The 45,807-nt window shown below is 71.2% G+C and carries 41 protein-coding genes, 1 rRNA gene, 1 other RNA gene and 2 CRISPR repeat arrays; of the genes, 25 read left to right on the top strand and 18 right to left on the bottom strand.

Annotation, left to right across the window (positions count from 1 at the left end; translation table 11 throughout):
- Window positions 1-102 (top strand): 5S ribosomal RNA (rrf, locus tag CKO13_RS00750); the annotation flags it as partial.
- An 80-nt stretch (window positions 103-182) separates the two neighbouring features.
- On the opposite strand, the gene CKO13_RS00745 is transcribed toward rrf, so the two are convergent.
- The 3 genes from CKO13_RS00745 to CKO13_RS00735 form a co-directional block, all read right to left on the bottom strand.
- Window positions 183-362, bottom strand: a complete 180-nt coding sequence (locus CKO13_RS00745; protein WP_200255844.1) for a hypothetical protein — start codon at window positions 360-362, stop codon at window positions 183-185.
- A 700-nt stretch (window positions 363-1,062) separates the two neighbouring features.
- On the bottom strand, window positions 1,063-2,415 hold the full coding sequence (gene mgtE / locus CKO13_RS00740) for a magnesium transporter (protein ID WP_200255843.1): 1,353 nt from the start codon (window positions 2,413-2,415) through the stop codon (window positions 1,063-1,065).
- 229 nt (window positions 2,416-2,644) lie between these two features.
- Window positions 2,645-3,829, bottom strand: coding sequence for a serine hydrolase domain-containing protein (locus CKO13_RS00735; protein ID WP_242467818.1), 1,185 nt, complete (start codon window positions 3,827-3,829; stop codon window positions 2,645-2,647).
- Window positions 3,830-4,550: 721 nt separating this feature from the next.
- Here CKO13_RS00735 and CKO13_RS00730 point away from each other — a divergent pair.
- Both CKO13_RS00730 and CKO13_RS13045 read left to right on the top strand, forming a co-directional pair.
- The gene (locus CKO13_RS00730; protein ID WP_200255835.1) at window positions 4,551-4,955 is read left to right on the top strand and encodes an H-NS histone family protein; all 405 of its coding nucleotides are present in this window, start codon (window positions 4,551-4,553) and stop codon (window positions 4,953-4,955) included.
- A 131-nt stretch (window positions 4,956-5,086) separates the two neighbouring features.
- The gene (locus CKO13_RS13045; protein ID WP_207132028.1) at window positions 5,087-5,416 is read left to right on the top strand and encodes a WGR domain-containing protein; all 330 of its coding nucleotides are present in this window, start codon (window positions 5,087-5,089) and stop codon (window positions 5,414-5,416) included.
- A gap of 268 nt (window positions 5,417-5,684) precedes the next feature.
- Window positions 5,685-6,080: direct repeats of the CRISPR family, unit length 33 nt; unit sequence TCATCCCCAACGACGGTTGGGGTACCGTTGAAG.
- 65 nt (window positions 6,081-6,145) lie between these two features.
- Here CKO13_RS13045 and csb2 read toward each other — a convergent pair.
- From csb2 to CKO13_RS00700, 5 genes are all read right to left on the bottom strand, one after another.
- Entirely contained in the window at window positions 6,146-7,570 is a 1,425-nt protein-coding gene (gene csb2 / locus CKO13_RS00720) for a type I-G CRISPR-associated protein Csb2 (RefSeq protein ID WP_420827048.1), read from the bottom strand.
- 1 nt (window position 7,571) lies between these two features.
- A complete protein-coding gene (gene cas7g, locus CKO13_RS00715; protein WP_200255831.1) occupies window positions 7,572-8,600 on the bottom strand; it encodes a type I-G CRISPR-associated RAMP protein Csb1/Cas7g in 1,029 nt (342 codons plus the stop codon).
- Window positions 8,601-8,602: 2 nt separating this feature from the next.
- Window positions 8,603-9,298, bottom strand: coding sequence for a hypothetical protein (locus tag CKO13_RS00710; protein ID WP_200255829.1), 696 nt, complete (start codon window positions 9,296-9,298; stop codon window positions 8,603-8,605).
- Window positions 9,291-11,849, bottom strand: a complete 2,559-nt coding sequence (cas3g, locus tag CKO13_RS00705; protein ID WP_200255827.1) for a type I-G CRISPR-associated helicase/endonuclease Cas3g — start codon at window positions 11,847-11,849, stop codon at window positions 9,291-9,293. Before cas3g ends, CKO13_RS00710 begins: the two co-directional genes overlap by 8 nt.
- A gap of 449 nt (window positions 11,850-12,298) precedes the next feature.
- Window positions 12,299-12,843: a CRISPR direct-repeat array (repeat unit 37 nt; unit sequence GGCTCATCCCCAACGGCAGTTGGGGTACCGTTGAAGC).
- A gap of 25 nt (window positions 12,844-12,868) precedes the next feature.
- A complete protein-coding gene (locus CKO13_RS00700) occupies window positions 12,869-13,390 on the bottom strand; it encodes a helix-turn-helix domain-containing protein (RefSeq protein WP_200255826.1) in 522 nt (173 codons plus the stop codon).
- An 85-nt stretch (window positions 13,391-13,475) separates the two neighbouring features.
- On the opposite strand from CKO13_RS00700, the gene CKO13_RS00695 reads away from it, so the two are divergent.
- Together CKO13_RS00695 and CKO13_RS13040 are read left to right on the top strand one after the other, a co-directional pair.
- The gene (locus tag CKO13_RS00695) at window positions 13,476-13,679 is read left to right on the top strand and encodes a helix-turn-helix domain-containing protein (RefSeq protein ID WP_200255824.1); all 204 of its coding nucleotides are present in this window, start codon (window positions 13,476-13,478) and stop codon (window positions 13,677-13,679) included.
- A 12-nt stretch (window positions 13,680-13,691) separates the two neighbouring features.
- Window positions 13,692-14,525, top strand: a complete 834-nt coding sequence (locus CKO13_RS13040; RefSeq protein ID WP_200255822.1) for a helix-turn-helix domain-containing protein — start codon at window positions 13,692-13,694, stop codon at window positions 14,523-14,525.
- Between the two features lie 69 nt (window positions 14,526-14,594).
- Here CKO13_RS13040 and ssrA read toward each other — a convergent pair.
- Window positions 14,595-14,953, bottom strand: a transfer-messenger RNA (tmRNA) gene (gene ssrA, locus CKO13_RS00685).
- 78 nt (window positions 14,954-15,031) lie between these two features.
- On the bottom strand, window positions 15,032-15,529 hold the full coding sequence (smpB, locus tag CKO13_RS00680) for an SsrA-binding protein SmpB (protein ID WP_200255820.1): 498 nt from the start codon (window positions 15,527-15,529) through the stop codon (window positions 15,032-15,034).
- A gap of 101 nt (window positions 15,530-15,630) precedes the next feature.
- Between smpB and CKO13_RS00675 the strand changes: the two genes are divergently transcribed.
- Together CKO13_RS00675 and CKO13_RS00670 are read left to right on the top strand one after the other, a co-directional pair.
- Complete coding sequence (locus CKO13_RS00675; protein ID WP_200255812.1) at window positions 15,631-16,077, top strand: type II toxin-antitoxin system RatA family toxin; 447 nt, start codon at window positions 15,631-15,633, stop codon at window positions 16,075-16,077.
- A complete protein-coding gene (locus tag CKO13_RS00670) occupies window positions 16,067-16,471 on the top strand; it encodes an RnfH family protein (RefSeq protein ID WP_200255805.1) in 405 nt (134 codons plus the stop codon). Before CKO13_RS00675 ends, CKO13_RS00670 begins: the two co-directional genes overlap by 11 nt.
- On the opposite strand, the gene CKO13_RS00665 is transcribed toward CKO13_RS00670, so the two are convergent.
- The gene (locus CKO13_RS00665; protein WP_200255803.1) at window positions 16,446-16,796 is read right to left on the bottom strand and encodes an outer membrane protein assembly factor BamE; all 351 of its coding nucleotides are present in this window, start codon (window positions 16,794-16,796) and stop codon (window positions 16,446-16,448) included. The two genes, CKO13_RS00670 and CKO13_RS00665, sit on opposite strands and share 26 nt — an antisense overlap.
- Window positions 16,797-16,851: 55 nt before the next feature.
- Between CKO13_RS00665 and fur the strand changes: the two genes are divergently transcribed.
- Window positions 16,852-17,319: a ferric iron uptake transcriptional regulator gene (fur, locus tag CKO13_RS00660; protein WP_200255801.1), complete on the top strand. Its 468-nt coding sequence runs from the start codon at window positions 16,852-16,854 to the stop codon at window positions 17,317-17,319.
- A gap of 28 nt (window positions 17,320-17,347) precedes the next feature.
- On the opposite strand, the gene recN is transcribed toward fur, so the two are convergent.
- On the bottom strand, window positions 17,348-19,030 hold the full coding sequence (gene recN / locus CKO13_RS00655; RefSeq protein ID WP_200255799.1) for a DNA repair protein RecN: 1,683 nt from the start codon (window positions 19,028-19,030) through the stop codon (window positions 17,348-17,350).
- Between the two features lie 11 nt (window positions 19,031-19,041).
- Window positions 19,042-19,959 (bottom strand): NAD(+) kinase, encoded by a 918-nt coding sequence (locus CKO13_RS00650; protein WP_200255797.1) that lies wholly within the window; start codon window positions 19,957-19,959, stop codon window positions 19,042-19,044.
- A 143-nt stretch (window positions 19,960-20,102) separates the two neighbouring features.
- Between CKO13_RS00650 and hrcA the strand changes: the two genes are divergently transcribed.
- The 5 genes from hrcA to dapB all read left to right on the top strand — a co-directional run bounded on the left by hrcA (window position 20,103) and on the right by dapB (window position 26,126).
- Window positions 20,103-21,164: a heat-inducible transcriptional repressor HrcA gene (gene hrcA / locus CKO13_RS00645; protein WP_200255795.1), complete on the top strand. Its 1,062-nt coding sequence runs from the start codon at window positions 20,103-20,105 to the stop codon at window positions 21,162-21,164.
- Between the two features lie 95 nt (window positions 21,165-21,259).
- Complete coding sequence (gene grpE, locus CKO13_RS00640; RefSeq protein WP_200255793.1) at window positions 21,260-21,988, top strand: nucleotide exchange factor GrpE; 729 nt, start codon at window positions 21,260-21,262, stop codon at window positions 21,986-21,988.
- Window positions 21,989-22,104: 116 nt separating this feature from the next.
- The gene (gene dnaK, locus CKO13_RS00635) at window positions 22,105-24,045 is read left to right on the top strand and encodes a molecular chaperone DnaK (RefSeq protein ID WP_200255791.1); all 1,941 of its coding nucleotides are present in this window, start codon (window positions 22,105-22,107) and stop codon (window positions 24,043-24,045) included.
- A gap of 114 nt (window positions 24,046-24,159) precedes the next feature.
- The gene (gene dnaJ, locus CKO13_RS00630; RefSeq protein WP_200255788.1) at window positions 24,160-25,320 is read left to right on the top strand and encodes a molecular chaperone DnaJ; all 1,161 of its coding nucleotides are present in this window, start codon (window positions 24,160-24,162) and stop codon (window positions 25,318-25,320) included.
- Window positions 25,317-26,126, top strand: coding sequence for a 4-hydroxy-tetrahydrodipicolinate reductase (gene dapB, locus CKO13_RS00625; RefSeq protein ID WP_200255787.1), 810 nt, complete (start codon window positions 25,317-25,319; stop codon window positions 26,124-26,126). The genes dnaJ and dapB overlap by 4 nt, the downstream gene beginning before the upstream one ends.
- A gap of 15 nt (window positions 26,127-26,141) precedes the next feature.
- Here dapB and dapE read toward each other — a convergent pair whose 3' ends face one another.
- The 5 genes from dapE to map all read right to left on the bottom strand — a co-directional run bounded on the left by dapE (window position 26,142) and on the right by map (window position 32,847).
- The gene (gene dapE / locus CKO13_RS00620; RefSeq protein ID WP_200255780.1) at window positions 26,142-27,272 is read right to left on the bottom strand and encodes a succinyl-diaminopimelate desuccinylase; all 1,131 of its coding nucleotides are present in this window, start codon (window positions 27,270-27,272) and stop codon (window positions 26,142-26,144) included.
- Complete coding sequence (gene dapD / locus CKO13_RS00615) at window positions 27,269-28,090, bottom strand: 2,3,4,5-tetrahydropyridine-2,6-dicarboxylate N-succinyltransferase (protein WP_200255773.1); 822 nt, start codon at window positions 28,088-28,090, stop codon at window positions 27,269-27,271. Before dapD ends, dapE begins: the two co-directional genes overlap by 4 nt.
- Window positions 28,091-28,162: 72 nt before the next feature.
- A complete protein-coding gene (gene dapC, locus CKO13_RS00610; RefSeq protein ID WP_200255771.1) occupies window positions 28,163-29,365 on the bottom strand; it encodes a succinyldiaminopimelate transaminase in 1,203 nt (400 codons plus the stop codon).
- Window positions 29,362-32,055, bottom strand: coding sequence for a [protein-PII] uridylyltransferase (glnD, locus tag CKO13_RS00605; RefSeq protein WP_200255769.1), 2,694 nt, complete (start codon window positions 32,053-32,055; stop codon window positions 29,362-29,364). Before glnD ends, dapC begins: the two co-directional genes overlap by 4 nt.
- Before the next feature lie 24 nt (window positions 32,056-32,079).
- Window positions 32,080-32,847, bottom strand: coding sequence for a type I methionyl aminopeptidase (map, locus tag CKO13_RS00600; RefSeq protein ID WP_200255767.1), 768 nt, complete (start codon window positions 32,845-32,847; stop codon window positions 32,080-32,082).
- 239 nt (window positions 32,848-33,086) lie between these two features.
- On the opposite strand from map, the gene rpsB reads away from it, so the two are divergent.
- From rpsB to lpxB, 12 genes are all read left to right on the top strand, one after another.
- Window positions 33,087-33,830, top strand: a complete 744-nt coding sequence (gene rpsB / locus CKO13_RS00595; RefSeq protein WP_200255765.1) for a 30S ribosomal protein S2 — start codon at window positions 33,087-33,089, stop codon at window positions 33,828-33,830.
- 16 nt (window positions 33,831-33,846) lie between these two features.
- Window positions 33,847-34,722, top strand: coding sequence for a translation elongation factor Ts (gene tsf, locus CKO13_RS00590; RefSeq protein WP_200255763.1), 876 nt, complete (start codon window positions 33,847-33,849; stop codon window positions 34,720-34,722).
- A 79-nt stretch (window positions 34,723-34,801) separates the two neighbouring features.
- The gene (pyrH, locus tag CKO13_RS00585) at window positions 34,802-35,548 is read left to right on the top strand and encodes a UMP kinase (RefSeq protein ID WP_200255762.1); all 747 of its coding nucleotides are present in this window, start codon (window positions 34,802-34,804) and stop codon (window positions 35,546-35,548) included.
- A complete protein-coding gene (gene frr / locus CKO13_RS00580; RefSeq protein WP_200255760.1) occupies window positions 35,545-36,102 on the top strand; it encodes a ribosome recycling factor in 558 nt (185 codons plus the stop codon). Before pyrH ends, frr begins: the two co-directional genes overlap by 4 nt.
- A gap of 11 nt (window positions 36,103-36,113) precedes the next feature.
- Window positions 36,114-36,890 (top strand): polyprenyl diphosphate synthase, encoded by a 777-nt coding sequence (uppS, locus tag CKO13_RS00575; protein ID WP_200255751.1) that lies wholly within the window; start codon window positions 36,114-36,116, stop codon window positions 36,888-36,890.
- Complete coding sequence (gene dxr, locus CKO13_RS12550; RefSeq protein WP_242467815.1) at window positions 36,883-38,439, top strand: 1-deoxy-D-xylulose-5-phosphate reductoisomerase; 1,557 nt, start codon at window positions 36,883-36,885, stop codon at window positions 38,437-38,439. The genes uppS and dxr overlap by 8 nt, the downstream gene beginning before the upstream one ends.
- A gap of 7 nt (window positions 38,440-38,446) precedes the next feature.
- Entirely contained in the window at window positions 38,447-39,811 is a 1,365-nt protein-coding gene (gene rseP / locus CKO13_RS00560; protein WP_200255749.1) for an RIP metalloprotease RseP, read from the top strand.
- Between the two features lie 87 nt (window positions 39,812-39,898).
- Entirely contained in the window at window positions 39,899-42,250 is a 2,352-nt protein-coding gene (gene bamA / locus CKO13_RS00555; RefSeq protein ID WP_200255747.1) for an outer membrane protein assembly factor BamA, read from the top strand.
- A gap of 26 nt (window positions 42,251-42,276) precedes the next feature.
- Window positions 42,277-43,389, top strand: coding sequence for a UDP-3-O-(3-hydroxymyristoyl)glucosamine N-acyltransferase (gene lpxD / locus CKO13_RS00550; RefSeq protein ID WP_200255745.1), 1,113 nt, complete (start codon window positions 42,277-42,279; stop codon window positions 43,387-43,389).
- Entirely contained in the window at window positions 43,386-43,847 is a 462-nt protein-coding gene (fabZ, locus tag CKO13_RS00545) for a 3-hydroxyacyl-ACP dehydratase FabZ (RefSeq protein WP_200255744.1), read from the top strand. Before lpxD ends, fabZ begins: the two co-directional genes overlap by 4 nt.
- Window positions 43,844-44,620 (top strand): acyl-ACP--UDP-N-acetylglucosamine O-acyltransferase, encoded by a 777-nt coding sequence (gene lpxA / locus CKO13_RS00540; protein WP_200255743.1) that lies wholly within the window; start codon window positions 43,844-43,846, stop codon window positions 44,618-44,620. The genes fabZ and lpxA overlap by 4 nt, the downstream gene beginning before the upstream one ends.
- 30 nt (window positions 44,621-44,650) lie before the next feature.
- Complete coding sequence (gene lpxB / locus CKO13_RS00535; protein WP_200255742.1) at window positions 44,651-45,790, top strand: lipid-A-disaccharide synthase; 1,140 nt, start codon at window positions 44,651-44,653, stop codon at window positions 45,788-45,790.
- The last annotated feature ends 17 nt before the right edge of the window (window positions 45,791-45,807 follow it).

Below are 45,807 nucleotides of genomic sequence, written 5' to 3'. Positions count from 1 at the left end.
GCGAGCGGGAACCACCCGACACCATTCCGAACTCGGCAGTGAAACCGCTCAGCGCCGATGATAGTGCGGCAAACGCCGTGCGAAAGTAGGTCATCGCCAGGCCCCCTACAAACCAAGCCCCCATAGCCCATAAGCTATGGGGGCTTTTTTTTGGGCTATACCCCGCCCCCCCTGGGGGGTCGCTACGAGAGCTCACGCAGGAGCTGCTCGAGGGCCTCAACCTCCGCCTCGTTTAGCAGGTCCGAGGTCTTGGGTGTGGGGCTGAGGCGCTGGGCGTGGCGCAGTGTCCGCTCGATCTCCCGACGGTAGAGCCGCCGGGCGTACACCTCATTGTAGGTCTCGGGCTCGAAGAGCTTGCCCATGAGCCGGTCTCCTAAGCTAGCAGGGAAGGGCAGCCCAGCATCCATTCCGTTGCACTGTTCTCTTATTAAAAAGTATAGCTTCCTCGCCGACGTACTCCTTCCCGCGCCGGCCCACAGCGTCTCCTCGCTTGTAAACATCCTATACTGACCCCATATCCGCCCGTCGGCGGGCGAGGATGAGTAGTACCTAAGGGGGGTAGGGTGGGTCTTGGATAAGGTGATCGTGACGGTCAGGCGAGAGATCCTCTGCGACTTTGACGGGATCCTCTACGGCAGTGATGCCGGAGGACGGGGGACCCGCCGGCTAACGGGGAAACCCGTAGAGGGGGCCATTGGGTGGCTGCTCGACTGCCTTGCCTACGGCCTCGAGGTATGGATCTACTCCGAGCAGCGCAGTCGGCGCTTCCTGGGGCGCCGGGCCATGCGCCGGTGGCTGCGCCACTGGGGAGCGCAGCACTTCGAGCGCCAGGCCGGGGCGGGGTGGTTCGAGGCGGGGTATGTAGGAGCGCTCGTGCCGAATACGAAGGCACGCGCAGCGGGCCGCTGGCTGGTCCAGCAGCTGCGCTGGCCGAGGCGGCTGAGGCCCGAGGCGGTGGGGCTCGCGCTTTCCCAGCGCTCCACCGCCGGCGGCTTCCCCCACCCCGCGGAGCTGATGACAGGGGGCGCCGCAGCCACAACAGCGGCGGGCTCGGAGACGAGCTCAGAGCAGGAAGACGGTGGCCAGCCCCAGGAAGGACATAAAGCCCACCACGTCGGTCACCGTGGTCAGGATCACGGACCCCGAGAGGGCGGGGTCGATCCCCGAGCGCTTGAGGAGCAGCGGGATGACGATCCCCGCAACGCCGGCGGCCAGCATATTGATCACCAGGGCAGCCGCGATGATGACGCCGATCCCGAGGCTGCCGAACCACAGCACGGCCAGGACGGCGACCACCAGCGCCCACAGCAGGCCGTTGAGGGCGGCGATACCGACCTCCTTGCGCAGCAGCCACGCGCTGTTGATTCGGCTGATCTGGCCTAGCGCCAGGCCGCGGATGGCCAGCGTCAGGGTCTGGCTGCCCGCGATGCCGCCCATGCTAGCGACGATGGGCATGAGCACGGCCAGTGCCACAATCTTGTCCAGGGCATCCTCGAAGCGGCCGATGACCCAGGCGGCGAGAAAGGCCGTCGCCAGGTTGATGCCGAGCCATACCGCCCGGCGCTTGGCGCTGGGCAGCACCGGGGCGAAAAGGTCCTCCTCCTCGTCCAGGCCGGCCATGTTCATCAACGCCTGCTCGGAGTCCTCGCGGATGACATCGACGATGTCGTCGATGACGACGCGGCCAAGCAGCCTGCCAGCCTCGTCAATCACCGGGGCGGAGACCAGGTCGTGGGTCTGGAAGAGCGTCGCCATGTCACGGGCGCTCATGGTCACCGGGATGCTATCCACATCGGTAGCCATCAGCTCGGCTACAGCCACCTCCGGGTCGTGCGAGACCACCCGTGCCAGCGGCAGGGTCCCCACGAAGAGGCCATCGCGGTCGACCACCATCAGGGCGTGGGTGTTATCGGGTACCTCCTCCTTGAGGCGCAGGAAGCGCCGCACAGCCTCGAGGCTGACATCCGCGCGCACGGCGATGGCGTCCGTACGCATCAATCGCCCGGCGCTATCCGCCTCGAAGGCGAGCGCCTCCTGCAGGCGCGTCCGCTGCTGCTCGTCCATGGAGCGCAGCATGTCCTCGGCCACCTGCTGGGGCAGGTCCTCGAAGAGCTCGGCCAGGTCGGTCGTGTCCAGCCCGGTGGCGGCAGCGACGATCTCGGCGTGGTCCATGTCCTCGATGAGGGTGCTGCGCACCTCATCGCGCACGTGCAGCAGCACCTCACCGTCGATCTCGCCGGGGACGCGCTCCCACAGGCGCAATCGTGCTGCCGGCGGCAGCGACTCCAGGAGCAGGGCGATCTCCGCGGGCTCGAGATCCGCGATCACGCCATCGACGTGGTCGAGCCGCTCGCTCTCCAGCGCCAGGTGAATCCGCGACAGGCGGTCTTCCAGGGTCTCGGTGGCCTCGGTCATGGGTCTCTCCTTTTGTACCAGGCCCGGCAGCAGAGCCCGGCGCTGGTGCGCGAGTGGGGACTCATACCCCATCTGGGCGCCCGTCGGCGGGGTGGCGCTCCATAATCCGTGAAGATAAGGGGGGTAGGCTATCCCCGCGGACGCGGGGTAGGCCATAGATCTCGCCTATGAGAGCCGCCGGTCGGCGGCGCAGCTCCCGCGGGCGCGCGGGGGCCTGGCACGGGCCGAGCTACCGGCGAGGCTGCCTACGCGCCTTCGATAGCAGGTACTCGGCCACGGCCTGATAGGCCGGCAAAGAGGTCGGATCGATGTCCGCGTTGCTCGCGGTCGGGAAGGACGCGAAGCGGACGAGCACCATCTCCGCGGCGGGGTCGATATAGATCGTCTGGCCGTGCACGCCGCGTGCTGCGTAAGCGCCGTGGTCGTTGTGAAGCACCCACCACATGCTGCGATAGCTCCCGCCCGCGAGCGTCTCGTAGCCGCCTTTCGCAAAGGCCCGCTTGCTGCCGCCCGCCCGGATGCCCTCGACCACCTCGGCGGGGAAGAGCCGCTCGCCGTTGATCTCGCCGCCATCGAGCATGAGAAGGCCGACCCGGCCGAGATCCCGCAGCCCCGCGCTGAGCCCCCCGCCGGCGAAGGGCGTGCCCTTGCCGTCGACGGTCATGTAGGCGTCCTGCTCGGCCCCCATCCGGCTCCAGAGCCGCTCCGAGAGCAGCTCGGTCACCGCTTGGCCGCTGACGCGCGAGAGGATCCAGCCGAGCGCGTCGGTGTTGACCGTCCTGTAGTGAAAGGCCTGGCCGTGCTCGCCTTCGGGCGGGACCGTCTGGAGGTACTCGAAGTAGCCGTCGGGGCCCTCGTACGCCGGGGGCTTGGGCAGCGGGCTCGCGGCTGCCGAGTAGCGCCAGATATCGGCGTCCGGGTCGGAGTAGTCCTCGCTGTAGGCGATCCCCGTCGTCATGTCCAGGACCTGCCGCACCGTGGCGTCGCCAAAGCCGCTGTCAGCGAGCTCCGGGACGATCGAGGAGACCCGGCGCCCCTCATCCAGCGTGCCTTCCGCTATCAGGATCTCGGCCAGCAGCCCGATCAGCGACTTGGTCATCGACATTGCCCCGTGCTTACCGGCCTCGTCGAGGCAGCCGAGATACCGCTCGTAGACGACCTCGCCTTGGTGGAGGATCAGGATCCCGTCGGTGTAGTTGGCCGACAGCGCCTCCTCGAAGGTCATCTCCTCGGTAGCGCCGAGGGGCGTGAAGGTGAGCGCGTCGATGGCCTGCTCGTCCCGCGCGTACGCCAAGGGGGCCGGCGCGCCGAGGCCCCGGCTCACCTGCTCGGTGGGCAGGAGCTCGCGGAGGTGGCAGACGCTCCAGCGCAGCTTGGGGAAGCTGAAGAAGTTCGACTCCGGCTGCCTGATCAACTTGGACGCGGGGGGCGGGAAGCCCTCCATCCAGCGGAGCGCTTGCGGGTCGGACTCCGCGGCCGTAAGCGGTTTTGACTGCGCGGCCGCGCCGCTCAAGGCCCCCGCGAATAGGGCTAGGAACGCGGCGACCACCATCACGCGGGAGGCTGCGTACGCCATGGTGGAGGCCTCGTTTGGTATCGCCCTGGTACTTGTATTATGGATCTTCTCTGCGGCTTTTCAGGCCAGTGCGCCGGCACGGAGACGGCCCACACCGTGGCGCCGGCTGACGAGCGCCGACGCAGCGCCAGCCGGCAGCCGCACCACCAGCCCCATGCACGGGCGAAGGCCACCGCGGCCGGGCGGCGCCGGAAGCCGGCCTGAACGACGGCCGCGCCCCAAGGCTGCTTCGCCTTGGCATATGTGGCCGCTCGTGGGTGTTCCCTCCCTACCGCTGATGAGTTCTGCGCCTGGTCTCTTTCGTCACCGTCATCTGGGGTTCCTATCACGGATTGGCCCTGTTCCATGTGGTGGGGGAGCCATTCCTTGAGACCTAGCACCGGGAACAAGGTTTATCCGCTGTAAGGCGGGTAGCAGTGCTCCTCCCGACACCATTTTGGTGAGTCGTGGTGTTGCTCGATTTGATATCGGTTCGGATTCTTCGATAATGGGGCTTGAATAAACCGTTTGGGATTGCTGTAAAATCGTTTCTGAAATCCCTCAGTCAAGGTTTGAAGTGATGGCAGAATCCGTATTCGAGTCTCCGGCTTCCGAAGAGACCGTCCTCGACTCGATCCAGGAGGGCCTCGAGCAGCTCAGCCTTCCGGGCCTGCAGAAGGTCGAGAAGGCCCTCGAGCAGGAGCGCAAGCGCCGCGAGAAGGAGGCGCGCAAGCAGGCGCAGCAGGAGATCCGCGAGGTCGCGCAGCGCTACGGGCTCAACGTCGATGATCTGCTAGCGCAGGCCGACACCACGAAGGGCCCGAAGGGCAAGAGCAAGGGCAAGGTGCCGCCGAAGTTCCGGCATCCCGAGGACAGCTCGATGACCTGGACGGGCCGCGGCCGCAAGCCGAAGTGGGTCCAGGCCTGGGAGGAGGCCGGCGGTGATATCGAGGAGCTGCGCATCCCCGAGCAGAGCGCCGGGTAAACAGAGAATCGCGCGGGGCCGCCTGGGCCTCGCCGATTTCTTACCGCTGACCTTCGGCCAAGGCCGCGAAAGGGCCAAGCTGCTGGCGCCCGTCGCCCCGGGATGGTTCCGTCTTTGGGGGGCGCACGGCGATGGCACCTGGCTATCCTGAGTGGACCCTGGAGCTGGTGCGCATCGAGCCCGCGCGCGGGATTCGGCGTTTCTACACGCTCACCCTGGAACGCGACCTCTTCGCCCCCATCCGGCTAGTGCGCCGCTGGGGGCGAATTGGGAGCCGGGGCAGAGGGCAATACCGCGTTGAGGTCTTTGCCGATCTCGAGAGCGCCCAGCGCCGCGTGGCGCATTACTACCGCGCTCGGTTGCGCCGCGGCTATACCGAGCACTCGGCGGATCCGCTTTTCAGGACCGCGGTGCTCGCGGCCCAGGAGGCCCCTGCCGCGGAGTGGAGGACGCGGGAGTGATGGGCCAGTACAGGCATGGGGGATGGAATCCGCCAGCTGAGCTCAGCTTGACGGAATCCCAGCGACGCCGCCCAATGAGAAGTGGTGCGTGCGAAGGGGGAGCGACCAGGCTCACCCGGGGAGGTTCGCACTTGGGAACTCTCTTTGAAAATCAGTGGCTTGTGTTTTGGCACGGGGGCGTAAGCCCGCGCAGCACAGGGCGAGGAGAAGGGTTCGCTCAGAGCTCCGAAAGAAGCGTTGTCCCTCCGGTAGATATAAGGCGGCCGGCTCATCCCCAACGGGAGTTGGGGTTCCGTTGAAGCGGGCAGCATCTACCCGAGGACATGCCGCGCCGGCTGGCTCATCCCCAACGACGGTTGGGGTACCGTTGAAGCTTGATGAAGCGGCGCACGCCCGGCGTGGTCGCTGCCGGCTCATCCCCAACGACGGTTGGGGTACCGTTGAAGCCCCGGAACCCGGTTGAAGCTCAACCAAGCCGGGGAGGGCTCATCCCCAACGACGGTTGGGGTACCGTTGAAGCCCGAGCATCGACCACGGCATCCTGCGCCAGCTGATCGGTTCATCCCCAACGACGGTTGGGGTACCGTTGAAGCGACACCACCGGCCACGCCAAGGCCAACCGCATCCTGGCTCATCCCCAACGACGGTTGGGGTACCGTTGAAGAATGGTCGTCCACCAGCCCTACCGTTGGCAGCTGGAAGCTCTCCCCAACGAAGGTTGGGGTCCTTTCAGCCGTGCGTGAGTAACCCCAGCCCGGCTCCCGCGCCAGCACCGAGCAGAAGCGGGCCTGTTACGGGCTGGTGGAACTCGAGCGTCGGGAAGAGGCGCGGGTAGCTGCTCAGGTAGTGCGGGACTTCCACGCCCCCGGTAGAGCAGACCCCGGGGATGCTGGGGGCCTTGTTCAGGTGGATCCGCCGAACTGCCTCCTCGGGGATCCCGGCGTAGCGCAGCAGGCGCCGCGCCGCCTTGGCGGGCCGGGGCTTCCCCCGGCGGGTATCGAAACCCGGCAGGACCACCGGCGAGGCCGCCGTCCAGCTTGTGCTCTTCTCCAGGAAGCGCCACAGCAGCTTGTCGTCGGAAAGCCGGGGTACGGGCGTGAGGAGGCCCTTGGCCTCGCTACGACGGTCGCGGTCGATGAGCTCGGCGGCCGTCAGGCGCAAGAGCACGGCGTCCCAGACCGCCTGCGGTAGGGCGGGCGAAGCGGCGATGAGTACCCGCCGCACGCGACCGTCGGCCCACTGGTGGGCGACGTTCGGTACCGGGGCGATGTAGAGCCGTTGCTCGGGATCCCCGTGGCCGAGCAGGCCAGCGATTGTCGCCTCGTCGAGCCCGCTGAGCCGGGCGGCCTCGTGGACGGCGTGGCGCGTCATCCCTGCCACGCGCATTGCCTCCCCGCCCGGGACTGCCAGCGGCCCTGAATCGTCCGGCAGCCGGAGGTTGAAGGCCTGGAAGCGCAGCGCCGGCGGCGCCAGCGGATCCCGGTACGCGACCCGAGTGGCCGGGGGCTCCGCGACGCCGGCCACACGGCCGCCCCGGATGCGCTGGCGGCTCTGCTGGTAGGCGGCCTCAAGCCGGTCTACTTCGCCGGTGCGCGGGACTGCCATGAGCTCCGCGCCGAAGGTCGAGTCCGGCGCCCACTGGTATCCCCACCGCGGCTCCTCCACCTCTTGCCATCGTGCCGTGGCCGTCGCTAGGTCAGCGCCTTGGCCGAGTAGCGTCAGGCCCTCGGCGAGGAGGTCGAAGGCCGCCGGATCCGGATCGGGCTCGGGGCAGTGCCACCGGTACTCTACCGGCCCGGGGACGGACCAGGGCTGGCGCAGGCGCATGGTCCGCAGTTTGCTCTCCCGTCGACGCGCCTGCGCCGGTCGGCCGCGGTGGTGGGCATCCATCACCTGGTCGCCGTCGTTGTTGGGGACGGAGGTGCGTACCGGGGCTAGCCGCTCGGGCGCTGGTCCGAGGATGACTGGGGGCTCGAGCGATTCCAGGCGCTGCAGCGCGGCGACCCCGCGCTGCCCGGCGCCGCCGGGTTGGCAGGCGCCGGCGAGCAGCGCCCGGAAGAGGCGCGCAGGGGAGGGGGGCCACTCCTCGCCGTGGTAGCTCGGCTGGCCCGGCGCATCGGCGAGCCAGTGGACTGTCAGGTGCAGAATCGGCATGTCACTCTTTAGCCCCTTTCTGCACCAGCTTCTTGCCCGCCTTGGGATCGTACTGCGCCTCGCGCACGGTCTCTCCGGGCCGGATACCGAGCTCGCGGGCCGCCGGCAGGGCGGTATCCTCGAGGAAGTTCTCGACCTCCTCGGCGCCGAACTCGATCGCCTCGCGGCGGCCGTCCCGGCGGACCACCGCCAGGCTCGGGGTGCCGTCCGGCACCAGCCAGCAGCCGGTGCGCAGGTCGTACTCGCGGCCCCCGTGCCAGAGCCCAGCCAGCGCCAGGCCTAGGATGTACTGGCCTAGGCCGGAGCAGGCCCGCTCGCGCTTGCGGCACTCGCCGAGGTGCAGGGTGGCGATCTGCTGGATGGCGCCGTGGACCATCACGCCGCCGTGCTGATCCACCGAGGGCGTGGGCGCAAAGCCGACCTCCGCCCCCTTCTTCCACTCCTGCTCGCTGAACTCGAGGTCCTCGCGGGAGAAGGTTGCGGCGAACTGCGCCGAGCGGGTGAAGACGTCGACATCCCAGGCGTAGATCTCGCTACGGATCAGCCGCCGGATCTTCACCCGCGTATCCCGGCTGTCCCAGGCGCCGTAGACCAGGGAGGTCGGGGAGAGTTGGGCGACCGGGAGCGGGTTGCCGGCATCCATGGCCTCGAAGACCTCGCGGATCTCCTTCTGCAGGTCGCTAGTACGGATTGCGGCGTCCGCGAGCCGGTGCGGCAGCTCCGTCAGCGGCACCGTGCGCTCGCCGGCGGTGATCGTCACCCGGGGTATGGCGTCGGCCCGCTCCTCGGTGAAGGTCGACTCCATCCGATTGGCCTGGCTCTGGACGGTGTCCAGGGTGGCCACCCAGCGCCCGTCCTTGAGCTGATTGACCGTGTAGGGAGTGTCATGTCGGTGGGTTTTGCGGTTAGGTTCTGGTGGGTAAGTTGCTGGAAATATAGGTAATTCCCAGCCTTCCATAGGCGCCAGGGGCTGTTTTAACCGCAGCGCTGCTGCCTCGGTGTCCGTTAGCAGATCCGGGATGCGCGCCATCGTTACTCTCCGATGAAGTGGGCAGGCTTGAGTTGCTTGTACTTGTCGCTCCCCGTGTCCTCGATCTCGGTCGCCCACATCCCGTGGGAGAGGTGAGAGGTGCCGGCGAAGGCGAGTGGCGCCAGGGTCAGCGGTGCCGGCGCCCACAGGGCGTAGCGGAAACCGGTCTCTCGGTCGCCCTGAACCGGGAAGCGCTGCAGTGCCAGGAAGGCGAGCAACTCGACGTAGGGACGACGAAGATGCTGGAGGTGGCGGTGCTCGTTCACTGACCAGCCCAGGCGGAGGCTGTGCCAGTTGCCTTGCGGGTCGACACCGAAGTTCCCAGAGGTCGGCGCCTGCTCGCTGACCCACGCAGCGGGATCGCCGGCCCGGGCGGCGCGGATCAGATTGGTCAGGACCGAGCGGGGCGACTGCTGGCCCGCCCAGAACTTGAACCCCGGGTTCAGCCCGTAATCCGGCTGCCACCAGTCCAGGCGCAGGTCGCCGAGCATGACCTCCTGGGCCCCTTCCTGCGGATCCTCGGCGACGAGCTCTGTGAGGGCGCGGGGCTGGAAGGGGGCGTGGAAGTACCAGTTGCCGCCCGCCGGCTCGAAGCCGCACTCCGCTTCCGGCGCCTCGCGGGCGATCAGCCAGGTGAGCCCGGCGCAGGCGAGCACCTCGCCGGGGTTGCTCGGATCGATCGGGACCGGCTCAGCCATGGAATGCCTCCTGCGCGGCGTAGCCGCTGGAGACCCAGCCGTCGGCACACTTGAGCAGGGCCTCGAGCCAAGCCAGTCCCCAGAAGCCGAAGTGGTGCTGGAGCCGGGCGAAGCGCCGCTCGGCCTCACGTGCCAGCGAGGCCGCGACGGTGTCCGGCAGCTCCGGATCCCACTGCCGGCGCTGCGGGAAGCCCGGGCGAGCGTGGCCGTGGTGGGCGGCGATCAGGTGCAAGGTCAGCTCCCGCTGCAGCGCCTCATTCCCTGCGGCGGGTAGCTCCCGCTCCGCCCGGCCGAGGGAGCCGAACTCGTGCCGGTAGCCGCCGAGGAGCTCGGGGCGGAACTGGCCTCGCCGGCTCTTCGCCAGCGGCGGTAAGCCGCGCTGGCCGGCGGCGCGCTGCCAGACCCGAGCCTCCTTGCCCGTGTCGTGGCGCTCACCGGCGGCCTCCAGGGCCTCAACCACCCAAGCCTCGAGGCCTAGCGCCCGGGCGATCCGGCCGGCGGCCTCGCCTACGCTCGCCTGATGCGCCGCCAGGGTCTCCGCCTGCCGGGCCAGGCGAGTGAGCTCCGTGTCGGCCTCCAGGGCCAGCTCATCCGGGCGTCGGCGGGCGTAGACCCACCAGTGCGGCTCGGCCTCTTCGTCGCCTGCATCGTGTAGCGGAACCCGCCACTGGATGGCTCGACCGGCCCAGCTCGGTACCGTTTCGGGAGGCTCATCGCTGTGCGCCTCGAAGCGCAGGCCTTCCTCATCGTCGGCCAGATCCGTTACCGGCCCCGCTGCGCCGCCCTCCAAGAAGCCCGCTTTGGAGAGCCCACCCACCTCGGCAGGCAGTATGAGCGTGGCGTAGGCCAAGCCCGCCGCTTGGGGGCGGGAATCGGGAGAGACGGTCACCGCCTGGGCGCGGTTGTCCGGGCCCACCCGCAGGGCCTGAAAGGTGCCGTAGCGCTCGGCGCAGTCGGCCAGGGCTTTCGTGACGGCTGGCAGCGGCGCCTTGAGCAGCTCTCGCGGGCTCGGCGGCAGGAGGGTCAGGGCCTCATGCGCCGCCTCGGCCCCGCCCCACTCGAGCAGCCGCGCCAGGTCGTAGCGCCAGAGGAGCTGCACCTCCGGCGGCTCGGGCTCGTCGGTGACGCCGCGCAGGTAGGGGGTGACCGGCGGCAGCTGAACGTCGGCGTTCGTTGCCGCCAGGAGCTCGAGGCGCTCGGCTGCCAGGGGTGCGGAGCGGGGCCTCGGCGAGGCCGCCTCGGCCAGGGTCTCGGGCGGGATCGCCAGCAGGTCGCTCGGTGCGAGTCGATCCTGCCCGCTCAGCAAGGCCAGGGCACGCTCGCAGGCGGCCGCGTAGCGGTGCTTCGCGTCCTGGTCGACCTTCTCCGGGCGGTACTGGATCTCCTTGGGCGTGTAGACGATCACCACCGAGCTGGCGGCGTGGCGCCCGGCGCGGTTGACCCGGCCGAGGCGCTGGATCAGCGCGTCCATCGGCGCCAGATCCATGACCAGATGATCGGCGTCCAGGTCTACGCCCACCTCACCGGCGGCGGTGGCGATGAGGTAGACCGGCTCTGCAGGTGTCCCTGCCGCCTGCGGATCGGCGAAGTAGTGCCACAGGGTGCTCTCGGTCAGCGCCTGGCGCTCATGGCCGCGGAGGGTGCCAGTGAGCAGGCCGACTCGCTGCTCGCCGCTTTTCCCGAGGGCCTTGGTGAGCTCGCGCTGCAGGCGCTGCGCCTCCTGGGCGGAGTGGACGAAGAGCAGGACCGTTCCCGTCTCTATGCGCAAGGCCTCGTCGCGCAGGCGTTGGCGCCAGGTGGCGGGGCTGTCGGCCTCCGTGAGCTGCGGGTACTTGCCTGCCTCCAGCCGGGCCCCGAGCCCGGGATGGGCGCGATCCTCAGGGGTCAGCGTCGAGCCGCCGCCTTCCCGTGGGGTTGCGGACATCGTCATGACCCGAAGCCGCGGCCCCAACGGCCCGTCGCCCTGGAGGCCCTCCACGGCGCGTAGCGTGTCGGCGAAAGCGGGGCTGAGGTGGGCCTCGTCCAGGACGATCGTCGCGTCGACGCCGAGCAGGCCCGCATGCAGGGGGCGCCGGCTGCGGCCGTCGCCGTAGCCGGCGAACAGGAGCCGGGAGCCGACGATATCCACCGTGCCCACCAGGACCGCCGGCTTTGCAGGGTCCAGCCGCCAGAGTCCCGAGTCTGTGAGGCCGCCGCGCAGGGTGCCTACCTCGACAGCGGGCGCGTTGGGGCGAGCAAAGGCCGCGTAGGCGTGCAGCGCCGCCTGCAGCTCCGGGATGGTCGCTAGGGCCTCGAGCCAGTGCTCGAGCTGCACCGTGGTCTGGTCCACGATCGCCCGCCGATCCACCACGTAAACCAGGCGGCGGGGGAGGTTGGCGCCGGCGGCCAAGGCGAGCAGGTACAGGAGCACTACCGAGGTCTTGCCCGTGCCGGTTGGCAGGGTCAGCTCCCGGGGGATCTCCCCCGCGAGGAGGCGCTCATAGCACCGGACTTGCCAGGGATAGGGGGATGCGCCAGTGAGGCGCTCAAAGTAGGGGATCGCCTGCGCCATATCCGTGCGGTGAAAGCGGTATCCGTACCCGTCGCGTGCCGTGGGCCCTGATAACGAGGTGGGCAACAGCGCTTGGCGCCTTGCTACACCCGGCCCTTATGCCACTAAGCCAGATTCTCCCCCCTCTGTCGAGAGGGGGGATTCCAGAGACTCTGATCTTCTTCCGGTCGAGGGGGAAAGGCCAAGCAGAAGGGGCGGGTCATCTAGCGGATGACGTCTTGACCGGATCGCTGCAGCGCCGCTCAATGGAAGGTCTCGGCAGAGGGCAGCGCGTGCGAAGGGGGAGCGACCAGGCTCACCCGGGGAGGTTCGCACTTGGGGTATATTTATAAAAATCAGCGGGTTATGTTTCGGCGCGGAGGTGTAAGTCTGCGCGGCACGGCGCGAGGAGAAGGGTTCGCGCAGAGCTCCGAAAGAAGCGTTGTCCCTCCGGTAGATATAAGGCGGCCGGCTCATCCCCAACGGGAGTTGGGGTTCCGTTGAAGCTGGCAAGAGGAGTACCAGCTTGAGCCGCCGCCAGGCTGGCTCATCCCCAACGGCAGTTGGGGTACCGTTGAAGCCATCGCGCCGGGTTGTCGCCCTCGCGGTAGCCGCTGGGCTCATCCCCAACGGCAGTTGGGGTACCGTTGAAGCGATGTCCTCGTCGTCCATTCCGGCGAGGTCGCCGGGCTCATCCCCAACGGCAGTTGGGGTTCCGTTGAAGCTAGATGGTCGCCATGAGGCAAGGGTGCCACCGCCGCGGCTCATCCCCAACGACGGTTGGGGTTCCGTTGAAGCGGGACGATCCCGGAGGCGATCACCGAGTCGACGATCGGCTCATCCCCAACGGCAGTTGGGGTTCCGTTGAAGCATCGACAACACCGGCTCCGAGCAGCCCTTCGTCCAGGCTCATCCCCAACTACGGTTGGGGTTCCGTTGAAGCACGATCTACAAGTCCAACCTGCTAGCCACCGAGGAGGCTCATCCCCAGCGAGAGTTGGGGTATCGTTGAAGCGGGCCGCAGACCGCTGAGGCCGTCGCTAGTCCCCCGGCTCATCCCCAACGAAGGTCGGGGCCTTCTTCTCCGTCCCTGGCGAGCTACGCCCGCTCCTCCGATACACCCGCCGCAGCACCAGCAGCAGCTCCAGGCAGTCCTCCTGGCGGACATCGGACGGCAGCTCCAGGGCGAGCAGCCGCTGCCACTCCACCGGCTGGATATCGAGCTCCTCGCATAGCGCCGGGCTGGCGGCGATCTCGCGCAGCCCGCGCGGGGTATCAGGCCCCGTAGGCGGTACGTATTCCGCCTGCGAGGAGCTGCCAGCTGCCTCCCCGTCCTCCTCGCCGTAGAGGTAGGAGAGGGTGGTGCCGAGCTCGCAGGCGATGGCCTGCATGGCCTTTGTCGAGAGGCTGCGCCCGGTGCGCTCGGCCCGCGACAGCTGCGCCTGCTGGACGCCAGCGCGCTCGGCGAGCTCGCGCTGGGTGAGCCGGGCCTTCTGGCGGAGCTTGCGGAGGCGGATGGCGAGGATCTCCATGGTGCGCTCGTGGTTATGACTTTGAGTCATAAAATACCGCATTGATGACCGTCATGTCTTGCGGTAGGCATCAGGCCGTGCATATGATGACTAAAATGCATCAGGAGGGACCCCCATGCGCGAGCAGATCCGCCAGGCACGACGGCAGGCGGGGCTGACCCAGGCGCAGCTCGCCGAGCAGCTCGGAGTGGCGCAGAGCGGCATCAGCCGGATCGAGAGCGGCGAGCGGCCGGTGACCGTGGAGATGCTCCAGGCGATCGCCGAGGCGCTCGGCGTTGAGCCGGCGAAGCTGCTCGGTCCCGGTGAGCGGGCGGCGTGACCGGCGGATCCCATGAGCCTGGCCGCGACGCGCTGGGCCTGGGCGCAGCGGGTGCCGCCGAGCGCGAAGCTGGTCTTGCTGGCGTTGGCGGACTGCGTGCACAGCCGCGGCCAGGTGGCCGTCTGCTGGCCCTCGGTATCGCGGGTGGCGCGGATGACGGGCCTCGGCCGGCGGACGGTCTACAAGGCGCTCGACACCCTCGAGGCGGCCGGGCTGGTCGCGCGGCTGCCGGGCCGTAAGGGCCGGACGACGGTCTACCGGCTGCGCCTCGCCTCGGGGGAGGCGGGTGCGGTGGCGGAGCCGGCGCCGGCAGCGCAGGAGGCGGCTCCCGAGCCGCCCCCGGAGCCGGCCGCGCCGGCGGCGGATGGCGCTGCCGGCGAGGCGCCGCAGCGCTCGGGCCAGCACCGCGCCGGGGAGCTCACGGCGGAGCAGGAGGGGCGTTTCCGGGGCGAGATCACCGTGGTGCTGCACAACCACGGCGCCTATCCGGTGGACATCAGCGCCGGCGAGCCCGTGGCGCAGCTGCTGATCGTGCCGCTGGCCGCCGCCGGTGTGGTGGCGGATGTAGCCACCCGAGCGAGCACGAGGAGCAGGCGGCGCTGTTCCGCTGGGCGGCGCTCCAGCAGCGGCGCCGCCCGGAGCTGGCGCTGCAGGCCCACCAGCAGGTTGGGCTGGTGGTCCCGGAGCGGCTCATCCCCCACCGCTTCCTCGGCGGCGCCCGGCGCGAGGGCGTCCATTGGCACTGGATCCAGCGCTCGGTGCGGCGCCAGAGATTGGGCAGTTACCCGCAGGGTTACCCACAAACCGAGGTCGCTATTCGGGGAACCCGAGAGACCTCTTGCATAAAGAGAGGCCCGCAAAAGGCGGGCCTGCAAGGGAGTTATGGATCTTGAGGGAAGGGATCGGAAGGGAATTTGGTGGAGGCGGCGGGAATCGAACCCGCGTCCGCAGGAGCTCCACCCTCGGTACTACATGCTTAGCCGCTCTATTCTCTTTAACGGGTAAGCGCCCAAGCGGCAGGGCCTCCTACCCGCGAGCCCGTTGGCTTTCGCGATGCCGGACCGGACCTATCCGGCCACCGCTAGCCTGTGTCTATGACTGCTCACCGCCCGGCACAGGCACCAAGCGGGAACAGCTGGCGGGTTCTTAGGCCGCCAGAGCGTAGCTGTCGTCGTTGGCTACTATATTTTGACTGCAGCCTTTTTTACGAGGTTGACTGCAACCTCGGCATGCACCTCAGGTTTTGCGACCTGCGTCGAAGCCATGTCGCCCCCGGTGTCACTCTGTAGGACAGCGTAACGCCCCGCGGGTTCCCGGGCAACCGTGCGGTAGTGGACGGCCGCGCGAGCGGGCTAGTGGACCTTGTGCTTGAGCAGGCGCTCGCGCTGGCGCTGCCAGTCCTGCTCCTTCTTGTCGGCGCGCTTGTCCTGCTTCTTCTTGCCCTTGCCGAGGCCGATCTCCACCTTGGCGACGCCGCGCTTCCAGTAGAGGCGCAGCGGCACCACGGCGTAGCCGGAGCGATCGACGGCGCCGGCGAGGCGGTCGATCTCGCGGCGGTGGAGGAGGAGCTTGCGGGTCCGCGTCGGGTCCGCCCGGATGTGGGTCGAGGCGGTGCTCAGGGGGGTGATCGTGCAGCCGATCAGCCACGCCTCGCCGCGCCGGACGAGGACGTGGCTCTCGGTGAGGTTCACGCGCTTGGCGCGCAGCGACTTGACCTCCCAGCCCTCGAGGGCGAGGCCGGCCTCGAAGCGCTCCTCGATGAAGAAGTCGAAGCCCGCCTTGCGGTTGAGGGCGACGACATCGCTGCCCGTCTTCTTGCTCTGTCCGGCTTTCTTACTCACGCGGCGCATTGTAGCCGCCGCGGCGCAGCACGCAAACTCCCTGGGTTGTTCGCCGGCGGCGCTACGCCGAAAATAGCCTGCCAGTGACCGCCGCTGGAGCGCACCCACCGATGACGACCATCAGCCGCAGCACGCTCGTCCCCTACAGCGCCGAGGAGATCTACGACCTCGTCAACGACGTCGAGCGCTACCCGGAGTTCATCCCGTGGTGCAAGGACACCGCGATCCTCGCCACCAGCGAGGAGACGACCCGGGCGCGGATGACCTTCGCCAAGGGCGGTGTCGAGAAGTCCTTCGTCACCGCCAACCGCCACCAGCACGGCAAGATGATCGATATCCGCCTCGTCGAGGGCCCCTTCCAGCGCCTGGAGGGGTACTGGCGCTTCTACGACCTCGGCGAGGGGGCCTCCAAGGTCACCCTGGACATGGAGTTCGAGTTCTCCAACCGCGTGGTGGCCTACGCCTTCGGCAAGGTCTTCACCCAGGTGGCGAACCTCCTCGTCGACTCCTTCAGCCAGCGCGCCCGGCAGATCTACGGTGAGCGCGATGTCCTCTGAGGCGCGGCCGGAGGAGGGCACCATCCGGGTCGAGGTGGCCTACGCCCTGCCGGAGCGCCAGACGCTGCTCGCCGTGAGCCTGCCGGCGGGGAGCACCGCCGGCGAGGCCATCGAGGCCTCGGGCGTGCGCGAGCGCCACCCCGAGATCGATCTGGCGCAGCAGTCGGTGGGGGTGTTCGGGCAGGTGGTCGGGCTCGACACGGCCCTCGGCGATGGCGACCGCGTGGAGATCTACCGCCCCCTGAAGGTCGATCCCAAGCAGGCGCGGCGCAACCGCGCCGCAGGGCAGGGGAGAGGCAAGGGCCGCGGCCAGGGCCGAGGGTGCGGCCGGGGCCAGGGGGGCTGCGGCGCCGAGGGGAAGGGCCGGGCTACTCCCCGTTCCAGCGGTTCGTGATCCCGACGAGCTCGCCGTCCTCGAAGCGCAGCGTCAGGCGCCGCTGCTTCGCCGGCTCGGCCCCCTGGTAGCGGTAGAGGTAGTCCCAGCGGTCCTCGCGGAAGGGGTGCTCGAGCAGCGGCTCGCCGAGCAGCCGGGCGACCTCGGCGCGGCTCATCCCCTCCTCAAGCTGCGCGATGGCCTCCTCTTCGAGGCGCTGGCCCTGCTCGATCTCGAGCGGCCGGGCGAAGGGGAACCCGCCCCCGCAGCCGCAGAGCAGGGCAGCGGCCGCCCCTGCGGCGACAATCTTTAATAAGAATAAATTGTATCTTTCTGTTACAGGCATGGCTCGCATGGTAGCCTATAGAGGTGGATATCGACAGTGCCTGTGAGGGGGAGCCGTGGATTCGAGTGGATTGCGCAAGGCCGGGCTGAAGGTCACGCTGCCGCGAATGAAGATCCTCGAGGTGCTCCAGCAGAGCCCGCAGCGCCACGTCTCGGCCGAGGAGGTCTACCGGGCCCTGCTCGACGCCGGCGAGGATATCGGCCTGGCGACGGTCTACCGGGTGCTGACGCAGTTCGAGACCGCCGAGATCGTCGAGCGGCACAACTTCCAGGGCAGCCACTCGGTCTTCGAGCTCAACGACACCAAGCACCACGACCACATCGTCTGCATCCGCTGCGGCCGGGTGGAGGAGTTCGTCGACGAGACCATCGAAAAGCGCCAGCAGGAGACGGCCCGCGCCCGCGAGTTCCGGATGACCGGCCACTCGCTGGTCCTCTACGGGCTCTGCCCCGACTGCCGCGCCGCCGAGGAAGCGGCGGCGGAGGCGGCGAGCGCCCCCGAGGAGAGCGTCTCCTCCCAGTAAGGCTTCCCCGCTCCGGCGCGCCCCGGCCCTAGGCGCGGCTCCCGCGGCCGCGCTCGAGCAGCTCGCGGGCCGCGCCCCGCTCGTGATCGGTGATCTCCAGGCCGCCGAGCATGCGGGCGATCTCCTCGATGCGCTCCGGCTCGGCCAGCGGGGCCACGCGGGCGTGGGTCTGCGCCTCGCCCTGCGCCTTGTGGACCTGGAAGTGGTGGGCCGCCTGGGCCGCCACCTGGGGCAGGTGGGTGACGCACAGGACCTGGTAGCGCTGCCCGAGGGTGCTCAGCAGCCGGCCGACCACCTCGGCGACGGCCCCGCCGATGCCGGCGTCGGCCTCGTCGAAGACCAGCGTCGCCACGCCCTGGGACTGGGCCACCGTGGCGACCTGGATCGCCAGCCCCAGCCGGGAGAGCTCGCCGCCGGAGGCGACCTTGGAGAGCGGCCCCGCGGGCTGGCCGGGATTGGTGCGCACGCGCAGCTCGACGCGGTCGAGCCCCTCGGGGCCCGGCTGGGCGTCGGGGTCGTGCTCGACGGCGGGGATGAGCTCGGCGCCGGCCATGCCGAGTTCGCCGAGCAGCTCGCCGACCGCCGCGGCGAGGCGCTCGCCGGCCGCGGCGCGGACGCTGGAGAGCGCCGCGGCGGCCCGCTGGTACGCGGCGAGGGCCTCGCCGCGCTCGGCGCGCAGCTGCTCGAGGCGCTCGCCGGCGTTCTCGAGGCGGTGGCGCTCGGCGCGCAGCTGCTCGAGGGTCTGCGGGAGGGCCTCCACCGCCACGTGGTGCTTGCGGGCGAGGTCGCGCAGGTTGGCGATACGCTGCTCGAGCTCGGCGAGCCGCTGCGGATCGCTCTCGAGCCCGTCGGCGAACCCGCGCAGGGTCTGGCAGCCCTCCTCGAGGTGGGCGAGGGCGGTCTCGAGGAGGTCGACGGCCTCGCCGAGCGCCGCGTCGAGGTGGCGGCGCTCGCCGAGCTCGCGGATGGCGCGGCCGAGCGCCGCCTGGGCGGCGCCCTCGTCGTCGGAGAGGGCCTGGAGCTGGCTGTGGGCCGTGCGGATGAGCTCGTCGGCGTGGGCGAGGCGCTGGTGCTCGGCCTCCAGCGCGGCGATCCCCTCGCTGCTCGGCTCGGCGGCCTCGAGCTCCTCGACCTGGTGGCGCAGCAGCTCGAGCCGCTCCTCGTAGCCCTGGCCGGCGCCCTCGAGCTCGCCGATCTCGCGGTCGATGGCGGTCAGGCGCTGGTAGGCCTCGCGCACCGCCCCGCGCTCGCCCTCCGCGCCGGCGTAGGCGTCGAGCAGCGCCCGCTGCGCGGCGGGGCGCAGCAGCGACTGGTGGGCGTGCTGGCCGTGGATATCGACGAGCAGCTCGCCGAGCTCCCGCAGCATCCGCAGCGCCACCGGCACGCCGTTGATGTAGCCGCGGGAGCGGCCCTGGGCCTGGACGACGCGGCGGATGGCGACCTCCTCCTCGGCCGCCATCTCGCGCTCGGCAAGCCACTGCGCCGCCGCCGAGCCGGGGGCGAGCTCGAAGACCGCGCTGATCTCGGCCCGCTCGGCGCCGGGGCGGACGGTGTCGGCCGTGGCGCGGTCGCCGAGGCACAGCCCGAGGGCGTCGAGGAGGATCGACTTGCCGGCGCCGGTCTCGCCGGTGAGCGCATTCATCCCCTCGCCGAGCTCCAGGTCGAGCTCGGCGACGATGGCGAAGTCGCGGATGTGGATCGCCTTGAGCACAGCGCGCCTCCCTATGCGCCGTCGGGGACGGGGTGGCTCCCTCGGCCTCCCCAGCCGAGCTTGGTCCGCAGGAGGTTGAAGTAGTTGTAGCCCGGCGGGTGGACGAGCCGCAGCGGGGCCGGGTGGGCCTTGACGACCAGGCGGCTGTCGGCGGCGAGGGCCAGGTCCTGCTGGCTGTCGCAGCTGACCCGGGCGTGCTCCACGTAGCCCTCGTGGAGGGCTACCTCGATGCGGCTGGCGCTGTCGACGACCAGCGGCCGGTGGCTCAGGGTGTGGGGGCAGACCGAGACCAGCACCATGGCGTGCAGGTTGGGGTGGGCGATGGGACCGCCGCCGGCCATGGCGTAGGCGGTCGAGCCGGTGGGCGTGGCGACGATGAAGCCGTCGCAGCGGTGCTGGCTGAGCGTCTCGCCGTCGACCCGCGTCGACAACTCGATCATGCGCGCCGTGTTCCACCGGTGGACGACCACCTCGTTGATGGCCACGCCCTCGGCGAGCAGGGCGTCGTCGGCGTTGGCGCGGACCTCGGCGGTGAGGATGAAGCGCTCGTCGATGACGTGCTCGCCGGCGAGCACCCGCTCGACCTCGTCGAGCCGGTCCGGGGCGACGTCGACGAGAAAGCCGAGCCGGCCGCGGTTGATGCCCATCAGCGCCACGTCGGTGCGGCCGACGAGGGCCCGGGCGGCGTGGATCAGGGTCCCGTCGCCCCCGATGGCCACGAGCAAGTCGCAGGCGCCGATAAGGGCCTCGCGCCGCTCGGCGGCGGCCCCCGCCAGGCCCGTGGCGTCGACGGAGTCGGCGTCGAGGAGCACCGTGTGCCCCTGGCGCGCGAGCATGGGCAGCAGGGCCTCGACGGTCTCCCGGACCGCCGGGTCGCCGGGCTTGCCGGTAATCCCGACGGTCGTGAAGGGGCCTGGGTCAGGAGTCATGGCGGAACGGTACCACGTCGCCGGCACCCCGCCAATTGCAGGGGATCCGGCGAATTGACCCCGTCCGGGGCCGCTGATAAGCTCCTAGCTGCCGCCACGCGGCAACCGAGCCTCTCCCCACAGCGCCACTCCGGTGTAGCCCGATGCCCAAGAGCCCGCCGCACGAGCTTGAGCTGAGCCAACGCGCGCGGACTCTGCTGCGCACCCTGGTGCGCCGCTACATCGAGAGCGGCCGGCCGGTGGGCTCGCGCAGCCTCGCCCGCGAGGCGCAGCTGCCGCTGAGCCCGGCCACCGTGCGCAACGTCATGGCCGATCTCGAGGAGCTCGGCTACCTGACCGCCCCGCACACCTCCGCCGGCCGGGTCCCCACCGAGCGCGGCCTGCGCCTCTACGTCGACTGCCTGCTCGAGACCCAGCCCATGGACCGCGCCACCGTCGAGCGCCTGCGCCAGGGGCTGGCCCCCGACGGCGAGGAGGGGGCCGAGGGGCTCGTGGACTCGGCCTCGGCGCTGCTGTCGCGGCTGACGCAGCTCACCGGCGTGGTCACGCTGCCGCGGCGGGAGTCGGCGGTGCTGCGCCATATCGAGTTCCTGCCGCTGCCGGAGCAGCGGGTGCTCGTCATCCTGGTGATCAACGAGCGCGAGGTGCAGAACCGGGTCATCCACACCCGCCGCGAGTTCGGCGAGTCGGAGCTGCAGCGCATCGCCAACTACCTCAATGCCGAGTTCGCCGGCCAGGAGCTCTCCGCCGTCCGCGAGCAGCTGCTGCGCGCCATGCGCGCCGAGCGCGAGCGCCTCGACGAGCTCATGCGCAGCGCCGTCGAGGTCGGCGAGAAGGCGCTGACCGAGGAGCGCGACGAGCACGGCTACGTCGTCGCCGGGCAGACCAAGCTCATGGAGTTCGAGGAGCTCTCGGATGTCGAGCGGCTGCGCCAGCTCTTCGACGCCTTCGCCGACAAGCAGGATATCCTCCACCTCCTCGACCGCTGCGCCTCGGCCGACGGGGTGCAGATCTTCATCGGCCAGGAGGCCGGCTACGAGCTCTTCGACGGCCTCTCCCTGGTGACCACCCGCTACGCCGTCGAGGGCGAGCCGGCGGGGGTGCTCGGCGTCATCGGGCCGACGCGGATGTCCTACGATCGCATCATCCCCATCGTCGATGTGACCGCCCGCCTTCTCGGGTCGGCCTTGAATCCGTCCCGCTGAATCCCCAAACCCCAAGGCGAACGCGCGGCTAGCCGTCGCGGCGGGCGCCGTGGCGGCCGGCGGTTGTACCGGCTTCAAGTCAGCGGAGTGAGATCATGAGCGAAGAGCAACGACAGAGGTCTGCCGAGGAGTCCTCCGGCGTGGAGACGCAGCCCGGCGGCGACGCGGCCCCGGAGGCCGAGGGCGGCGCGGCGGCCGCCGGCGCCGGGCAGGGCCCCGCCGCTGGGGCCGAGGCGGGCGCCGAGGCGGCCGAGGGCGGGCAGGACTCGGCCGAGGCCGGCGCCGAGGATCCCGAGGCGCTGCGCCAGCGCATCGGCGAGCTCGAGTCGGCCCTGTCCGAGGCGCAGTCCCAGGCCCAGTCGAACTGGGACCAGGTCCTGCGTCTGCGCGCCGAGCTCGAGAACGCCCAGCGCCGCGCCCAGAAGGACGTGGAGCAGGCCAAGCGCCAGGGGCTGGAGAAGGTCGCCAACGACCTGCTGCAGGTCAAGGACAGCCTCGAGATGGGGGTCCAGGCGGCCGAGGACGCCGAGGCCGATCGCGAGAAGCTCCTCGAGGGCTCGCAGCTGACGCTGAAGATGCTCAACCAGGTCTTCGAGCGCTTCAGCATCGAGGAGATCGACCCCGCCGGCGAGCGCTTCAACCCGGACTACCACGAGGCGGTGACGACCCAGCCGAGCCAGGATCAGGAGCCGAACACCGTCCTCCACGTGGTCCAGAAGGGCTACCGGCTCGACGAGCGGCTGCTGCGCCCGGCGCTGGTGGTGGTCGCCAAGCAGCCGGAGGACTCCGCCTCGGGCGGCGGCTCCGTCGACGAGACGGCCTAGCCGCCTCCCCGCCGGCGGCCGAGCGCCCCGGGGGCTTGAAAAAACGGGCCGCGCCCCGCACCTAGGGGGGCAGAGCGATACAGGCCCGCACAGACAACGGTTAGCAGGAGCGAATTATGGGCAAGATCATCGGCATCGACCTGGGCACGACGAACTCGTGCGTGGCGGTCATGGAGGGGGGCACGACCCGCGTTATCGAGAACTCCGAGGGGGACCGCACTACGCCCTCCGTGGTCGCCTTCAGCGAGGACGGCGAGATCCTGACCGGGGCGCCGGCCAAGCGCCAGGCCGTGACCAACCCGAAGAACACCATCCACGCCGTCAAGCGCCTGATCGGCCGTCGCTTCGACGAGGATGTCGTCCAGCGCGACATCAAGGAGATGCCCTACAACATCGTCAAGGCCGACAACGGCGACGCCTGGGTCGAGGTCCAGGACAAGAAGATGGCGCCGCCGGAGATCTCGGCGCGGACGCTCATGAAGATGAAGAGCACCGCCGAGGACTACCTCAACGAGGAGGTCACCGAGGCGGTGATCACCGTGCCGGCGTACTTCAACGACTCCCAGCGCCAGGCGACCAAGGACGCCGGGCGGATCGCCGGGCTCGACGTCAAGCGCATCATCAACGAGCCGACGGCCGCCTCGCTCGCCTACGGCCTCGATAAGGAGGGCGGCGACAAGAAGGTCGCGGTCTACGACCTCGGCGGCGGTACGTTCGACGTCTCCATCATCGAGCTCGCCGAGGTCGAGGGCGAGAAGCAGTTCGAGGTCATGTCCACCAGCGGGGATACCTTCCTCGGCGGCGAGGACTTCGACAAGCAGATCATCAACTACCTGATCCAGGAGTTTAAGAAGGACCAGGGCATCGATCTCGGCCAGGACCACCTCGCCCTGCAGCGGCTGCGCGAGGCCGCCGAGAAGGCGAAGGTCGAGCTCTCCTCGAGCCAGCAGACGGAGATCAACCTGCCGTACGTCACGGCGGACCAGGCCGGGCCCAAGCACCTGAACATGAAGCTCACCCGGGCCAAGCTCGAGTCGCTGGTCGAGGACCTCATCGAGCGCACCCTGGAGCCGTGCAAGACGGCGCTCAAGGACGCCGGCCTGTCGGCCTCCGATGTCGACGACGTCATCCTCGTCGGCGGCCAGACCCGCATGCCCAAGGTCCAGGAGAAGGTCAAGGAGTTCTTCGGCAAGGCGCCGCGCAAGGACGTCAACCCGGACGAGGCCGTGGCCGTGGGCGCGGCGATCCAGGCCGGCGTGCTCGGCGGCGACGTCAAGGACGTCCTGCTGCTCGACGTCACCCCGCTGTCGCTGGGCATCGAGACCCTCGGCGGCGTGATGACCAAGCTCATCGAGAAGAACACCACGATCCCGACGAAGGCGCAGCAGACCTTCTCCACCGCCGAGGACAACCAGACGGCGGTGACGGTCCACGTCCTCCAGGGCGAGCGGGAGATGGCCAAGGACAACAAGTCCCTCGGCCGCTTCGATCTCACCGAGATCCCGCCGGCGCCGCGCGGGACGCCGCAGATCGAGGTCACCTTCGACATCGACGCCAACGGCATCCTCCACGTCTCGGCCAAGGACAAGGCGACCGGCCGCGAGACCGGCATCGAGATCAAGGCCTCCTCGGGGCTGTCCGATGACGAGATCGAGCGTATGGTCAAGGAGGCCGAGGAGCACGCCGAGGAGGACCAGCGCCAGCGCGAGCTCGTCGAGGCCCGCAACCAGGCCGACAACATGATCCACTCGACGCGCAAGTCGCTCTCGGAGCTCGGCGACCAGGTCAGCGACGACGAGCGCCAAGAGATCGAGAGCGCGATCAGCGAGCTCGAGCAGGCCAAGGCCGGCGACGACAAGGACGAGATCGAGCGCAAGACCCAGGCGGTGGCCGAGAAGGCCGGCAACCTCGCCCAGAAGGCCTACCAGCAGGGCTCGGCAGAGGAGGCCGGCGCCGAGTCGGCCGGTGGCGAGCAGTCCGGCGGCGGCCAAGACGACGAGGTGGTCGACGCCGAGTTCGAGGAGGTCAAGGACGAGGACGGCAATACCAAGAAGTAGGCCGTCACGGGCCCGGCTCCGCAGGGGCCGGGCGAGCGAAGCCGAGCGGAGGCGCAGGGCGGGATCCCCTCCTGCGCCTTGCTCGTTCCCGGGCACGGACACGCGGAGCAGCCTATGGCGAAACGCGACTACTACGAGGCGTTAGGGGTCTCCAAGAACGCTTCGGACGACGAGATCAAGAAGGCCTACCGGCGCATGGCCCAGCGCTACCACCCGGACCGCAACCCGGGGGACGACGAGGCCGCCGAGCGCTTCAAGGAGATCAAGGAGGCCTACGAGGTCCTCTCGGATGCCCAGAAGCGCGCCGCCTACGACCAGTTCGGCCACGCCGGCGTCGACCAGTCCGCGGCCGGCGGCGCCGGCGCCCGCGGGCCCGGCGGCTTCGGCGGCCCCGGCGGCCCGGACTTCTCGGATATCTTCTCCGACGTCTTCGGCGACATCTTCGGCGGCGGCGGGCGCGGCGGCGGCCGCTCCCGGGCCTTCCGCGGCGCGGACCTGCGCTACACCCTCGAGCTCAGCCTCGAGGAGGCGGTGCGCGGCACCGAGAAGCAGATCCAGGTCCCGACCCACGTCGAGTGCGAGGCCTGCCACGGCTCCGGCTCGAAGGCCGGCGCCAAGCCCCAGACCTGCCCGACGTGCAAGGGCCACGGCGATGTGCGCGTCCAGCAGGGCTTCTTCTCCATCCAGCAGACCTGCCCGCGCTGCGGCGGCGAGGGGACCATCGTCACCGATCCCTGCCCGCGCTGCCGCGGCCGCGGCCGGGTCGAGGACCGCAAGACCCTCAACGTGCGCATCCCCGCCGGCGTCGACACCGGCGACCGCATCCGCCTCGCCGGCGAGGGCGAGCCGGGCGAGCGCGGCGGGCCGCCGGGGGACCTCTACGTCCAGGTCGCCGTGCGCGAGCACGAGTTCTTCGAGCGCGACGGCGCCGACCTGCACTGCGAGGTCCCGGTGGACGTCGTCACCGCCGCCCTCGGCGGCGAGGCGGAGGTGCCGACCCTCGAGGGCCGGGTGAACCTGCGCATCCCGCCGGGGACGCAGCCGAACCAGGTCTTCCGGCTGCGCGGCAAGGGGGTCAAGCCGGTGCGCGGCAACCGCCAGGGCGACCTGCTCTGCCGGATCCACGTCGAGACGCCGGTGAACCTGACCAAGCGGCAGAAGGAGCTGCTCGAGGAGTTCCAGGCCACGCTCGAGGACACCGGCGGCAAGCACCACCCCCAGACCTCCTCCTGGCTGGATAAGGTCAAGCAGTTCATCGAGGAGTGGCGGACGTGAGCACGGCGATCGCGATTGTCGGCGCCGCGGGGCGCATGGGCCGGATGCTCGTCGACGCCGTCGAGCACGACGCGGCGGCGCACCTGGCCGCGGCCGTGGACCGCGCCGGCGGCGAGGCCGTCGGCCGGGACGCCGGGGAGCTCGCCGGCCGCGGCCGGCTCGGCGTCACCGTCGGCGACGACCCCGCCGCGGCCGCCGCGGCCGGCGACGTGGTCATCGACTTCAGCCTGCCCGAGGCCACGGAGGCGGTCGCCGCCGCCTGCGCCGCCGCCGGGCGGCCGCTGGTGCTCGGCACCACCGGGCTCGGCGAGGCGCAGCGCAGCGCGGTGGCCGGGCTCGCCGAGCGCACGGCGGTGGTCCACGCCGCCAACTACTCCACGGGCGTGACCCTGCTGACCGCCCTCGTCGAGCAGGCGGCCCGGGCCATCGGGGCGCACAGCGACGTGGAGGTCATCGAGGCCCACCACCGGCACAAGGTCGACGCCCCCTCGGGGACGGCGCTGCGCCTCGGCGAGGCGGTGGCCGATACCCTCGGGCGGGACTTGGCCGAGTGCGCCGTCTACGGCCGCGAGGGCCGGACCGGCGAGCGCGACCGCGAGACCATCGGCTTCGAGACGATCCGCGCCGGCGATATCGTCGGCGAGCACACCGTGCTCTTCGCCGGCGACGGCGAGCGGGTCGAGCTCACCCACAAGGCCTCGAGCCGGGGGACCTTCGCCGCCGGGGCGGTGCGCGCCGCGCACTGGGCCGCCGCCCAGCCGCCGGGCCTCTACGACATGCGCGACGTCCTCGGCCTCGGCGGCTAGGGGGCCCAAGCCCCCCTACGCCAGGAGCAGGCGGCGGAGGATGTCGTAGTAGATCGCCTCGAGCGCCTCCAGGTCCGCCACGGCCACGTGCTCGTTGGCCTTGTGGATGGTGGCGTTCAGGGGCCCGAGCTCGACGACCTGCGCCCCGGTGGGGGCGACGAAGCGCCCGTCGGAGGTCCCCCCCGCCGTGGAGCGTGCGGGCGCCGCCCCCGTGCGGGCGGCCACCGCCGCCTCGACGGCCTCGACCAGGGCCCCGCCGTAGGTGCCGAACGGCTCGCCCGAGTGGCGCCACTCGAGGGTGCGCTCCAGGCCGTGGCGGTCGAGGATCGCCTCGATGCGCGCCTGCAGCTGCTCGGCGTCCACCGCCGGGGAGTAGCGCAGGTTGAAGACCGCCTCGAGCGCCCCGGGGATGACGTTATCCGCCCCCGTGCCCGCCTGGATATTGGAGAACTGCAGGCTCGTCGGCGGGAAGTAGTCGTCGCCGGCGTCCCACTCAGTCTCGGCGAGCTCGGCCAGCGCCGGGGCGAAGCGGTGGATGGGGTTGACGGCGCGCTGGGGGTAGGCCACGTGGCCCTGCTCGCCGTGGATGGTCAGCCGCCCGGAGAGGGAGCCGCGGCGGCCGACCCGCAGGGCGTCGCCGAGGCGCTCGCGGCTGGTCGGCTCGCCGACGAGGCAGTAGTCGATGGCCTCGCCGCGCTCGCCGAGGGCCTCGACGACGCGCCGGGTGCCGTCCCGGGCCGGGCCCTCCTCGTCGCTGGTCAGCAGCACGGCGATGGCGCCGCGGTGCTCGGGGTGGTCGGCGGCGAAGCGCTCGGCGGCGACGGTGAAGGCGGCGACGCTGCCCTTCATGTCGGCGGCGCCGCGCCCGTAGAGCTGGCCGTCGGCGACCACCGGCTGGAAGGGCGGGTGGGCCCAGGCCGACTCGGGCCCCGTGGGGACGACGTCGGTGTGGCCGAGGAAGCACAGCAGCGGCCGGCCGTGCCCGCGGTGCGCCCAGAGGTTGGTGACCTCGCCGAAGGGCAGCCACTCCGCCGTGAAGCCGACGGCCTCGAGGCGCTCGGCGATGAGGTGCTGGCAGCCGGCGTCCGCCGGCGTGACCGAGGGGCGGTGGATCAGCGCCTGGGCGAGCTCGAGGGTCTCGCTCATGGCCGGAGCAGCTCGTTGATGCCGACCTTGGCCCGGGTCCGCTCGTCGGCGTACTTGATGATCACCGCGCAGTAGAGGCTGTGGCTACCGTCGCTCGCCGGCAGGCTGCCCGGGACCACGACGGCCCCCTCGGGGACGCGGCCGTAGAGGACCTCGCCGGTGGTGCGGTCGTAGATCTTGGTGCTCTGGCCGATGTAGACCCCCATGGAGAGGACCGCGCCGCGGCCGACGCGCACCCCCTCGACGATCTCCGAGCGGGCGCCGATGAAGCACTCGTCCTCGACGATGGTCGGGTTGGCCTGCAGCGGCTCGAGCACCCCGCCGATGCCCACGCCGCCGGAGAGGTGGACGCCCTTGCCGATCTGGGCGCAGGAGCCGACGGTCGCCCAGGTGTCCACCATGGTGCCCTCGTCGACGTAGGCGCCGATGTTGACGTAGGAGGGCATGAGCACGGCGCCGGGGGCGATGTAGCTGCCGCGCCGGGCGGCCGCCGGCGGCACCACCCGCACGCCGGACTCGCGCAGGGCCTCCTCGCCCCAGTCGGCGAACTTCATCGGCACCTTGTCGAAGAAGTTGGTGACGCCGCCGCGCATGAGGCGGTTGTCGTTGAGCCGGAAGGAGAGCAGGACGGCCTTCTTGAGCCACTCGTTGACCTGCCAGCCCTCCGGGGCCGGCTCGGCGACCCGCGCCTGGCCGCTGTCGAGCCGCTCCAGGGCGGCCTCCACGGCCTCGCGCACCTGCGGCGGCGCCCCGCTCGGGGTGATCTCGCCGCGGCGCTCGAAGGCCTCCTCGATGGTAGTGCGGATATCCTCGGGCATAGGGCCTCCTTGGGCGTTGTCAGGGGGATGAGGGGAGCGCCGGGGGCCGCTGGCGCCGCAGCGGCGCCCGGCTCAGCACAGCCGGCCCTCGACGAAGCGCTTGATCCGCTGCGCGGCCTCCTCGCACGTCTCGAGGTCCGGGACCGCGGCGATGCGCACCCGACCGGCGCCGGGGTCGTGGCCGTCGGCCTGGGCGCGGGAGAGGAAGCTGCCGGGCAGCACGGTGACGTTCTCCGCCTCCCAGAGCTGCCGGGCGAAGTCGGCGTCGTCGATGGGGGTGCGCGGCCAGAGGTAGAAGGTGGCCGCCGGTACGCGCACGTCCTCGAGGACGCCGTCGAGGATCGCGGCCATGCGGCGCAGGCGCTCGGCGTAGCGCCGCCGGGTCTGCTGGACGTGGGCCTCGTCGGCCCAGGCCGCGGCGGCCGCCTCCTGGTGGGGCAGCGGCTGGGCGCAGCCCTGGTAGGTCCGGTAGCGCGAGAAGGCGTGGATCAGGCCGGGGTCGCCGGCGACGAAGCCGGAGCGCAGCCCCGGCACGCTCGAGCGCTTGGACAGGCTCTGGAAGACCAGGCAGCGCTTGAAGTCGGGGTAGCCGGCCGCGTGGCAGGCGTGCAGGAGGCTGTCCGGCGGGGCGGCCTCGTCGGTGTAGAGCTCGGAGTAGCACTCGTCGGCGGCGATGATGAAGCCGTAGCGCTCGCTGAGCTCGAGCAGCTGGGCGTAGTAGGCGGCATCGGCGACGGCGCCGGTGGGGTTGGCCGGGCTGTTGAGGTAGAGCAGCTGGATGTCGCTCCAGGTCTCGGGGGCGATCCGCTCGAGCGCCGGCAGCCCGCGCTGCGGGTCCACCGGCAGGTGCAGCGGCCGGGCGCCGCTGAGCAGGGCGGCCCCCTCGTAGATCTGGTAGAAGGGGTTCGGCATGGCGATATACGGCCGGCCGCGGCCGACGACGGTCTGCGCGATGGCGAACAGCGCCTCTCGCGTCCCGGCCACGGGCAGCACGTGGTGCCCCGGGTGGACGACGCCGCTCGGCAGCGCGAAGCGCCGGGTCAGCCACTCGGCGATGGCCGTGCGCAGCCGCTCGGTGCCCCGGGTGCTCGGGTAGCGCCCGATGAGCGGCAGGTGCTCGCGCAGGGCGTTGGCGACGGGCTCGGGGACGGGCTCCTGCGGCTCGCCGATCCCCAGGTCGATCTCGCTCGCCCCGGTGCACGGCCGCCCCGCCGTCTTGAGCCGGGCCATGCGCTCGAAGGGGTAGGGGTGAAGCTCAGCCAGGCCGCGATTCATCCCGCTCGCTGCTCCTCGTCGAGGGACTCCCGCAGGGCCTCGCGGATGCAGTCGAAATGCTCCGCCCGGCGCAGCGGCTCGCCCTGCTCGTCGGTGATAAAGAAGACGTCCTCGGCCCGCTCGCCCATGGTCGCCACCTTGGCGTTCTTGACCCGGATGCCGCAATGCGAGAAGGCGTACCCGACGCGGGCGAGCAGGCCGGGCCGGTCGGCGGTGATCACCTCCATCACCGTCCGGCCGTTCTGCGGGTCGTCGGTGAAGAGGATCTGCGTCTCCATCTGGAAGTGCTGGAGCTGGCGCGGCACCTTGCGCGCCGGCGGCGCCGGCGGCGGCCCCCGCTCGGCGGCCGCCTGGCCCAGGACGGTGCGGACCTCCTCGCTGCGCCGGGGGTCGTGGGCGGGCGGGCCGCTGCGCTCGAGGACGAGGTAGCTGTCGAGGGTGTAGCCGGCGCTGGTGGTGATGATCCGCGCGTCGTGGATGTCGAGCCCCAGCCCGTCGAGGGCCGAGACGCAGCGGGCGAAGAGGTGGGGGCTGTCGGCCGCGTAGAGGAAGACCCGGGTGCCGTCGCCGCCGCTCTGGGGAGCGGTTAGCACCAGGGGCAGCGTCTCGGCGTCGGTGTGGGCGATGGCCGCGGTGTGCCAGGCGATCTCCTCGCCGCGGTGGCGCAGGAAGTAGTCCTCGGGCAGTCTGCCCCAGACCGCGTCGATGGCCGCGCTGTCGAGCGCGCCCTGGGCCTCGAGCAGCTGCCGGGCGTCGCGCTGGGCGTCCTCGATGAGCTCCTGCTTGTCGATGGGGTTGCTCAGCCCGCGCCGGATGGCCCGGCGGGCGAGGGCGTAGAGCTCGTTGAGCAGGGCCTCGCGCCAGGAGTTCCACAGCGCCGGGTTGGTGGCCCGGATGTCGGCGACGGTCAGCAGGTAGAGGTAGTCGAGGTGGGTCTGGTCGCCGACGAGGCGGGCGAACTCGGTGATCACCGCCGGGTCCGAGAGGTCCTTGCGCTGCGCCGTGATCGACAACTCCAGGTGGTGGCGGACCAGCCAGGCCACGAGCCGGGCGTCGTAGGCGCCGAGCCCGTGCTGGAGGCAGAAGGCGTGGGCGTCGGCGGCGCCGAGCTCGGAGTGGTCGCCGCCGCGGCCCTTGGCGATATCGTGGAAGAGCCCGGCGAGGTGGAGCAGCTCCGGCTTCGGCACGCGGACCATGATGTCGTGGGCGAGGGGCAGCTCGTGGCGGTGCTCGGGCAGCGACATGCGCCGCAGGTTGCGCACCACGAACAGGGTGTGGGAGTCGACCGTGTAGGCGTGGAAGAGGTCGTGCTGCATGCGCCCGACGATCCGCCCGAAGGCCGGGATGTAGCGGCCGAGGACGCCGTAGCGGTGCATCCGCCGCAGGGTGTGGGTCAGCCCCTGGGGCTGGCGCAGGATCTCCATGAAGAGGCTCCGGCAGCGCAGGTCGCGCCGGAAGCGCTCGTCGATGAGCGTGCGGTGCTGGCGGACCAGGCGGATCGTCGTGGCGCGCACCCCCTTGAGCTGCGGGTTCTGCTCGAGCACGAGGAAGAGCTCGAGCAGGGCGAAGGGGTAGCGGCTGAAGACCTTGGGGTGGGTGACCTCGAGGAAGCCGCGGCGGGCCTGGAAGCGCTTGTTGATCGGCTGCGGGGCGGCGTCCGCCTCGGCGTAGAGGATCGCCTCCTCGAAGTGCTGCAGGAGCATCTCGTTGAGCCGCGAGACCTCCATGGCCGTGCGGAAGTAGCGCTGCATGAGCTGCTCGACGGCGAGGGTGCGGTCGTCGTCGGTGTAGCCGAAGAGCTCGGCGAGGGCGATCTGGTGGTCGAAGAGCAGCCGATCCTCCCGCCGGCCGGCGATCACGTGCAGGCCGAAGCGGATGTCGCCGAGCAGGCACTGCCCGGCGTAGAGGGTCTGGTACTCGGCCTCGGTGAGGAAGCTGGCGTCGACGAGCTCGTGGAGGTTCTCGGCCCCGAAGTGGCGCTTGGCCACCCAGCCGATCATCTGGATGTCGCGCAGCCCCCCGGGGCTCGACTTGATGTTCGGCTCGAGGTTGTAGGCGGTGTTGTGGTACTTGGCGTGGCGGGCCTGCTGCTCGGCGAGCTTGGCGGCGAAGAACGCGCGGCTCGGCCAGATCCCCCGGGCCGTGCTCTCCTCGCGGGCGGTGTCGTAGAGCGTCCGGCTGCCGGCGAGCAGGCGCGACTCCATGAGGTTGGTGGCGACGGTGACATCGTCCACGGCGGCGGCCATGCACTCCTCGACGGTACGTACGCTGTGGCCGACGTCGAGGCCGAGGTCCCAGAGCCCGGCGATGAACGCCTCGAGCCGCTCGGTCGCCGCCTCGCGGCGCTCCGGGGCGACGAGCACCAGCACGTCGATATCGGAGCCCGGGTAGAGCTCGCCGCGGCCGTAGCCGCCGACGGCGAGCAGGGCGCAGCCGCAGCCCTCGCCCTCCCGCTCGCCGACGGTGCCCTGCCAGAGCCGGCCGACCACGGCGTCCATCAGGCGCGCCCGCTCGAGGACGAGCTCCGCCGCCGCGCAGCCGCCCCGGAACCGCCGGATCAGCTCGGCGTCCCCCTCCTGGAGGGCGCGGCGGAGGGTGGGCACCAGCTCATCGCCGCGCGCCAGCGCCGCCTCGACGCCGAGGGCGTCGGGGGGCGCGGGGGAGGCAGCGGCATCCGCCGTATTCGCCATGGCCGTCTTCCGGCGGGAGCCCGCCTAGCGCTCGTCTGCGCCGAGGGTCAGGATCTCGTAGCCGCCGTCGGTGACGAGCAGGGTGTGCTCCCACTGCGCCGAGAGGCTGCGGTCCTTGGTGACCACCGTCCACTGATCGCGCAGCAGCCGGGTGGCCGGCCGGCCGGCGTTGATCATCGGCTCGATGGTGAAGGTCATCCCCGGCTCGAGGCGCGTGCCGGTGCCGGGCTCGCCGTAGTGGAGGACCTGCGGCTCCTCGTGGAACTGCTCGCCGATGCCGTGGCCGCAGTACTCGCGGACCACCGAGTAGTGGTGCGCCTCGGCGTGGCGCTGCACCGCGTGGCCGATATCGCCGAGCGTCGCCCCCGGGCGGACCTGCTCGATGCCCCGCCAGAGGCACTCCCGGGCGGTCTCGACGAGCCGCCGGGCGCGGATGCTCGGCTCGCCGACGATGAACATGCGGCTGGTATCGCCGTGCCAGCCGTCCTTGATGACCGTGATGTCGATGTTGAGGATATCGCCCTTCTTGAGCCGCTTCGGCCCCGGGATGCCGTGGCAGACCACGTGGTTGACGGAGATGCAGGTGGCCTTGGGGAAGCCGCGGTAGTTCAGCGGCGCCGGGACCGCCCCGAGCTCCTCGGTGATATAGCGGTGGCAGAGCGTATCGAGGTGCTCGGTGGTCACCCCGGCCTCGATATGGGGGGTGACCATATCGAGCACATCGGCCGCCAGGCGCCCGGCGCGGCGCATGCCCTCGAGGGCCTCGGGTGTCGTCTTGATCGGTATGCTCATCTCGACATTCTATCACGCATAAACCGTATAGAATGGGGGCAAGAGCGGCTCGCCGCAAGGCGCGGGAGGGGCCGCGCGAATTGAGCCGCAAGGCCGTTCGTGGTATAAAGCGCCCGCTCATGGCGCGTCCATGGGCCGAACCCACACACATGCACCGACACGTGCAGCCGGGTGCCCGCGAGCGGGTCGCTGCATGCGGGTGCATGGAGGCGTAACCCAACCTGAGGAGATTACCCACGATGGCTAATGTTTCCATGCGGCAGATGCTCGAGGCGGGCGTCCACTTCGGGCACCAGACCCGCTTCTGGGATCCGAAGATGCGCCCCTACATCTTCGGCGAGCGCAACAAGATCCACATCGTCAACCTCGAGAAGACGCTGCCCCTGTTCAAGGAGGCGTGCAACTTCGCCGGGCAGCTGGCGGCCAAGGGCGGCCGGATCCTGTTCGTCGGCACCAAGCGCCCGGCGCAGGAGATCGTCCGCGAGCAGGCCCAGCGCTGCGGGCAGCCCTACGTCGACCACCGCTGGCTCGGCGGCATGCTCACCAACTTCCGGACGGTCAAGCACTCCATCGCCCGGCTCAAGGACCTGGAGACCAAGGCCGAGGACGGCACCTTCGAGAAGGTGACCAAGCGCGAGGCGCTGTCGCTGAGCCGCGAGATGGAGAAGCTCAACCGCAGCCTCTCCGGCATCAAGGACATGGAGCGCCTCCCCGACGCCCTCTTCGTGGTCGACGTCGGCTACGAGGATATCGCCATCGCCGAGGCGAAGAAGCTCGGGATCCCGGTCATCGGCGTGGTGGACACCAACTGCTCGCCCCGCGAGGTCGACTACGTCATCCCCGGCAACGACGACGCGATCCGCGCCATCGAGCTCTACGTCCAGGGGATCGCCGACGCCGTGATCGAGGCCCGCCAGGCGGCGACCCAGGCTGCTGCAGCCGGCCAGGACGACTTCGTCGAAGTCAACGACACCGCATCCTGAAGGGGGGAGCTACCGTATGTCCGTATCCGCGAATGTGGTCAAGCAGCTCCGCGAGCGCACCGGCGCCGGCATGATGGAGTGCAAGAATGCGCTCGTGGAGGCCGAGGGCGATATCGAGGCCGCCGCCGAGCTGATGCGCAAGAAGGGGCTGGCCAAGGCCGACAAGAAGGCCGGCCGCGTGGCCGCCGAGGGGCGGATCGCCGCCGCCCGCTCCGAGGACGCGAGCACCGGCGTGCTCGTCGAGGTCAACAGCGAGACCGACTTCGTCGCCAACAACGACGAGTTCCGCTCCTTCGCCGAGCGCGTGGCGCAGCGGGCGCTGGAGAGCGGCGCCGAGGATCTCGACGCCCTGCTCGCCTGCGAGCTCGACGGCAAGCCCATCGAGACGGCGCGCCAGGAGATGGTCGCGCAGCTCGGCGAGAACATCGAGGTGCGCCGGCTCATCCGTTACGCTGGGGATAACCGCGTGGCGCAGTACCTCCACGGGGCCCGGATCGGCGTCATGGTCGAGCTCGCCGGCGGCGACGACGAGCTCGCCCGGGATCTGGCCATGCACATCGCGGCCTCCTCGCCGGTATGCGTCTCGCCGGAGGATGTCCCCGCGGACCAGCTCGAGTCCGAGAAGGAGATCCTCCTCGCCCAGGCCCGGGAGAGCGGCAAGCCCGAGGAGATCATCCAGAAGATGGTCGAGGGGCGGCTGAACAAGCACCTCAGCGAGATCACGCTCCTCGGCCAGCCCTTCGTCAAGGACCCCGACCAGAGCGTGGGCGATCTCCTCCGGGAGCGCGGGGCGCGCGTGGTCCGCTTCGCCCGCTACGAGGTCGGCGAGGGCAAGGAGAAGAAGGACGAGAGCTTCGCCGACGAGGTGATGGCCCAGGTCCGCGACTCCTGAGCCCGTGGGGTCGGCCTAGAACCAGCGGCGCCCGCGCCGGCGGGCGCCGCGCTTATCCGCTCACGGGGAGATGGGAGTCATGACGGTGCCGCACTACCGCCGGATCTTGGTCAAGCTCAGCGGCGAGGCGCTGCTGGGCGGCGATAGCTACGGGATCGCGCCGGAGACCCTCCACCGCATCGCCGACGAGCTCGCCGAGATCAACGCCCTCGGCGTCGAGGTGGCGGTGGTCATCGGCGGCGGCAACATCTTCCGCGGCGCCGGCCTGGCGGCGGCCGGCATGGACCGGGTCACCGCTGACCACATGGGGATGCTGGCGACGGTGATGAACGCCCTGGCCCTGCAGGACGCCCTCGAGCGCCGCGACGTCTTCTGCCGGGTCATGTCGGCGATCCAGATCAACCAGGTCTGCGAGGACTACATCCGCCGCCGGGCGGTGCGCCACCTCGAGAAGGGGCGGGTGGTGATCTTCGCCGCCGGCACCGGCAACCCCTTCTTCACCACGGACTCGGCGGCGAGCCTGCGGGCGGTCGAGGTCGGCGCCGAGCTGCTGCTCAAGGGCACGAAGGTCGACGGCGTCTACAACTCCGACCCGGTGACCGACCCCTCGGCCCAACGCTACGAGAAGCTCACCTACGACGATGTCCTGAGCCAGCGCCTGGAGGTGATGGATGCCACCGCCATCGTCCTCTGCCGCGATCAGGGCATGCGCATCATGGTCTTCGACATTACCCGGCCCGGCGCCATGGTCGAGGCGGCCCGCGGCGAGCCCGTCGGCACCGTCGTCGACCCCGGGCCAGCGAGCGCGGAGGAGGAGCACACGTGATCGAGGAGATCCAGGACGACGCCGAGCAGCGCATGGCCAAGGCGGTCGAGAGCCTCAAGCACGACCTCGCCCGGCTGCGTACGGGGCGCGCTCACACGAGCCTGCTCGACCAGGTGACGGTCGAGTACTACGGCATGGAGGTGCCGCTCAAGCAGGCGGCGAACATCAGCGTCGAGGACTCGCGCACCCTCGCCGTCACGCCGTGGGAGAAGCACATGGTCCCCGTCGTCGAGAAGGCGATCATGAGCTCCAACCTCGGGCTGAGCCCGGTCAGCGCCGGGCAGACGGTGCGGGTGCCGCTGCCGCCGCTGACCGAGGAGCGCCGCCGGGAGATGGTCAAGCTGGTCAAGAGCGAGTCCGAGCAGGCCCGCGTCGCCATCCGCAACGTCCGGCGCGACGCCAACGCCAGCCTCAAGGACCTCGCCAAGCGCAAGGAGATCACCGAGGACGACGAGCGCAGCGGCCAGGAGGGGATCCAGAAGCTGACCGACCGCTACGTCGCCGAGGTCGACAAGGTCCTCGAGGACAAAGAGCAAGAGCTCATGGAGGTCTGAGCGGCTCGCCTATGGGGGACCCGCCTGGGGAGCAGATAGCAGCGCGGCTCGAGGGCCTGCCCCTGCCGCGGCACGTGGCCATCGTCATGGACGGCAACGGCCGCTGGGCGCAGCGCCACGGCGAGCCGCGCCACGCCGGGCACCGCGCCGGGGTGCGCTCGATCCGCAGCGTGGTCGAGGCCTGCGGGCGCCTGGGCATCGAGGGCCTGACCCTGTTCGCCTTCAGCAGCGAGAACTGGCGGCGCCCCCGGGGCGAGGTGCGGGTGCTCATGGAGCTGTTCCGCACCACCCTCGACCGCGAGCTCGAGGCGCTCCACAGCAACGGCGTGCGGCTGCGCTTCAGCGGCGACCGCAGCGGCCTGGCGCCGGCCCTGCAGGCCCGGCTGACGGAGGCCGAGCGCCTCACCGCCGCCAATACCGGCACGACCCTGGTGCTCGCCACCAACTACGGCGGCCGCTGGGAGATCGCCGAGGCGGCGCGGCGCCTGGCGCGGGCCGCGGCGCGGGGGGAGATCGATCCGGAGGCCATCGACGAGGGGCAGGTGGCCGGGGCCCTGTCGGTCCCCGATCTGCCGGACCCGGACCTGTTCATCCGTACCGGGGGCGAGCAGCGCCTGTCCAACTTCCTCCTCTGGCAGCTGGCGTATACCGAGCTCTACTTCACCGAGACCCTGTGGCCGGAATTCGGCGCCGACGAGCTGGCGACGGCGCTCGAGGCGTTCGCCCGCCGCGACCGCCGCTACGGCGGGGTGGGCCGGGAGGCCTGGGGGCAAACCCGGCATGCTTAGGTCGCGGGTGCTCACCGCGGCCCTAGGTGGCCCGCTCCTCCTCGTCGCCGTCTGGTCCCTGCCCACCTCGGCTGTGGCGGTGGTGATCGCCGGGCTCGTGGGGGTGGCGAGCTGGGAGTGGCTGCAGCTGCTGGGGGTCGGCCCGGCGGCGCTGCGCGCCGGGCTGACCGCCGCCTTCCTGCTGAGCCTGCTGCCGGGGTGGCTGCTGCTCGATAGCGCCCTCGACCCGGCGGGGCTGCTCTACGCCCTGGCCTCCCTGTGGCTCGGGGCGCTCGCCTGGTTGTGGCGCTACGCCCGCACGGATACCTTACCCGTTCCGGCCCCGGGGTGGGGGGCGCTCGTCGGCTGGCTGGTGCTCTGGCCCTGCTGGCTGGCCCTGGTCTACCTCCACGGCAGCACGCCGTGGGGCGCCTTCTGGCTCACCTTCGTGTTTGCCCTGGTCTGGGCGGCCGACACGGGGGCGTACTTCGTCGGCCGGGCGTGGGGCCGGCACCGCCTGGCGCCCCGGATCAGCCCGGGCAAGAGCTGGGAGGGGGCCCTGGGCGGCGCGGGGTGCGCGGTGGTCGTGGCCGCAGGGCTGATCGCCGCCCTGCGCCCGGTGGCGCCCCCCTTGCCGGCCGTCGCCGCCCTGGCGGTCCTGGCCGTGGCCGCCTCGGTGGTCGGCGACCTATTCGAGAGCATGCTCAAGCGACAGCACGGCGTGAAGGACAGCGGCGGGATCCTCCCGGGCCACGGCGGGGTCCTCGACCGCATCGACAGCCTCACGGCGGCGGCACCAGTCATGGCCGCGGCCCGGCGCAGCGGCGCCGAGATCGTCCCCGTCGACAGCGAGCACAACGCGGTCTTCCAGGCGCTGCCGCCCCATAAGCAAGCCGGCCGGGAGGTCGAGCGCATCGTCCTGACCGCCTCGGGGGGGCCGTTCCGCGACCGCGACCCGCAGAGCCTGGCCGCGGTGACGCCGGAGGAGGCCTGCGCCCACCCGAACTGGTCCATGGGCCGGAAGATCTCCGTCGACTCGGCCTCGATGATGAACAAGGGCCTGGAGGTCATCGAGGCGTGCCACCTCTTCGAGCTGGAACCGCAGCGCGTGGATGTGGTCATTCACCGGCAGAGCCTGGTGCACGCCCTGGTCGGCTACGAGGACGGCTCCTACCTGGCGCAGCTCGGCTCGCCGGATATGCGCGTGCCCATCGCCTACGCCCTCGGCTATCCGGAGCGGATCGCCTCCGGCGTGGGGCTGATGGACCTGGTGGCCACCGGGCGGCTGGACTTCGAGGCCGTCGATGAGCGCCGCTTCCCGTGCCTGCGCCTGGCCTACCAGGCCCTGCGCGCCGGCGGCGGGGCGTGCGCGGTGCTCAACGCGGCCAACGAGGTGGCGGTGGACGCCTTCCTCGACGGCCGGCTGCGCTTCGACCGCCTCGCGCCGGTCATCGAGCAGGCCCTGGCCGCGGAGGTGCCCGAGGCGCCCCGGGACTTCGACTCGGTGTGCGCCATCGATGCGCAGGCGCGGCGCACGGCGGAGTCGGCCGTGCGCCGCTTTGCAGAGTGAGTAGGACATGAGCGTCGTCTGGAGTATTGCCGCCTTCCTCGTCGCCATCGGGGTCCTCGTCACCGTCCACGAGGCCGGGCACTTCGCCGTCGCCCGCTGGTGCAACGTGAGGGTGCGGCGCTTCTCCATCGGCTTCGGCCGGCCGCTGCTGCGCTGGCGCGGCCGGGGGGAGGACGCCACCGAGTACACCCTGGCCGCCATCCCCCTCGGCGGCTACGTCCAGATGCTCGACGAGCGCGAGGAGGAGGTCGCGCCGGCGGAGCGCCACCGGGCGTTCAACAACCGGCCCCTCGGCCAGCGCGCCGCCATCGTCGCCGCCGGCCCCGCGGTCAACTTCCTCTTCGCCGTGCTCGTCTACTGGGCGGTGGCCGTGATCGGCGCCACGGAGCTGCGCCCGGTCATCGACGAGCCGGCCCCGGGCACCCCGGCCGCCGCGGCGGGGCTGGAGCGGGGCCAGGAGCTCGTGCGCATCGACGGCGAGCCCACGCCGACCTGGCAGCGGGTCGCCATCGCCCTGCTCGACGCCGGCTTCAAGCGCGAGGACGTGCCGCTGCTGCTGCGCGAGCCCAGCGGCGAGACGGTGCGCGCCTCGCTGGACCTGCGCGCCGAGCCGGCCCTCCAGGAGAGCACGGACATCCTCGGGACCGTGGGCCTCGACGCCTACACCCCCGAGCTGCCGCCGACCATCGGCAAGCTCGTCGCCGGGGCGCCGGCCGAGGCCGCGGGGCTGCGCACCGGCGATACGATCGTCGCGGTGGGTGGCGAGCCGGTCGAGACCTGGCAGGCCCTCGTCGAGCGCGTCGAGCCGCTGCCCGGCGAGTCGGTGACCCTGACCTACGAGCGCGGCGGCGAGCAGCGCCAGGCCACGGCCACCCTCGGCAGCCGGGAGCGCGGCGGCCAGGCGGTGGGGATGCTCGGCGTCGGGCCGCGGATCCCCGAGGGGTTCCAGGAGCGCCTCCAGCACGAGATCCGCTACGGGCCGGTGGCCGGGCTCGGCCGCGCCCTCGAGCGTACCTGGCAGACCACGGCGGTGACCGCCAAGATGTTCGCCCGCATGGTGGTCGGCGAGGCGAGCCTCAAGAACATCGGCGGGCCGGTGACCATCGGCCAGTACGCCGGCGACAGCGCCGCCCTCGGCCTGGTGCCGTTCCTCACCTTCCTCGGGCTGATCAGCATCAGCCTCGGGCTCATCAACCTGCTGCCGATCCCCATACTCGACGGCGGCCACCTGCTCTACTTCCTCATCGAGGGGGTGCGCGGCCGCCCCCTGTCGGAGCGGGCGCAGAGCATCGGGCTGCGCATCGGCATCGCCATCCTGGCCGGCCTGATGGGGCTGGCCTTCTACAACGACTTCCACCGCCTCTTCGGCTGAGGCGGCGCGCCCGGACCGGGCGCCACCGCGAAGGACTAAGGGGAGCTGCTCTATGCGGGCGACAGCATCAGCGGACAAGGGGGCGCATTGATCCGGCGGGCAGCGGCGTGCGCCGCGGCGCTGGCCGCCGTGGCGGCGGCCGGCCCGGCCGCGGCGCAGGGCTTCGAGGTCGAGCGGATCCGGGTCGAGGGCCTCGAGCGGATCGCCGAGGGGACGGTGTTCAACTACCTCCCCATCGAGCCCGGGGAAACGGTGGGCTCCGAGGAGATCGCCGAGGCCATCCGCGAGCTCTACGACTCCGGCTTCTTCCGGGATATCGAGCTCCAGCGCGAGGCCGGGACGCTGATCGTCGAGCTCCAGGAGCGGCCCTCCATCGCCCGGCTCGAGTTCGAGGGCAACGAGCAGATCGGCACCGATAAGCTGCGCCAGGCCCTCGAGGGCGTCGGCCTGGCCGAGGGGCAGATCTTCAACCGCGCGCAGCTGTCGCAGATCGAGCGCGAGCTGCGCCGCCAGTACTTCGCCCAGGGCAAGTACGACGTCTCGGTGGAGAGCACGGTCTCGCCGCTCGAGCGCAACCGCGTGGCCATCCGCATCGACATCGAGGAGGGCCCCGTGGCCGAGATCCGCGAGATCCACCTCGTCGGCAACGAGGTCTTCTCCGACAGCCGGCTGCGCGGGGTCTTCGAGCTGCGCTCGCGGCGCTGGTGGGCGCCGTGGTCGTCGCGCCACCGCTACTCCCGGGACCGGCTCGCCAACGACCTCGAGAGCCTGCGCAGCTACTACCTCGACCGCGGCTACCTCAACTTCTCGGTGACCTCGACGAACGTCTCGATCAGCCCCGATCGCCGCGACGTCTACATCACCGTCAACGTCGCCGAGGGCGAGCAGTACACCGTCGACGCCGTCGATGTCCGCGGCGACCTGGTGGTCCCCCCCGAGGAGCTGCGGGCGCTCATCGAGGTCGAGCCCGGCGAGCTCTACGCCCGCAACCGGGTCAACGCCGGCTCCCAGGCGATCCGCGAGCGCCTCGCCGAGGAGGGCTACGCCTTCAGCAACGTCCGCGTCCGCCGGCAGGTCGACGAGCGGGCGAAGACGGTCAAGCTGACCTACCAGGTCGCCCCCGGTGAGCGGGTCTACGTCCGGCAGATCAACATCACCGGCAACCAGCGCACCCAGGACGCGGTGATCCGCCGCGAGCTCCGCCAGCTCGAGGGGGCGCCGCTGTCCAGCGAGGCCCTGGAGCGCTCGCGGACGCGGCTCAACCGCCTCGGCTTCTTCAGCACGGTCAATATCGAGACGCCGCGGGTGCCGGGCGAGGACGACCGGGTCGACGTCAACGTCAGCGTCCAGGAGCGGATGACCGGCCAGCTCCAGGCGGGGATCGGCTACGGCGATGTCCAGGGCTTCCTGGTGAACTTCTCCATCTCCCAGGACAACCTCGTCGGCACCGGCGACCGGCTCAGCCTGACGGTGAACAACTCCGAGGTGAACACCGTCTACGACGTCTCCTACACCGACCGCTACCACTCCCTCGAGGGCGTCTCCCAGACCCTCTCCGCCGGCTACCGGGAGACCCGGGCCCGGCAGGCCGACCTGGCCGACTACGACCTCGACGCCGCCTACGGCGCCGTGGAGTACAGCGTGCCGGTCACCGAGGTGGACCGGCTCGCCGCCCGGCTGCGCTTCGAGCAGCTGACCATCCGCGAGCGCAGCGGCACCCCGGCGCGGATCGAGGCGTTCATCGACGAGGAGGGCGAGCGCTTCGATACCCTCCAGCCGCGCCTGTCCTGGCGCCGGGACACGCGCGACCGCGGCGTCTTCCCCACCTCCGGCGCCCGGCAGAGCCTGTCGCTGGAGGGGACGCTGCCGGGCGCAGACCAGGAGTTCTACAAGCTCTCCTACCGGCACCAGCGCTACTGGCCGCTGCCGTGGCTCGGCGAGCGCACGAGCCTCTCCCTCGAGGGCGAGCTCGCCTACGGCGGCGGCTTCGGCGACACCGAGCAGCTGCCGTTCTTCGAGAACTACTACGCCGGCGGCGTGCGCACCGTCCGCGGCTACCGCGGCAACTACCTCGGCCCCCGCGACGCCAACGACGGCGGCCAGCCGATGGGCGGCAACGCCCAGGTCCTGGCCTCGGCGCAGCTGCTGATCCCGCCGACGCCGGAGGCGCAGTCGGTGCGCCTGGGCCCCTTCATCGACGCCGGGCAGGTCTACGACACCGAGATCGACTACGCGGAGTTCGCCGAGCGCTTCGGCGAGGAGCCCGTCCCGAAGGGGCTCGACCGCATCGATCTCGGCGAGCTGCGCGTCGCCGCCGGCGTGTCGCTGATCTGGATGTCGCCGGTGGGGCCGTTGACGTTCAGCCTGGCCGAGCCGCTTAATGAGACCGCCAGGGACCAGACCGAGACGTTCCAGTTCTCCCTGGGGGCGCAGTTCTAGACGGCAGCGGCGGGGAGGGAGCAAGCATGGCGGAGCAAGGAGCGGGCCCCGGCCTGCGCGGGGCACGGTGCGTCCCTTGGGCCCTGGGCGAGCTCGCCGAGGCGCTGGGGGCCGGGTACGACGGGCCGCCGGAGACCGTCATCGAGCGGGCCGCGGCCCTCGACGAGGCCGGCGCGGGGGCGCTGGCCTACCTCAGCGACCGGCGGCTCAAGGACCGGCTGCAGGGGTGCCGGGCCGCGGCGGTGGTCCTGCGCCCCGCCGACCGGGGCTACTGGGCGGGCCCGGCGCTGCTCAGCGACAACCCGGAGCTGACCTTCGCCCGGGCGGCGGCCCGGCTCCACCCGGCGCCGGAGGCGCCGCCCGGGGTCCACGAGGCCGCCGTCGTGGCCCCGGACGCCCGCCTGGGCGAGGGGGTGCACATCGCCGCGCAGGCGGTGGTCGAGGCCGGCGCGGCCCTCGGCGACGGCGCCTTCATCGGGCCGGGGGCGGTCATCGGCGCGGGGGCCGAGATCGGTCCCGGGACGCGGGTGGAGGCGCGCGCCGTCGTGGCCGGCGGCTGCCGGGTCGGCGCCCGGTGCCGCCTCGAGCCGGGTGTTGTGGTAGGCTCGGAGGGCTTTGGCTTCGCGCGCGACGGCGCGCGCTGGGAGCGGATCCCGCAGCTCGCCGGGGTGCGCCTCGGCGACGAGGTGGAGATCGGCGCCAACTCGGCGGTCGATCGCGGGACGTTCCACGACACCGTCATCGAGGACGGTGCCAAGATCGACAACATGGTGCAGATCGGGCACAACTGCCGGATCGGCGCCCATACGGCCATCGCCGGCCAGGTGGGGATCGCCGGGAGCACCGCCATCGGCCCGGGGTGCACCCTCGGCGGCCAGGCCGGCTTCGCCGACCACCTGCAGATCGCCGGCGGCTGCCACTTCACCGGGCAGGCGATGGTGACGCGCAGCATCGACGCGCCGGGGGTCTACTCCTCCGGCATGCCGGTACAGCCGGGCCGGCGCTGGCGGCGCAGCGTAGCGCGGATCGAGCAGCTCGAGGCGCTCTACCAGCGCGTCCAGGCGCTGGAGCGCGCCGTGGCGGGGGAAATCGGCCGAGGGGGCGAGGATGAGGACAGCGCAACGGAGGATGGAGAGTGAGTGAGAATGTAGACGAAGGCTGGACCGACATCGGCGGGATCCGCAATCTCCTGCCGCACCGCTACCCGATGCTGCTCATCGACCGGGTGCACTCCCTGGTGCCGCACGAGCGGCTGACCAGCATCAAGAACGTGACCGTCAACGAGCCCTTCTTTACCGGGCACTTCCCGCAGCGGCCGGTGATGCCGGGGGTGCTGATCCTCGAGTCGCTGGCCCAGGCGTGCGGAATGCTCGCCTTCAAGAGCGTCGAGGACACCCTCCGCGACACCGACGTGATCTACCTCGTGGGCATCGACAAGGCCCGGTTCAAGCGGCCGGTGGAGCCGGGCGACCAGCTGCGCCACGAGGTCGCGGTCAAGCGCGTCACCCGCGGGATCTGGATCTTCTCCGCCCGCGGCACCGTCGACGGCGAGCTGGCCGCCGAGTGCGAGATCCGCTGCACGGTGCGCTCGGTTTGAGCCGCGTCCACCCACAAGCCGTCGTCGACCCCCAAGCCAAGCTCGGCGAGGACGTCGAGGTCGGGGCCTTTACGGTCATCGGCCCCGACGTCGAGATCGACGAGGGTACCTGGGTTGGACCCCACGCCGTGCTCCAGGGCCCGACCCGGATCGGCCGCAACAACCGCATCTACCAGTTCGCCGCCCTCGGCGAGGCGCCGCAGCACAAGGGCTACCAGGGCGAGCCGACGCGCCTGCTCATCGGCGACGGCAATACCATCCGCGAGTTCGTCACCTGCCACCGGGGCACCGTCCAGGGCCGGGGCGAGACGCGCATCGGCAGCGACAACTGGCTGATGGCCTACTGCCACGTCGCCCACGACTGCCTGCTCGGCGACGACCTGCTCTTCGCCAACTCCGCCTCGCTCGCCGGGCACGTCGACGTCGGCGACCACGCCACCCTCGGCGGCTTCGCCCTCGTCCACCAGTTCTGCCGGATCGGCGCCTACGCCTTCTGCGGCTTCGGCAGCGGCATCAACCGCGACGTCCCGCCCTTCGTGACGGTCTCGGGGCAGATGGCCGTCCCCCACGGCGTCAACACGGTGGGCCTGCGCCGCCACGGCTTCACGGCGGAGCGCATCCAGGCCGTCAAGCGCGCCTACCGCATGCTCTACCGCCAGGGCCTGCGCCTCGAGGAGGCGCGCGAGCGGATGGCCGAGGAGCTCGCCGACTCCGAGGACGTCCAGCGGCTGGTGGCGTTCATCGACGCCACCCAGCGCGGGCTCGTCCGCTGAGGGCGGCGGCGCGGCGTCGGGGCAGGGGGAATGGCCGTTCAGCGGGTGGCGATCCTCGCCGGTGAGCCCTCGGGCGATGTCCTCGGGGCCGGGCTGATGCGCGAGCTGCGCGCCCTGCGCCCGGACGTCGCCTTCGAGGGGATCGGCGGGGCGGCCATGGCCGCCGAGGGGCTCGAGGCCCTCGAGCCCATGGAGGGCCTCTCGCTGATGGGGCTGACCGAGATCGTCCGCCACCTGCCGCGGCTGCTGCGGCTGCGCCGGCGCCTGGCGCGGCGCTGGCGGGCGCAGCCGCCGGCGGTGTTCATCGGCGTCGACCTGCCCGACTTCAACCTCTCCCTGGAGCGGCGCCTGCGCGGCGCCGGGGTGACCACCGTCCACTACGTCAGCCCCACCGTCTGGGCCTGGCGGCGGGGCCGGCTGCGCGGGATCCGCCGCGCGGTCTCGCGCATGCTCACCCTCTACCCCTTCGAGCAGGCCGTCTACGCCGAGGCCGCCGTCGACGCCGTCTGCGTCGGCCACCCGGCCGCCGACCGCTTCCCCCTGGCGCCCGACGCCGGGGCCGCCCGGCAGCGGCTCGGCCTCACTACCGAGGCCACCGTGCTCGCCGTGCTCCCCGGCAGCCGGCGCAGCGAGGTCGAGCGCCTCGCCGAGCCCTTCTTCGCCGCCGCGGCGCTGCTCGCCGAGCAACGGCACGGCCTCGAGCTCGTCGTGCCGGTGGCCACCCCGCACCTGCGCCCGCCGATCGAGGCGGCCGTCGAGCGCCACGGGCTCGGGGCCCGGACCCGGCTGCTCGAGGCCGACACCGCCACGGCGGCGACGGCCGCCGACGCCGCCCTGACCGCCTCGGGGACCGCCACCCTGGAGGTGATGCTCGCCAAGCGCCCCATGGTCGTCGGCTACCGGATGGCGCCGCTGACCTTCTGGGCGCTCCGGCGCCTGGTGCGCGTCCCCTGGGTCGCGCAGCCCAACCTGCTCGCCGGCGAGGCCCTGGTGCCGGAGTACCTCCAGGAGGCGCTCGCCCCGGCGCCGCTCGCCGAGGCGGTGGCGGGCTGGCTGGACGACCCGGCGGCGTGCGCGGCGCTGGCGCAGCGCTTCCGCACGCTCCACGCCGATCTCGCCCGCGGCGCCGACCGGCGCGCGGCGGAGGCCGTCGCGGAGCTGCTGCCGTGAGCGAGGGTAGGCCAGGG

The sequence above is a fragment of the Halorhodospira neutriphila genome (assembly GCF_016584055.1).
Lineage (GTDB): Bacteria > Pseudomonadota > Gammaproteobacteria > Nitrococcales > Halorhodospiraceae > Halorhodospira > Halorhodospira neutriphila.
Note: the sequence above shows the minus strand (reverse complement) of the source record. Positions and strands in the feature narration are given on the sequence as shown.

What these genes read in the sequence shown, in the direction of transcription:
- CKO13_RS00745 (WP_200255844.1), bottom strand. Translation starts at nt 362, where the DNA reads ATGGGCAAGCTCTTCGAGCCCGAGACCTACAATGAGGTGTACGCCCGG.
- mgtE (WP_200255843.1), bottom strand. Translation starts at nt 2,415, where the DNA reads ATGACCGAGGCCACCGAGACCCTGGAAGACCGCCTGTCGCGGATTCAC.
- CKO13_RS00730 (WP_200255835.1), top strand. Translation starts at nt 4,551, where the DNA reads ATGGCAGAATCCGTATTCGAGTCTCCGGCTTCCGAAGAGACCGTCCTC.
- CKO13_RS13045 (WP_207132028.1), top strand. Translation starts at nt 5,087, where the DNA reads ATGGCACCTGGCTATCCTGAGTGGACCCTGGAGCTGGTGCGCATCGAG.
- csb2 (WP_420827048.1), bottom strand. Translation starts at nt 7,570, where the DNA reads ATGCCGATTCTGCACCTGACAGTCCACTGGCTCGCCGATGCGCCGGGC.
- cas7g (WP_200255831.1), bottom strand. Translation starts at nt 8,600, where the DNA reads ATGGCGCGCATCCCGGATCTGCTAACGGACACCGAGGCAGCAGCGCTG.
- CKO13_RS00710 (WP_200255829.1), bottom strand. Translation starts at nt 9,298, where the DNA reads ATGGCTGAGCCGGTCCCGATCGATCCGAGCAACCCCGGCGAGGTGCTC.
- cas3g (WP_200255827.1), bottom strand. Translation starts at nt 11,849, where the DNA reads ATGGCGCAGGCGATCCCCTACTTTGAGCGCCTCACTGGCGCATCCCCC.
- CKO13_RS00700 (WP_200255826.1), bottom strand. Translation starts at nt 13,390, where the DNA reads ATGACTCAAAGTCATAACCACGAGCGCACCATGGAGATCCTCGCCATC.
- CKO13_RS00695 (WP_200255824.1), top strand. Translation starts at nt 13,476, where the DNA reads ATGCGCGAGCAGATCCGCCAGGCACGACGGCAGGCGGGGCTGACCCAG.
- CKO13_RS13040 (WP_200255822.1), top strand. Translation starts at nt 13,692, where the DNA reads ATGAGCCTGGCCGCGACGCGCTGGGCCTGGGCGCAGCGGGTGCCGCCG.
- smpB (WP_200255820.1), bottom strand. Translation starts at nt 15,529, where the DNA reads ATGCGCCGCGTGAGTAAGAAAGCCGGACAGAGCAAGAAGACGGGCAGC.
- CKO13_RS00675 (WP_200255812.1), top strand. Translation starts at nt 15,631, where the DNA reads ATGACGACCATCAGCCGCAGCACGCTCGTCCCCTACAGCGCCGAGGAG.
- CKO13_RS00670 (WP_200255805.1), top strand. Translation starts at nt 16,067, where the DNA reads ATGTCCTCTGAGGCGCGGCCGGAGGAGGGCACCATCCGGGTCGAGGTG.
- CKO13_RS00665 (WP_200255803.1), bottom strand. Translation starts at nt 16,796, where the DNA reads ATGCCTGTAACAGAAAGATACAATTTATTCTTATTAAAGATTGTCGCC.
- CKO13_RS00650 (WP_200255797.1), bottom strand. Translation starts at nt 19,959, where the DNA reads ATGACTCCTGACCCAGGCCCCTTCACGACCGTCGGGATTACCGGCAAG.
- hrcA (WP_200255795.1), top strand. Translation starts at nt 20,103, where the DNA reads ATGCCCAAGAGCCCGCCGCACGAGCTTGAGCTGAGCCAACGCGCGCGG.
- grpE (WP_200255793.1), top strand. Translation starts at nt 21,260, where the DNA reads ATGAGCGAAGAGCAACGACAGAGGTCTGCCGAGGAGTCCTCCGGCGTG.
- dnaK (WP_200255791.1), top strand. Translation starts at nt 22,105, where the DNA reads ATGGGCAAGATCATCGGCATCGACCTGGGCACGACGAACTCGTGCGTG.
- dnaJ (WP_200255788.1), top strand. Translation starts at nt 24,160, where the DNA reads ATGGCGAAACGCGACTACTACGAGGCGTTAGGGGTCTCCAAGAACGCT.
- dapE (WP_200255780.1), bottom strand. Translation starts at nt 27,272, where the DNA reads ATGAGCGAGACCCTCGAGCTCGCCCAGGCGCTGATCCACCGCCCCTCG.
- dapD (WP_200255773.1), bottom strand. Translation starts at nt 28,090, where the DNA reads ATGCCCGAGGATATCCGCACTACCATCGAGGAGGCCTTCGAGCGCCGC.
- dapC (WP_200255771.1), bottom strand. Translation starts at nt 29,365, where the DNA reads ATGAATCGCGGCCTGGCTGAGCTTCACCCCTACCCCTTCGAGCGCATG.
- glnD (WP_200255769.1), bottom strand. Translation starts at nt 32,055, where the DNA reads ATGGCGAATACGGCGGATGCCGCTGCCTCCCCCGCGCCCCCCGACGCC.
- map (WP_200255767.1), bottom strand. Translation starts at nt 32,847, where the DNA reads ATGAGCATACCGATCAAGACGACACCCGAGGCCCTCGAGGGCATGCGC.
- rpsB (WP_200255765.1), top strand. Translation starts at nt 33,087, where the DNA reads ATGGCTAATGTTTCCATGCGGCAGATGCTCGAGGCGGGCGTCCACTTC.
- tsf (WP_200255763.1), top strand. Translation starts at nt 33,847, where the DNA reads ATGTCCGTATCCGCGAATGTGGTCAAGCAGCTCCGCGAGCGCACCGGC.
- pyrH (WP_200255762.1), top strand. Translation starts at nt 34,802, where the DNA reads ATGACGGTGCCGCACTACCGCCGGATCTTGGTCAAGCTCAGCGGCGAG.
- uppS (WP_200255751.1), top strand. Translation starts at nt 36,114, where the DNA reads ATGGGGGACCCGCCTGGGGAGCAGATAGCAGCGCGGCTCGAGGGCCTG.
- dxr (WP_242467815.1), top strand. Translation starts at nt 36,883, where the DNA reads ATGCTTAGGTCGCGGGTGCTCACCGCGGCCCTAGGTGGCCCGCTCCTC.
- rseP (WP_200255749.1), top strand. Translation starts at nt 38,447, where the DNA reads ATGAGCGTCGTCTGGAGTATTGCCGCCTTCCTCGTCGCCATCGGGGTC.
- lpxD (WP_200255745.1), top strand. Translation starts at nt 42,277, where the DNA reads ATGGCGGAGCAAGGAGCGGGCCCCGGCCTGCGCGGGGCACGGTGCGTC.
- lpxB (WP_200255742.1), top strand. Translation starts at nt 44,651, where the DNA reads ATGGCCGTTCAGCGGGTGGCGATCCTCGCCGGTGAGCCCTCGGGCGAT.